Genomic DNA, 57671 nt, shown 5'->3' on the forward strand with positions numbered 1-57671 from the left:
GATCAGCAAAATGCCGAACAGCGTCGGGATGATCAGCAGCAGTCGCCGAAAAATATACGCCAGCATCTGATTACTCCGTGCCCGCAGGGTCGGCTTGCAGTTTGGTTTCGACTTCTATCGGCAATGTCGCGTCGGGCTTGACCCACCAGGTGTTAATGCCGATGTCATATTTGGGCGAAACCTTCGGGTGACCGATATGGTTCCAGTACGCCACGCGCCAGGTCTTGATGTGCCAGTTGGGGATCACGTAATAACCCCATTGCAGCACTCGGTCCAGGGCCCTGGCGTGAGCCACCAGGCTTTGGCGCGAATCAGCATTGATCAGTTGCTCGACCAGTTGGTCCACCACCGGGTCTTTCAGGCCCATGGAGTTGCGACTGCCGGGTTTGTCGGCGGCGGCCGACATCCAGAACTCACGCTGTTCGTTACCCGGCGAGTTGGACTGCGGGAAGCTGCCGACGATCATGTCGAAGTCCCGGGAGCGCACGCGGTTGATGTATTGCGAGACGTCGACCCGACGGATCACCAGGTCGATGCCCAGGTCGCTGAGGTTGCGCTTGAACGGCAACAGCACCCGCTCGAACTCGGTCTGGGCCACCAGGAATTCGATGGTCACCGGCTTGCCGGTGGCGTCGACCATTTTGTCGTCGACGATTCGCCAGCCGGCTTCTTGCAGCAGTTGATAGGCTTTGCGCTGCTGGGTGCGGATCATGCCGCTGGCGTCGGTCACCGGGTTCTGGAACGCCTCGCTGAATACCTGTTCGGGGATCTTGCCGCGCAACGGATTCAAAATTTCCAGCTCGTCGGCGTCCGGCAGGCCAGTGGCGGCCATTTCCGAGTTTTCAAAGTAACTGCGGGTGCGCGCGTAGGCGCCGTTGAACAGTTGCTTGTTAGTCCATTCGAAATCCAGTAGCAGTGTCAGCGCCTGACGCACGCGCACATCCTGAAACACCGGGCGGCGCAGGTTGAACACGAAGCCTTGCATGCCAGTGGGGTTGCCGTTGGGGATTTCTTCCTTGATCAGCCGACCTTCGGCCACCGCCGGAATGTTGTAGGCCTTGGCCCAGTTTTTCGCGGCCGATTCCAGCCAGAAGTCGAACTGACCGGCCTTGAGCGCTTCCAGCGCGACGGTGTTGTCGCGGTAGTAGTCAGTGGTCATCACGTCGAAGTTGTAGAACCCGCGATTGACCGGCAGGTCCTTGCCCCAATAATCCTTGACCCGCTCATAACGCACCGAGCGCCCGGCCTTCACTTGGCTGACTTTGTAAGGGCCGCTGCCCAGCGGCAGTTCCAGGTTACCTTTGTTGAAGTCGCGGGTAGCCCACCAATGCTTGGGCAGCACCGGCAGCTGGCCGAGGATCAGCGGCAACTCACGGTTGTTTTTGTGCTTGAACTTGAACAGCACTTTGAGCGGGTCTTCGGCGACCACGTCCTCCACGTCGCTGTAATAACCGCGAAAGAGCGGGGCGCCGTCCTTGATCAGCGTCTGGAAGCTGAACACCACGTCTTCGGCACGTACCGGATGACCGTCGTGGAAGCGTGCTTCGGGACGCAGGTAGAAGCGTACCCAGCTGTTGTCCGGGGCTTTTTCGATTTTGCCGGCGATCAGGCCGTATTCGGTAAACGGCTCATCCAGGCCCTGCTTGGCCAGGGTGTCGTAGATCATGCTGATGTCGTCGGCCGGCACGCCTTTGTTGATGAACGGATTGAGGCTGTCGAAGCCACCGAATCCGGCCTGGCGGAAGATCCCGCCCTTGGGGGCGTCGGGGTTCACGTAATCGAAATGTTTGAAATCGGCCGGGTATTTCGGCGGCTCGTTGTACAGGGTCAAGGCATGTTGCGGGGCGGCAAAGGCCAGCCCGGCGAACAGCAGACCGCTGGCCTGCAAGAGCAGGGCACGTAGGGGTTTCATCGATCTTTCTCCGAAGATTTCAGCCACCACGCGCTCAGGCCCAGGGTATAGGGCGGCGTGGTGACGAAGGCGAACCGGTTGCGGTAGGCCAGGCGGTGATAATTGAGGTACCAGTTGGGAATGATGTAGTGCTGCCACAGCAGCACCCGGTCGAGCGCCTTGCCTGCGGCGACTTGTGCATCACGGGTCTGGGCGGCGAGCAGTTGTTCAAGCAAATGGTCGACCACCGGGTTGGCGATACCTGCGTAATTCTTGCTGCCCTTGACCCCGACCTGGCTGGAATGGAAGTACTGCCATTGTTCCAGGCCCGGGCTGAGGGTCTGGTTGAGGGTCATCAGGATCATGTCGAAATCGAACTGATCGAGGCGCTGTTTGTACTGGGCGCGATCGACCGTGCGCAGCCGTGCATCGATGCCGATGCTGGCCAGGTTCTCGACGTAAGGCTGAAGGATGCGTTCCAGGTTCGGGTTGACCAGCAGAATCTCGAAGCGCAACGGTTGGCCGATGCTGTTCTGTAGCCGCTGACCGTGGAGCTTCCAGCCGGCCTCGGCGAGCAGCTCCAGGGCCTTGCGCATGGTTTCTCGCGGAATGCCGCGGCCTTCGGTCTGCGGCAGGCTGAACGGCTCGGTGAGCAGCTTGGCGGGCAGTTGATCGCGATAGGGCTTGAGCAACAGCCACTCATGACCGACCGGTAGCCCGGTGGCGGAAAACTCACTGTTGGGGTAATAACTCAAGGCTCGCGTATAGGCGCCACTGAACAGCGTGCGGTTGGTCCATTCGAAGTCGAACATCAGCCCCAGCGCTTCGCGGACCTTGGCCTCGGCGAAAGTTGGCCGCCGGCTGTTCATGAACAGGCCCTGGCTCTGGGTCGGGATCTGGTGCGGTATCTGTGCCTTGATCACATCGCCACGGCGCACGGCCGGGAAGTTGTAGCCGCTGGCCCAGTTCTTCGCCTGGTGTTCGATATAGATGTCGAACTCACCGGCCTTGAACGCTTCGAAAGCCACATCGCTGTCGCGGTAGAACTCGACTTCCATGCGATCGACGTTGTATTTGCCGCGATTGACCGGCAGGTCCTTGCCCCAGTAATCCTTGACCCGTTCGAAGACGATCTGCCGCCCGGGCGTTACCGAGGTGATGCGATACGGTCCGCTGCCCAATGGCGGCTCGAACGTGGTGGCCTTGAAATCGCGACCTTCCCAGTAATGCTGGGGCAACACCGGCAACTCGCCCAGGCGCAGGATCAGCAGCGGATTGCCGGCGCGCTTGAAGACGAAACGGATACGCCGTGGGTTGAGAATATCCACCCGTGACACTTCCTGAAGGTTGGTGCGGTATTGCGGGTGACCGTCCTTGAGCAGCAAACGGTACGAGAACGCCACGTCGTAAGCGGTGATCGGCGTGCCATCCTGGAAACGCGCTTCGGGGCGCAGGTTGAACACCACCCAGCTGCGGTCCTCGCTGTATTCCACCGATTGGGCAATCAGGCCATAACTGGAGGTCGGCTCATCGCCCGACGGCGCGTATTGGCCGGTGCCGACCATCAGCGGTTCATTGAGTTCGTTGATACCGTATTGCAGGAAGTTGGCGGTGGAAACCGGGCTCGAGCCCTTGAATGTGTAAGGGTTGAGCGTATCGAAGGTGCCAAACGCCATCACCCGCAATGTACCGCCCTTGGGCGCTTGCGGGTTGACCCAGTCGAAGTGGGTAAATCTGGCCGGGTACTTGAGCGTGCCGAACTGCGCATAACCATGGCTTTCGCTGATCGTCGCGCTTGCGGGGGAGCTCAAGGCCAGGCTGATCAGGAGCAGGAGGAGGGGACGCTTCAAGTCAGAGATCCGATCCAGGCGGCTTGGGCTTTGTGGGCCGTACAGTAACAGCTTGTATCGACAGGAAAAAGACGGGGGGTTAATGCGTTGTTAATTGTCGGGGGGATTAGCCTGCAAGCGCAAAATCTGTGGCGAGGGGGCTTGCCTGTGGCGAGGGGGCTTGCCCCCGTTCGGCTGCGCAGCAGTCGTTAAATCCTACGAATGCGGTGGACTTGAAAAAATGCTGGGGCCGCTTCGCGACCCAACGGGGGCAAGCCCCCTCGCCACAAAAGCCCTCAAACCACAAAAGCCCTCTCACCACAAATGCCCCTCGACAGGGCGTGCTGCTTAATGCGGTGAAGCAACCGTCAGCATCTGCCCCGGTTTCAGCGCCTGGCCCACCCGAGGGTTCCAGCGCTTGAGGTGCTGCATTTCAACATTGAAGCGCTTGGCGACCATGTACAGGGAGTCGCCTTGCTTGACCTTGTATTGGGTCTGTTGCGTCTTGTTGGTGATTTTGCCGTTGGTCTTGCTGTTCGCCGCGACTACCGTGTCGACGCGTCCGGATTTCCGCTTGGCGGTGTCTTGCATTACCAGGGTCTGGCCGACCTTGAGGTTTTTGCCGGTCAGTTTGTTCCAGCGTTGCAAGTCCTTGACGTCGACCTTGTTGGCCTTGGCGATGGTGCCCAGGTTGTCGCCACGTTTGACTCGATAGGCGCGCTTGAGGCTGGCGATTTCGCTGTCATCCGCCCCTTCGAATACCGGCTTGAGCGATCGCTGGCTGATCAACTCGTCAGGGCGCATGGTCGACAGGCTGGCGGTCAGCAGTTGTGCCTTGGACGTTGGCACCAGCAGATGCTGGGGGCCGTCGATGGTGGTGCGCTGCTTGAAGGCGGGGTTGAGCTGGAACAGTTCGTCTTCGTCGATATTGGCCACCGCGGCAACCTTGGACAGGTCCATGCGCTGGTTGATTTCGACGACCTGGAAGTACGGTTCGTTGGCGATCGGGTTGAGGTTCACGCCATAGGCGTCGGGCGCCAGGACCACTTGCGACAATGCCAGCAGTTTCGGCACATAGGCCTGGGTTTCCGCTGGCAGCGGCAGGTTCCAGTAGTCGGTCGGCAGGCCGAGTCGTTCGTTGCGCTCGATGGCCCGGCTGACCGTGCCTTCGCCGGCGTTGTAGGCCGCCAGGGCCAGCAACCAGTCACCGTTGAACATATCGTGCAAACGGGTCAGGTAATCCATGGCCGCGGTGGTCGAAGCGGTGATGTCGCGACGGCCATCGTAGAAGCGGGTCTGACGCAGGTTGAAGTAACGCCCGGTGGATGGAATGAATTGCCAAAGACCCACCGCGTTGGCCCGGGAATAGGCCATCGGGTTGTAGGCACTTTCAATCACCGGCAACAGCGCCAGTTCCAGCGGCATGTTGCGTTCTTCAAGGCGTTCGACGATGTAGTGAATGTAGAGACTGCCGCGTTCGCCGGCGTTTTCGAGGAAGGACGGGTTACTGGCGAACCACAGGCGCTGTTGCTCGATGCGCGGGTTGATGCCCAGGTTGTCCTGTAACTGGAAACCCTGGCGCATGCGTTCCCAGACGTCCTGTGGAATTTGCGGTGTCGGTTTTTCGCTGAGCCAGACAGGTTTTTGCTTGGCTCGAGCGGCGATGTTCGGAGTGTGTGTCGCTTCGGTCTGCGGCACATGGCTGGAACAGCCCGCCAACGTGGCGGACACAGCCACCGCGATGGCTTGAGCCAAGCGGGTCAATGCGTCTGAATTGATGGCTTTACGAATAGGTGACGACATTGGCTGGAAGTAAGTTCCGGGCAAAAATGTCGGGCGATTCTAGAAAGCGCACCCCCTTCGGTCAACCATTCAGAATTTTTGTACCAACGTGATGGCTACTTAGAACTTATCTTTCCAAGCGCGCAGAGCAGCAAAAACCGCACTCGGAGCCCGGTTTTGGGTTCCGTTCCGTTCGTCCACTTTTTCTTTAACGGATGTTTCGTCAACACGCAAAAACGGATTGGTAAGCTTTTCAAGCGCCAGCGTAGAGGGCAGCGTCATGATTCCGGCTTCACGTTGCGCGGTAACTTTTTCCAGACGTGCGGCGGTATCCGGATTGCCCGGTTCCACCGCTGCGGCAAACTTGAGATTACTCAGGGTGTATTCGTGGGTGCAGTACACCAGCGTGTCTGCGGGCAGTGCCGCGAGGCGGCTCAGCGAGTGATGCATTTGCTCCGGCGTGCCTTCGAACAGGCGCCCGCAACCGGCGGCGAACAGGGTGTCGCCGCAAAACAAATGGCCCTGATGATAAAAGGCGATGTGGCCGAGGGTATGGCCTGGCACCTGGATAACATCGAATTCCCAGCCCAGTACGCTGATGCGGTCATGATCCTTGAGCGCCACATCCCGCCCCGGGATGCTTTCGCTGGCCGGGCCATAGACGGTCGCGTCTGTCGCTTTTTTCAGCCGCTCGACGCCGCCGACATGGTCATGATGGTGATGAGTGATCAGAATATCGCTTAATACCCAACCCGGGTGCGCGGCGAGCCAGGCTTGTACTGGCGCGGCATCGCCCGGATCGACCACGGCGCAGCGCTGGGTGCTGTGGTCTTGTAACAACCAGATGTAGTTGTCGGTGAAGGCGGGCAGGGCAGTGATCTGTATCATCGTCGGATTCGCCAAGCGGAAAACATTGGCGCATCTTAGAACTTCCTGGCGCGTTGGAGAATGCAATGACCGATAAAGCGTTCGCTCAGGCTGATCCTGAGTGGCTGACATTGATCAGCGCGGCCCGTGAATGGCTGTCCGGGCCCATCGGGCAATTTCTGCTGGACGAAGAACGACGCATGCTCGAAGACGAGTTGGGGCGCTTCTTCGGCGGCTACCTGGTGCATTACGGCCCTTCGGCGCAAACGCCGCCGTCGGCGCCGCAGGTCCAGCGCAACGTGCGGCTCGGCGCGCCGTTGCCGGGCGTGGAGATCGTCTGCGAAGAGCAAGCCTGGCCTTTGAGCGAGCATGCCGCCGATGTGGTGGTGTTGCAGCACGGGCTGGATTTCTGCCTCTCGCCCCACGGTTTGCTGCGCGAAGCGGCGAGCAGTGTCCGGCCTGGCGGGCATCTGCTGATTATCGGGATCAACCCCTGGAGCAGCTGGGGCCTGCGTCATGTGTTCGCCCATGACGCCTTGCGCAAGGCCCGTTGCATTTCGCCGTCGCGGGTTGGCGACTGGCTGAATCTACTGGGCTTCGCGCTGGAGAAACGCCGCTTCGGGTGCTATCGTCCGCCGCTTGCATCGCCTGCCTGGCAAGCCCGCCTGGCCGGTTGGGAGCGTAAGGCCGGTGACTGGCAATTGTCGGGTGGTGGCTTCTATTTATTGGTCGCCCGCAAGATCGTGGTAGGCCTGCGGCCGGTGCGCCAGGAACGGCGCGAACCAATGGGCAAGCTGATTCCGTTACCGATGGCCAAGGTCAACCGTCGTCACCTCGAACCGTAATACACATTTTATTTTGCCGGTCGGATTCATCCGGCCTCGGGCATCGTCGGTCATCGATCGGCGAGCCACCGCATTTTCTGGATAGATTGGCATGAGCGATAGCGTAGAACTCTTCACCGATGGCGCCTGTAAGGGCAACCCTGGCCCGGGCGGCTGGGGTGCATTGCTGGTGTACAAGGGCGTTGAAAAAGAACTCTGGGGCGGCGAAGCCAACACCACCAATAACCGTATGGAGTTGATGGGCGCGATCCGTGGTCTGGAAGAGCTCAAGCGCTCTTGTGACGTGCTGCTGGTGACCGACTCCCAGTACGTGATGAAAGGCATCAATGAATGGATGGCCAACTGGAAAAAACGCGGCTGGAAGACCGCAGCCAAGGAACCGGTAAAAAACGCCGATCTGTGGAAATTGCTCGACGAGCAGGTCAACCGCCACAACGTCACCTGGAAATGGGTGCGCGGTCACGTCGGCCATCACGGCAACGAACGGGCCGACCAATTGGCCAACCGTGGCGTGGATGAAGTGCGTGGGTACAAGCAGGCCTAGACCCTGATCGTTCCCACGCTCCGCGTGGGAATGCAGCCCGGGACGCTCTGCGTCCCATTGGAACGCGGAGCGTCCCTTGAGGCATTCCCACGCAGAGCGTGGGAACGATCAATCGCAGCCTTCGGCAGCTCCTACAGGGGCCGTGTTGCGTGTTAACATCGCCGCTTTTGCACGATTGACCCGTTGAGAGCTGAGCACTGATGGCCACCAGATCCGTTGTACTCGATACCGAAACCACCGGCATGCCGGTGACCGACGGCCACCGGATTATCGAAATCGGTTGTGTCGAGTTGATCGGTCGGCGCCTGACCGGCCGGCATTTCCACGTTTACCTGCAACCGGATCGCGAGAGTGATGAAGGCGCCATCGGCGTTCACGGCATCACGAACGAATTCCTGGTGGGCAAGCCGCGTTTCAATGAAGTGGCCGATGAGTTCTTCGAGTTCATCAAGGGCGCGCAGCTGATCATCCATAACGCGGCGTTCGACGTTGGCTTCATCAACAACGAATTCGCCCTCATGGGGCATCACGATCGGGCGGACATCACGCAACACTGCTCGATCCTCGACACCCTGATGATGGCCCGGGAACGTCACCCGGGGCAGCGCAACAGCCTCGACGCCTTGTGCAAACGCTATGGCGTCGACAACTCTGGCCGTGAGCTGCACGGCGCCTTGCTCGACTCCGAGATTCTCGCCGACGTCTACCTGACCATGACCGGCGGCCAGACCAGCCTGTCGCTGGCCGGTAATGCATCCGATGGCAACGGTTCAGGTGAAGGCGCGGACAACTCCGCCACTGCAATCCGTCGTCTGCCGGCCGATCGTCAGCCGATCCGGATCATCCGTGCGAGTGAAGAAGACCTGGCCCAGCACGTTGCGCGCCTGGAAGCCATCGCCAAATCCGCGGGTGCTCCGTCGCTGTGGCAACAATTGGCGCAGGCCAAGGCTCAGGCCTGATTTCCTTCGAGCTGAAGGGCTTTTGTGGCGAGGGAGCTTGCCTGTGGCGACGGGATTTGCCTGTGGCGAGGGGGCTTGCCTGTGGCGAGGGGGCTTGCCCCCGTTGGGCCGCGAAGCGGCCCCGGATTTTGTCAGATTCACCGCATTGGAGGTTTTACGACTGCTGCGCAGCCGAACGGGGGCAAGCCCTCTCGCCACAAAAAACCTGCCCTCAAAAAAACTCCATTACGGAAATCCTCCCTCATTCGGGTTGTCAGGCCACTTGCTGGTGCGCCCGCCGACCCACTTCAGGGCAAGCCCCCTCGCCACATGCGCTCCAACCCTCTACCCTGAGGTGATTGGCAGGCTACGGTCTGCCGCCTCAGGACACCGAGCCCCATGTATAAAGATTTGAAATTCCCGGTGTTGATCGTCCACCGCGACATCAAGGCCGACACCGTTGCCGGTGATCGTGTGCGCGGCATCGCCCGGGAACTGGAGCAGGAAGGCTTCAGCATCGTCTCGGCGGTCGATTACAACGAAGGACGTCTGGTCGCCTCGACCCATCATGGCCTCTCTTGCATGTTGATTGCCGCCGAAGACGCCAGCAGCAATGCTCATCTTCTGCATAATATGGCCGAGCTGATCCGCCTGGCACGGGTTCGGGCGCCGGACCTGCCGATCTTTGCCCTGGGCGAGCAGGTGACGCTGGAAAATGCCCCGGCCGATGCCATGGCCGAGCTCAATCAACTGCGCGGCATTCTTTATTTGTTCGAAGACACCGTGCCCTTCCTCGCCCGCCAGGTTGCCCGCGCGGCGCGTAAATATCTCGACGGTCTGTTGCCGCCGTTTTTCAAGGCGCTGGTGCAGCACACCGCCGATTCCAATTATTCCTGGCACACCCCCGGCCATGGCGGCGGCGTGGCGTATCACAAGAGCCCGGTGGGGCAAGCATTCCATCAGTTTTTTGGGGAAAACACCCTGCGTTCGGATTTGTCAGTGTCGGTACCGGAACTCGGTTCGCTGCTCGATCACACCGGCCCACTGGCCGAGGCGGAAGCGAGAGCGGCGCGTAATTTTGGCGCCGATCACACTTTTTTCGTGATCAATGGCACCTCGACCGCCAACAAAATCGTCTGGCATTCCATGGTGGCCCGCGATGACCTGGTGCTGGTGGATCGCAACTGCCACAAGTCGGTGCTGCACTCGATCATCATGACTGGCGCGATTCCGCTGTACCTGTGTCCGGAGCGCAATGAGCTGGGGATTATCGGCCCGATTCCGTTGAGTGAATTCAGCCCTGAATCGATCCAGGCCAAAATCGACGCCAGCCCGCTGACCCAGGGTCGCGAGCCAAAGGTCAAGTTGGCGGTGGTGACCAACTCGACTTACGACGGCCTCTGTTACAACGCCGAGCTGATCAAGCAGAGCCTGGGCAACAGCGTCGAGGTGCTGCATTTCGACGAGGCCTGGTACGCCTACGCGGCGTTTCACGAGTTTTTTGCCGGCCGTTACGGCATGGGCACTTCCCGCAGCGAAGACAGCCCGCTGGTGTTCACTACGCACTCCACGCACAAATTGCTGGCGGCGTTCAGTCAGGCGTCGATGATTCATGTTCAGGACGGTGGGGCGCGGCAGTTGGATCGCGACCGGTTCAACGAAGCGTTCATGATGCACATCTCGACCTCGCCGCAGTACAGCATCATCGCCTCGCTAGACGTGGCATCGGCGATGATGGAGGGTCCGGCCGGACGTTCGCTGTTGCAGGAAATGTTCGACGAGGCCCTGAGTTTTCGCCGGGCCCTGGCCAATTTGCGTCAGCACATCGCCGCCGATGACTGGTGGTTTTCCATCTGGCAACCACCCTCGGCCGAAGGGATCGAGCAGGTGGTCACCGAAGACTGGTTGCTGCAACCCGACGCCGATTGGCATGGCTTTGGCGATGTGACCGATGACTATGTGCTGCTCGATCCGATCAAGGTCACGCTGGTGATGCCGGGTTTGACGGCGGGTGGCGCGCTGAGCGCGCGCGGGATTCCGGCGGCGGTGGTCAGTAAATTCCTCTGGGAGCGTGGGCTGGTCGTGGAAAAGACCGGGCTGTATTCGTTCCTGGTGCTGTTCTCCATGGGCATCACCAAGGGCAAATGGAGCACGCTGCTGACGGAATTGCTGGAGTTCAAGCGCAGTTACGACGCCAACATCAGCCTGGCCACTTGCCTGCCGTGTGTGGCGCAACACAATATTGCCCGTTATCAAGGCATGGGCTTGCGCGATCTGTGTGATCAATTGCACGCCTGTTATCGCAGCAACGCCACGGCCAAACACCTCAAACGCATGTACACGGTTTTGCCGGAAGTCGCGATGAAGCCGGCGGACGCCTATGATCAATTGGTGCGCGGAGAAGTTGAGGCTGTTTCGATCGATGCTCTGGACGGGCGGATTGCCGCGGTGATGCTGGTACCCTATCCGCCGGGGATCCCATTGATCATGCCCGGTGAGCGGTTCACAGAATCGACCCGTTCGATCATCGATTACCTGAAGTTTGCCCGTACGTTCGACAGTAGCTTCCCCGGATTTGTCGCCGATGTGCATGGCTTGCAACACGAAGACGAGGGCAATGGACGGCATTACACCGTCGATTGCATCAAGGAATGAGGACCTTTGCGACTATGCAACCCGTCATGAATCCCAAATACCCGGGCCTCTCGGTGCGTGTCGCCGATGAGGGTTTTGCGGCTTATATCTGGGGCAGCGATTTCAGTTTTGAAGTCGCCGCCTATGGTGCCGCACAAATCGGCAAACCGGTGGCGCAGTGGCCGGTGACGCCAATCACCCCCTATCGAAAGTGTTACGGCATCGATCCCGAGGAATTCAGCAGTTTTCGCGATGCCGCCGACAGCGAGATTTTCATGGCCTATCTGGATGACGAGCCGGTGGGGCATTTGGTGGTCAGCACCAACTGGAACGGCTTCGCCCATATCGATGAATTGGCGGTGCATGCGCCGGCGCGCCGTCATGGCGTGGCCAAGGCATTGTTGGATGTGGCGCAGTTCTGGAGTCGCAAGAAAAAATTGCCGGGGATCATGCTGGAAACCCAGAACAACAACCTGGGCGCCTGTCGGCTTTATGAGCGCTGTGGCTATGTGGTCGGCGGTATCGATCACCTGCGTTACCGTGGAATCGATCCGAATACCGCTGAAATGGCGCTGTTCTGGTATCGATTATTCGATAATCCGCTGGAAAACCCGCTTAGCTCGCCAGCATTGCCACGGCTTGTTCCGTGATGATCTCCAGCAGCGTCTGAACGGCCGAAGAGCGTTCGGCGCTCTTCAGGCTCAAGGCATACACGCTGATCGGTACGGCAGGCGCCAGCGGGCAGGCATCGAGCCCGGCGGATTTGGCGCCGAGGGCGGTAAACGGGTCGACAATCGCCAGGCCTTCACCGGCCTCGACCATGCTGCGCATCATCTGATGAGTCTGGACCCGGGTCTGAATAACCGGAGCAGGGCGCAGTGCATGCAGCTTGTTGTCCAGCGCCGGGCTTAACGGGTCGTGACCTTCCAGGCCGACCATCGACTGGCCGGCCAGGTCCTGCAGCGAGATGTACTTCTGTTTCGGCTGCAGCCAGCCATGGGGCGCCAGCAGCTGGAGCTTGCCTTGAGCGATGACCTGGCAATGGATATCGGCGTGGTCCGGGTCATGCAGGCTCAGGCCCAGATCGCTTTCACGCAGCAGCAGGCTTCTGATAATCGCGCCGGTCGGCTCGCTCAGGAGGGTGCAAGGGGCATCGGGCAGGCGTCGGCGCAGGGCCGCGATGCTGTGTGGCAACAGCTGTTGCGCCAGCGGTGGGGTGCAGATGATGCGCAGGGGCGGGGCCAGATACTGCTTGAGGCTGCTGGCCAGTCGTTGCACTGGCTCGAGGGCCTCGTAGACGTGGGCGATCCCGACTTTCAGTTCCGCTGCTTCGCGGGTGGCTTGCAGGCGACCACGCACGCTGGCAAACAGCATGAACCCCAACTGGTCCTCGGCATCACGCAGGGTGCGTTCAACCTCGGTCACTGGCAGCTGCAGCCATTCGGCGGCGGTGCCCAGGTGACCGGTCTGCAGGAGCGCCTGGATCACTTCGATATGACGTAAACGCATGCGTGAAGTCCATGTTCAGCAAGTGAGGGAGTCAGTCACTGAATCCTAACCCAAGTGCGCGCCTATGACTTCTGCTCATAACAGCGGGTTATGAGGCCACGTTCGTTTCAGGTTCACGAGTGAGGGTAACGCCCGACTGCACTAGCACAAATTCGTTGTCGTCGAGTTTGTTGAGGCGGTCGCCAATGGCCAGCTTATAAGTGGTGACAGGCACCGAGCCGGCAAGGCCGTCGTGTGACGGGGTGGATTCCTGGAACTCATGCACGGAATAAACGCGGCCTTCCGCGTCTCTTGCATGGAACTGACCGACGAGTACTGCTGCCATCTGCTTAGAACCTCTGGAGATAAATCACTCAATTTGCGGTTCTGTAGACCGTGGTTGGGCGAGGTAAGTTTTCCTACAGGAAAAAAATAGTCAGGGGCGGCGTTTTTCCGTCGTCCGCTGGTTGAATCGTCATTTGATCATCTATAACTAGTAGCTCTTTCCATCGGACAGTCGAGAATTCTCCATGAACAACGTCTACGAGATCGCCGTTCTGGTCGGCAGCCTGAGAAAAGCGTCGATCAACCGCAAGATCGCGCTGGCGCTGGCCGAGCTGGCCCCTGCCAATCTGAAGCTGAGCATCGTCGAGATCGGTGATTTGCCGCTCTACAACGAAGACATCGATGGCGAATCACCGCCGGCAGCCTACAGCACTTTCCGACAACAAGTGAGTTCATCCGACGCGGTGCTGTTCGTGACCCCGGAATATAACCGTTCGGTACCGGCGCCATTGAAGAATGCGATCGACGTGGGGTCGCGCCCTTATGGCAAGAGTGCCTGGAACGGCAAACCGGGCGCAGTGATCAGCGCTTCACCGGGTGCCGTCGGTGGATTCGGCGCCAACCACAATATTCGCCAGTCCATGGTGTTTCTCAATGTGCCGTGCATGCAGCAGCCGGAAGCCTACCTGGGCGGCGCCGGTTCAGCGTTTGACGAGGCGGGCAAGTTGTCGGAGTCGGTCAGGCCGTTTCTGCAGAAGTTCATCGATGCGTATGCGCTGTGGGTTGAGCAGCATAAAAAGCAGTGACCTTTCCCATCCAGACCGCGTCGGGCCCATTCGCGGGCAAGCCTCGCTCCTACAGATAAGCGTCGTAACCAACACAAAACCTGTAGGAGGCTTGCCCGCGAAGAGGCCAGTCCATTCACCACATAAACTCAACCATTACCCGGCACATTCGGCCAAAGGTCGGACACCAGAAACAGCCGCTCGGCTTCTTCCCAATCGCCTTTGCCATTCTCTGTCAGCCGCACCATCAATTGCGCCGGTGCCAGCGGGTCCAGATCGTTCAGCCAGGCGCTCAGCTGTTCAGTGTTCCAGGTTTGCTCTTCGGGATAGTGCGCCGGCGCCAGCCAGGCATGGCGGGGCAGGGGTTGCCAGCGGCCGAACGGGCGTTGCACGACAAAGTCCGCCCAGTCCTTCTGATGCAACCAGCTACCGCGCAAATGTTGAGGATGCGCGCCGCTCGGTGACGCGGCCTGCCCCGGCCACGGATAGAGCAGATAGCCGCCAAGCCACAGGTGCGCGCTGAACTGCTGGATATCCAGCGACGCCAGCACTGCACGGCTTTCCGCCCGCGCGGAAATCGGTAATTGATGCTGGCTCAGGTGCTTCAGTTTGCGGTCGAGCCGGTCATGACAACCCGGTCCCAGCCACTGGGCGGTGTCGTGGCCGTCACCGTTCTGTGGCCCCAGATAAAGCTTGATCGCCAGTTCCAGGTGATGCACGCCATCGCGATCGCGCAGCAGCATGTCCAGCTCACCCAAGGTGTGGCCTTCACGGCGGATCGGCATGTTGGCGGCAATCAGTTCGATGCCAGGCGCGTGCCGTACGGCGTATTGCCACAGCCGCTCATAGTACAGGCCCAGTCGCCGGGTCCTGGCCTGGGCCAGCCAGTGCAACAAGTCGTAACTGTCGCGATCCAGTTGCCGGAGCCAGTGTTCCAGGCGCTCCGGTGCCTGCACCCAGTCGCTGCCGGCCAGTGGATGACGTTGCGGCCAAGGCGTGACGGCCAGCATCGGCGGCGTGAGGATGACCCAGGCCAGGTCGCGCACTTCAGGATGGCGCAACTGGTGAGGTAACTGGAGCAAATCTGGAAATAGGATCATCTTGCGAGCATAGCCCGAAACGTAAGCGCACCGTCGTGGCTGAAAGGGTTTTGTCTACGCCGTGCTTTCGCCCATAATCGGGTTTTTCGCCGTCGCAGGCCCCCGCATCCTAATAGGAGCCCCATGGAGCAATTTCGTAATATCGGCATCATCGGTCGCCTGGGCAGTTCTCAGGTGCTGGATACCGTCCGCCGACTGAAACGGTTTCTGCTCGATCGTCACCTGCACGTGATCCTCGAAGACACCATCGCCGAAGTCCTGCCCGGTCATGGCCTGCAAACTTCGTCGCGCAAGATGCTCGGTGAAGTCTGTGACATGGTGATTGTGGTCGGTGGCGACGGCAGCCTGCTGGGCGCCGCACGGGCGCTGGCCCGACACAATATCCCGGTGCTCGGCATCAACCGTGGCAGCCTGGGGTTCCTCACCGATATCCGCCCCGATGAGCTCGAAGTCAAAGTCGCCGAAGTGCTCGACGGTCACTATCTGGTGGAAAACCGTTTCCTGCTGCAAGCCGAAGTGCGGCGCCACGCCGAGGCCATCGGCCAGGGCGATGCGCTGAACGATGTGGTGCTGCACCCCGGCAAATCGACGCGGATGATCGAGTTCGAGTTGTACATCGACGGCCAGTTCGTGTGCAGCCAGAAGGCCGACGGCCTGATCGTCGCCACGCCGACCGGTTCGACCGCCTACGCACTGTCGGCGGGTGGCCCGATCATGCATCCCAAGCTCGACGCTATTGTGATTGTGCCGATGTACCCCCATACCTTGTCAGGTAGACCGATCGTGGTCGATGGCAACAGTGAGCTGAAAATCGTCGTGTCCAAAGATATGCAGATTTACCCGCAAGTTTCCTGTGACGGGCAGAACCACTTCACCTGCGCGCCCGGTGACACCATTACCGTTAGCAAGAAAGCGCAGAAACTGCGGCTGATTCACCCGCTCGACCACAACTACTATGAAGTCTGCCGGACGAAGCTCGGCTGGGGCAGCAAGTTGGGTGGCGGAGGCGACTGATGCTCGATCCCGCGCGTAGCTACGACCTGATCGGTGACGTGCACGGTTGCGCTCTGACCCTTGAGCACTTGCTCGACCGGCTCGGTTACCACAAGCAGGCTGGCGTCTGGCGGCATCCGTCGCGCATGGCGGTGTTCCTGGGCGACATCATCGACCGCGGCCCGCGGATTCGCGAGGCGCTGCACATCGTCCGCGACATGGTCGAAGCGGGCCAGGCGCTGTGCATCATGGGCAACCATGAATTCAATGCTCTTGGCTGGAGCACGCCAGCGCCGCCGGGCAGTGGCCAGCAGTTCGTGCGTGAACATACGCCGCGCCACGCGCGCCTGCTCAAGGAAACCCTGACCCAGTTCGAAGATCATCCCGCAGAGTGGCATGACTTTCTGCAATGGTTCTATGAATTGCCTCTGTTCGTCGATGCCGGGCGTTTCCGGGTGGTGCATGCCTGTTGGGATGCCGGCCTGATCGAGCCGTTGCGCGGATTGTTTCCCGACGGTTGCATCGATGAGCATTTCCTCCAGGCCTCCGCGGTGCCGGGCAGTTTTGCCTGCACTGTGTTCGATCGCCTGTTGCGCGGTACTGACATGCGCTTGCCCCACGGGTTGACCATGACCAGCGGCGACGGCCTGACGCGCTCGTTTTTCCGCACCAAGTTCTGGGAAGACGACCCGCAAACCTACGGAGATATCGTGTTTCAGCCCGACGCCTTACCTGAACCGGTGGCCCGCACGCCGTTGTCATCCACCGAAAAAGACAACTTGCTGCGCTACGGCGTCGATGAGCCGCTGTTGTTCGTCGGCCACTACTGGCGCAGCGGTAAACCGGCACCGATCCGTCCGAACCTGGCGTGCCTGGATTACAGCGCGGTGCTTTACGGCAAACTGGTCGCTTATCGTCTGGATCAGGAAACCCGTCTCGACCCGCACAAATTTGTCTGGGTCGATGTCGAACGGCCGGAGGTGCTGCAATGACGGCGGTGGCGGTATTGCGTCTGCCCCTGGCGGTGGATTTGAGCGGGTTCGTCAAACTGCTGCAGCGCATGCAAGTGCCCCATCGGGTCAGCGAAGAGGCGGGCGAGCAAGTGCTGTGGGTGCCGGCCAGCATCAGCGAAGACGTGCGCTCGTTGTACGAACGCTTTCCGGCGGGCGACCCCGATCAGCAACTGGATATTTCGATGGCTCAGACCCAGCCGCGTCCGGGCTTCGTCGAGCAGTTGCGCCACAGCAAGGCTACAGCGTTCGTGCTGTTGCTGACCCTGATTGTCGCCATGGTGACGTTGCTGGGCGATAACCTCGAAACGATACGCTGGCTGACCTTCCTCGATTTCCGCGTGGTCGGTGAGTACATCCATTTCACGCCACTGGCCGACAGCCTGGCGGCGGGGCAGTGGTGGCGTCTGGTCACGCCGATGCTGATCCACTTCGGCATCCTGCACCTGGCCATGAATGCCATGTGGTACTGGGAATTGGGGCGGCGCATCGAATCGCGGCAGGGCAGCATCAACCTGATCGGCCTGACATTGCTGTTCAGCCTGGTGTCCAATTATGTCCAGTTCCTTTTCAGCGGCCCGAGCCTGTTTGGCGGGTTGTCCGGGGTGCTGTACGGTCTGCTCGGGCATTGCTGGATCTTCCAGCTTCTGGCGCCAAACCCGACGTATCGCCTGCCCCGAGGGGTGTTGGTGATGATGCTGGTGTGGTTGCTGGTGTGCCTGTCCGGGCTGATCTCGATGATCGGCTTCGGCCAGATTGCCAACGCGGCCCACGTCAGCGGGTTACTCATCGGATGCTTCACCGGTTTGTTGGGCGGTTTGTACAACCGCCGTAAACTGACTTCCAGATAAATTATGTGAATTAAAGAGCGCGGAGCCCTTGATGTCCTCTTTTAATGAAATGATCAAAAACATCACCCCGGATATCTACCAGAGCCTGAAACTGGCGGTGGAAATCGGCAAATGGTCCGACGGTGGCAAACTCACCGCCGAGCAGCGCGAACTGTCCCTGCAAGCGATGATCGCCTGGGAAATCCAGAACCTGCCTGAAGAAGAGCGCACCGGCTACATGGGCCCGCAGGAATGCCAGTCGAAGTCGATCGAAGTGCCAAACATTCTGTTCAAATCGGATGCCGTCCATTGATCGAGATTGGCCGCGGTGCAATCAGCAAAATGTCGGCGCGCCTTGACGGGCCGAACGTTCAGTACGCTTTTCGTCTGGGCGACGCCGAGGTACCGGTCAATCCGTTGATCGGTACTACGGTGCGCCTGGAATACCTGGGGGCGATCCACTGCACCCATTGCGGACGCAAGACCAAAACCAGTTTCAGCCAGGGTTATTGCTACCCGTGCATGACCAAACTGGCCCAGTGCGATATTTGCATCATGAGCCCGGAACGCTGCCACTACGACGCCGGCACCTGCCGTGAGCCTGCGTGGGGCGAAAAGTTCTGCATGACCGATCATGTGGTGTATCTGGCCAATTCGTCGGGGATCAAGGTCGGCATAACCCGCGCCACGCAGTTGCCTACCCGTTGGCTCGATCAGGGCGCCAGCCAGGCCCTGCCGATCATGCGCGTCGCAACCCGTCAGCAGTCAGGTTTCGTCGAAGACCTGTTCCGCAGTCAGGTAGCCGACAAGACCAACTGGCGTGCTTTACTCAAGGGCGATGCGGTATCGGTGGACCTGGCACAGGTTCGCGATCAGCTGTTTGAAAGTTGTGCGCCAGGTTTGCAAGGTTTGCAGGAACGATTTGGCCTGCAAGCAATCCAGACCATTACCGATGTCGAGCCGCTCGAAATCCGCTACCCGGTCGAGCAATACCCGGCCAAGATTGTCAGCTTCAACCTGGACAAGAATCCGGTTGCCGAAGGCACGCTGTTGGGGATCAAGGGTCAGTACCTGATTTTCGACACCGGCGTGATCAATATTCGTAAATACACGGCTTACCAGCTCGCCGTGCATCAGTAAGGATTCCAGTATGCGCACCGAACAACCGAAGATGATTTACCTGAAGGACTATCAGGCACCTGAGTACCTGATCGACGAGACGCACCTGACCTTCGAGTTGTTCGAGGACCACAGCCTGGTCCATGCGCAACTGGTGATGCGCCGTAATCCTGAGCGTGGCCCGGGCCTGCCGCCGCTGGTGCTGGACGGCCAGCAACTCGAGCTGCTGTCGGTGACATTGGCCGATCGTGAGCTGAGCGCTGCCGATTACCAACTGACCGAGAACCATCTGACCCTGCAACCGACCGAGACACGCTTCACGGTCGACACCAGCGTGCGGATCCACCCGGAAACCAACACCGCCCTGGAAGGCCTGTACAAATCCGGCACCATGTTCTGCACCCAGTGTGAAGCCGAAGGTTTCCGCAAAATCACCTATTACCTCGACCGCCCGGACGTGATGAGCACGTTCACCACCACGGTGGTCGCCGAACAGCATAGCTACCCGGTGCTGCTGTCCAACGGCAACCCGATTGCCTCGGGGCCCGGCGAAGACGGCCGGCACTGGGCGACCTGGGAAGACCCGTTCAAGAAGCCTGCCTACCTGTTCGCGCTGGTGGCCGGTGACCTGTGGTGCGTCGAAGATACGTTCACCACCATGACCGAGCGCTCCGTGGCGCTGCGCATTTACGTCGAGCCAGAAAACATCGACAAGTGCCAGCACGCCATGAACAGCCTGAAGAAGTCCATGCGCTGGGACGAAGAGGTTTACGGTCGCGAGTACGACCTGGACATCTTCATGATCGTCGCAGTCAACGACTTCAACATGGGTGCCATGGAGAACAAGGGCCTCAACATCTTCAACTCCAGCGCCGTGCTTGCCCGGGCCGAAACCGCTACCGACGCCGCGCACCAGCGTGTAGAAGCAATCGTTGCCCACGAATACTTCCACAACTGGTCGGGCAACCGTGTGACCTGCCGTGACTGGTTCCAGCTGTCGCTCAAGGAAGGCTTCACCGTGTTCCGGGATTCGGAATTCTCCGCTGACATGAACTCGGCCACGGTCAAGCGCATCCAGGACGTGGCGTACCTGCGCACCCACCAGTTCGCCGAAGACGCCGGCCCCATGGCCCACGCCGTGCGCCCGGACAGCTTCATCGAGATTTCCAACTTCTACACCCTGACCGTGTACGAAAAAGGTTCGGAAGTGGTTGGCATGATCCACACCTTGCTGGGCGCCGAAGGGTTCCGCAAAGGCAGTGACCTTTACTTCGAACGCCATGACGGCCAGGCCGTGACCTGCGACGATTTCATCAAGGCCATGGAAGATGCCAACGGCGTTGACCTGACCCAATTCAAACGCTGGTACAGCCAGGCCGGCACACCGCGTCTGGTGGTGAGCGAGTCCTACGACGGCGCAGCAAAAACCTACAGCCTGACCTTCCGCCAGAGCTGCCCGCAAACCCCGGACAAGGTGGAAAAGCTGCCGTTCGTGATTCCAGTGGAACTGGGCCTGCTGGACAGCAAGGGCGCCGAGATTGCCCTGCGTCTTGCTGGCGAAGCCAGTGCTCAAGGCACTTCGCGGGTCATTTCGGTGACAGAAGCCGAGCAGACCTTCACCTTCGTAGGCATTGCGCAAAAGCCGCTGCCTTCATTGCTGCGCGGCTTCTCGGCGCCAGTGAAACTGAGCTTCCCGTACGATCGCGATCAGCTGATGTTCCTGATGCAGCACGACAGCGACGGTTTCAACCGCTGGGATGCCGGCCAGCAATTGTCGGTGCAGGTGCTGCAAGAGTTGATCGAACAGCAGCAGAAGGGTGAAGCGCTGGTGCTGGATCAGCGTCTGGTTTCAGCACTGCGTACCGTGCTGTCCGATGAGACGCTGGATCAGGCGATGGTCGCCGAAATGCTTTCGCTGCCGGGCGAGGCGTATCTGACCGAGATCAGTGAAGTGGCTGACGTAGACGCCATCCACACAGCTCGCGAGTTTGCCCGCAAGCAATTGGCTGAAGGTTTGTTCGAAGCATTGTGGCTGCGTTATCAGGCCAATCGCGATCTCTCGAAGAAAACACCGTATGTGGCCGAAGCCGAGCATTTCGCCCGCCGCGCACTGCAAAACATTGCGCTGTCGTACCTGATGCTCAGCGGCAAGCCGGAAGTCTTGGCGGCAACCCTTGAGCAGTTCGACACCAGCGACAACATGACTGAACGTCTGACGGCGTTGGCGGTGTTGGTCAATTCGCCGTTCGAAGAGCAGAAAGCCACGGCGCTGGCGACCTTCGCCGAACACTTCAAGGACAATCCGCTGGTGATGGATCAGTGGTTCAGCGTTCAGGCCGGCAGCCCGTTGCCGGGCGGGCTGGAGCGGGTCAAAGCCCTGATGCAGCACCCGGCGTTCACCATCAAGAACCCGAACAAAGTACGGGCACTGATCGGTGCGTTTGCCGGACAGAACCTGATCAACTTCCACGCGGCCGATGGTTCGGGGTATCGGTTCCTGGCGGATCTGGTGATCGAGTTGAACGGGTTCAACCCGCAGATCGCTTCTCGCCAACTGGCGCCGCTGACTCGCTGGCGCAAATACGACGACGCTCGTCAGGCGTTGATGAAAGGCGAGCTGGAGCGGATTCGCGCTTCGGGGCAACTGTCCAGCGATGTGTTTGAAGTGGTCAGCAAGAGCCTGGCTTGAGTTTGGCCTTGCTCCCTCAGGGTTCACTCGGCCCCCGTAGGAGCGAGGCTTGCCCGCGAAGGCGTCCTGATACCCGGCCGGGATTTTTGATGGTGTACATATCCGTTGCTGCGGTAACGGCTACCTATGGTTTCGCCCTTACGGCGAGTCCCTTTTGGCAAACGCCCCAAAAGGAACCAAAAGGTCTCGCCCCAAGCGTACGGCCCCTCGCTAAGGCTCGGCGTTCCTTCGCTCCGGTATCCATCTGGGGGTATCGCCCTACGGTCTGCTTCGCTACGACCTACATGCGATGGGTTCGACTGCGTCGAACGGCGCTCGCGCCAATCCCCAGATGAACACCTCCGCTCTGCCTCCCGAAGGGGCGGGTAGATCAAGATCAAAAGCCAAGCAAAGCAAATGCAAGATCAAAAGATCGCAGCCTCGCTTCGCTCGACAGCTCCTACAGGGAAATGCGTTCGCTTGAGATCAGGCCGGCCGGTAGGCCGCCTTGCTTTTGATTTTGACGCACCGCCCCCTCGAGAGGCCGAGAGGAGGTTCTGCGCAGTGGGCAACCCGGCATGGATGCCGGGTTAGCCGCCCCCGGCCATGGATGGCCGATGGCGGCGGGCCCACGGAGCAGGGCCGGAGCGAGGGTATGCCGAGCCTGGGCGAGGCACCGAACGAAAGGGGCAAAAGCGTTTTGGTTACTTTGGCGCTTTTCCAAAGTGACCCGCTGTAAGAGCGGAACCAATAGCCGCCGTGACCACAGAAACGGATATGTACCCCAAACCCCAAACCCCAAACCCCAAACCCCAATCACCCCTCCGAATGCCTCCCCATTCACCCACAACCCATATCCCCTCCAGTTAACAAAACATAACGTGGCGTCGATTGTCAGACCTTTCCAAACCCCGATAGGATAAGGCCAGCTTCCGAAGGGGCTCTGGATTGCGGGTTTCAGGACTATGCTCTTGAATAGGTCAATCCCGATGCGCATCCCTTACGGCGCCCTGAAGGGTTGAACGACCTAACAATAATAATGTGAGGGAAGGTCTATGAGTGAGCCTGTCATGGGTGTGAGTATTGGCCGCCCGCCGGCGTTACGCAGGTTCGCGTTGCTGGCTACAGCGCTCTCGCTGTTGGGCTGTACCGTGCTGTCGGCGCCCGCGCTGGCCGCTGCCGCGTCGGCCACCGAACGGGTTTATTCCGTTGAATCCGCCAAGGCCAGCAAAGGCCTGATGCTCGATGTCGTACACGCGGGCAAACGCCTGGTGGCGGTCGGCGATCGCGGGCACATTCTGTATTCCGATGACCAGGGCGCAACCTGGACCCAGGCCAAGGTGCCGACCCGGCAACTGCTGACGGCGGTGTTTTTTGTCGATGACAAACACGGTTGGGCTGTTGGCCATGACGCGCAGATCCTCGCCAGTGAAGACGGCGGCGTCACCTGGAGCAAACAATTCGAAGACCTTGCACGCGAATCGCCGCTGCTCGACGTCTGGTTCAAGGACGTTAACAGCGGCTTTGCCGTGGGCGCTTACGGTGCCTTGCTGGAAACCACCGATGGCGGTAAAAACTGGGAAGACGTCAGCGATCGCCTGGACAACGAAGACCAGTACCACCTCAACGCCATTGCAGCGGTCAAGGATTCCGGCATTTTCATTGTTGGCGAACAGGGCAGCATGTTCCGTTCCGCCGATGACGGGCAGACCTGGGAAAAACTTGAAGGCCCTTACGAAGGCTCGCTGTTCGGTGTGATCGGCACCGCGCAACCGGCCACGCTGCTGGCTTACGGGTTGCGCGGCAATCTCTACCGCTCCACGGATTTCGGCAGCACCTGGGAGCAGATCGAGCTCAAGGCGGACCGTGGCACTCTGGAATTTGGCCTCTCTGGCGCCACACTGCTTGACGACGGTTCCATCGTGATCGTCGGCAATGGAGGCAGCGTGATTCGCAGCACCGATGACGGCGAAACCTTCAGCGTGTTCAACCGTCCGGATCGCATTTCCGTCTCGGCGGTCACTGCGTCAGGCAACGGCAATCTGATTCTGGCAGGACAGGGAGGCGTTCGCGTCACTTCGCCCACCGGCGCAGAGAATGGAAAAAACGGGTCGTCCCAATGAGCCGGGAAAATAACAAGAAGGCGGGTCTATGACATCCTTAAGCACTCCTCATCAGGATAAGGCGACGTTTCTGGAGCGCCTGATTTTCAACAACCGCCCGGCAGTCATCGTCATCTGCCTGCTGGTCAGTATTTTCCTGTTCTGGCAGGCGACGTTGATCCGGCCGTCCACCAGTTTCGAAAAAATGATCCCGCTCGAGCATCCGTTCATTGAAAAAATGATGGAGCACCGCAACGATCTGGCGAACCTGGGCAACACGGTGCGGATCTCGGTGGAGGCCACCGACGGCGACATCTTCTCCAAGGACTACATGGAGACCCTGCGTCAGATCCACGACGAGGTGTTCTACATTTCCGGCGTCGACCGTTCCGGTCTCAAGTCGCTGTGGAGCCCGAGCGTGCGCTGGACCGAAGTGACGGAGGAGGGCTTCGCTGGTGGTGAAGTGATTCCCCAGAGCTATAACGGCTCCCAGCAAAGTCTCGACCTGCTGCGCAACAACGTGCTCAAGTCCGGGCAAGTCGGACGTCTGGTGGCCAACGACTTCAAGTCGAGCATCATCGACATCCCGCTGCTGGAGTCCTACCCGGACCCACAGGACCAGGGCAAGTTGCTGGCGCTGGACTACCGCAAGTTCTCCCATGAGCTTGAAGACAAGATCCGCAACAAGTTCGAAGCCCAGAACCCCAACGTGAAGATCCATATTGTCGGGTTCGCCAAGAAAGTCGGCGACCTGATCGATGGGTTGGTCATGGTGGTGATGTTCTTCGGCGTCGCTTTTGTCATTACCCTGATCCTGCTGTACTGGTTCACCCACTGCATGCGCAGCACCATTGCGGTATTGAGCACGACGCTGGTGGCGGTGATCTGGCAACTGGGCTTGATGCACTTCTTCGGCTTCGGGCTTGATCCGTACTCGATGCTGGTGCCGTTCCTGATTTTTGCCATCGGGATTTCCCACGGTGTGCAGAAAATCAACGGTATCGCCTTGCAGTCCAGCGAAGCGGAGAACGCGCTGACCGCAGCGCGGCGCACTTTCCGTCAGCTGTTTCTGCCGGGAATGATCGCGATCCTCGCGGATGCGGTGGGCTTCATCACGCTATTGATCATCGACATTGGTGTGATCCGTGAGCTGGCCATCGGCGCCTCCATCGGCGTGGCGGTGATCGTGTTCACCAACCTGATCCTGTTGCCGGTAGCCATTTCCTACGTAGGCATCAGCAAACGCGCCGTTGAACGCAGCAAGAAAGACGCGCACCGTGAGCATCCGTTCTGGCGCCTGCTGTCGAACTTTGCCAGCCCCAAAGTTGCCCCGATTTCCATTGCCCTGGCGCTGATCGCTTTCGGTGGTGGCCTCTGGTACAGCCAGAACCTGAAGATCGGCGATCTCGACCAAGGCGCACCGGAACTGCGTCCAGACTCGCGTTATAACAAGGACAACAGCTTCATCATCAATAACTATTCCACCAGTTCCGACGTGTTGGTGGTGATGGTCAAGACCAAGTCCGAAGGTTGCTCGCGTTATGAGGCCATGGCGCCGATCGACGAGCTGATGTGGAAAATGCAGAACACCGAGGGCGTGCAATCGGCGATCTCGCTGGTGACCGTGTCCAAGCAGATGATCAAGGGCATGAACGAGGGCAACCTGAAATGGGAAACCCTGTCGCGCAACCCGGACGTGCTGAACAACTCCATCGCCCGTGCCGATGGCCTGTACAACAACAATTGTTCCCTGGCGCCGGTGCTGGTATTCCTCAACGACCACAAGGCCGAAACCCTGGACCGCGCCGTGCATGCGGTGCAGGAGTTCGCCAAGGAAAACAACAAGGAAGGCCTGGAATTCATCCTCGCCGCCGGTAATGCCGGGATCGAAGCGGCCACCAACGAGGTGATCAAACGCTCCGAACTGACCATTCTGATCCTGGTGTACATCTGTGTCGCAACCATGTGCATGATCACCTTCCGTTCCTGGGCGGCGACCTTGTGCATCGTGCTGCCGCTGGTACTGACCTCGGTCCTGGGCAACGCGCTGATGGCGTTCATGGGCATCGGCGTGAAAGTGGCGACTTTGCCGGTCGTGGCGCTCGGGGTGGGGATAGGCGTGGATTACGGGATCTACATCTACAGCCGCCTGGAAAGCTTCCTGCGTGCCGGCCTGCCGTTGCAAGAGGCGTATTACCAGACGCTGAAGTCCACCGGTAAAGCCGTGTTGTTTACCGGCCTGTGCCTGGCGATCGGCGTATGCACCTGGATCTTCTCGGCGATCAAGTTCCAGGCCGACATGGGCCTGATGCTGACCTTCATGCTGCTCTGGAACATGTTCGGCGCGTTGTGGCTGCTGCCAGCGCTGGCGCGGTTCCTGATCAAACCGGAGAAACTGGCGGGGCAGAAGGGCAACTCGCTGTTCGCTCACTGATCCCTGGCAGAAACAGAAAAGCCGCAACCTTGGTTGCGGCTTTTTTATAGGTACATGAAGATCAAAAGATCGCAGCCTTCGGCAGCTCCTACATTGATTGAGTACATCCGCAATTCAACGGTATACACGGTCCCTGTAGGAGCTGCCGAAGGCTGCGATCTTTTGACTTTGCTTTACGACAAATCGGTGCCAAGCACCACATTCAACGCACTACGCGCATCATCCAGCTGCACCAGCGTCGCATGACGCGCGCCGAGCGCATCACGATTCTCGATAGCGGTGAGGATCGCCTTGTGCCGTGGCATCGCCAGTTCATGCAGATTCGGCCGTTGGTTGGAATGTTTCAAGGCTTCGGCAATCGCCACCGACAGCATGTTGCACAGGTTCGCCAGCAGATCGTTATGCGTCGCGTCGGCGATGCGGCTGTGGAAATCCAGGTCCGGCTGCAGTAAGGCTTCAGGCGTCGGTGCCGCTTCCATGCGTTGGTAGGCTTCACCGATGGAGGCGATGTCTTCGTCGGTGGCGAATTGCGCGGCCAACGCGGCGGCGGCCGGCTCGATGATGCTGCGCACGCTGGTGAGCAGGTCAAAGAATTCATTTTGCGGACTGCTTTGCATCAGCCAGTGCAGCACATCCGGGTCGAGCATGTGCCATTCCTTGCGCGGCTTGACCACCGTGCCGACCCGCGGACGCGAATACACCAGGCCCTTGGCCACCAAGACGCGAGTGGCTTCGCGCAGCACCGGTCGGCTGACCGCGTATTCCTCGCACAGCAAGGCTTCGGCGGGCAGTTTGTCGTCCGGCTTGAACCGTCCCGAGACGATCTGCATGCCCAATTCCTGGACAATGCGCGAATGCATGCTTTTGCGGTCGGAGGGTTTGCGGTAATCCATGGGGAACGGCGCGATCCTGTGCGATGGGGTGCCGCGCATGATAGCAGGCGCGGCGCAGACTTTGAGGCGGATACAAAGCAAATGTGGGAGCTAGCAGGCTAGCTCCCACAAAAGATGTTTGCTGTCAGTGAGAGTGACGCGGCACCTCGGCCCCGCGGCAGCCAACCAGGAAGTCGAAGTCGCAACCTTGATCCGCCTGCAGTACATGGTCGATGTACAGCTGACGATAACCGCCCACGATTAACTGTTGCGGTGGTTGCAGATCCGCCATGCGCGCTGCCAGTTCCGCATCCGGAATGTCCAGATGCAAACGCCCGTTAGCGCAATCAAGCTCGATCCAGTCGCCTTCCTTCACCGTCGCCAATGGTCCGCCGGCCGCCGCTTCCGGTGCCACATGCAGAACGACAGTGCCGTAAGCGGTGCCGCTCATGCGTGCGTCGGAAATCCGCACCATGTCGGTCACGCCCCGGGCCAGCAGCTTGGCCGGTAATCCCATGTTGCCGACTTCGGCCATGCCCGGATAACCCTTCGGCCCGCAGTTCTTCATCACCAGAATCGAATGGGCATCCACGTCCAGTTCCGGATCGTTGATCCGTGCTTTGTACATGTCGAAGTTCTCGAACACCACCGCACGGCCACGGTGTTGCATCAGTTCGGCGCTCGCGGCGGAGGGCTTGAGCACCGCACCGAGTGGCGCCAGGTTGCCGCGCAACACGCAGATGCCGCCGTCGGCGCGGATCGGGTTGTCGAGGGTACGGATCACTTCGTCCTGGCCGTAAATCGGCGCGTCTTTGGTGTTCTCGCTAATGGTTTTACCGTTGACGGTGAGGGCGTTCGGGTTCGGGATCAGGTTGGCCTCGCCGAGACGACGCAGCACCGCGGGCAAGCCGCCGGCGTAGTAGAACTCTTCCATCAGGAAGCGCCCGGACGGTTGCAGGTCGACGATGGTCGGCATACCGCGACCGATGCGGGTCCAGTCGTCCAGGTCCAGCTCGACACCGATGCGCCCGGCGATGGCTTTCAAGTGGATCACCGCGTTGGTCGAACCGCCGATGGCGGCGTTCACCCGAATGGCGTTTTCGAAGGCTTCCTTGGTGAGGATTTTCGACAGCTTCAAGTCTTCGCGCACCATCTCCACCGCGCGCATGCCCGACATGTGCGCCAACACATAACGGCGGGCATCGACCGCCGGAATCGCCGCGTTGTGGGGCAGGGAAGTGCCAAGGGCTTCGGCCATGCAGGCCATGGTCGAAGCCGTGCCCATGGTGTTACAGGTACCGGCCGAGCGCGACATACCGCCCTCGGCCGCGAGGAAATCATCGAGGCTGATGGTGCCTGCCTTGACCTGTTCGCTGAGCTGCCAGACCACCGTGCCCGAGCCAATGTCCTGGCCCTTGTGCTTGCCGTTGAGCATCGGCCCCCCGGTGACGACGATTGCCGGCACGTCGCAACTGGCCGCGCCCATCAACAGCGCCGGCGTGGTTTTGTCGCAACCGGTGAGCAGCACCACGCCATCGATCGGGTTTCCGCGAATCGCTTCCTCGACGTCCATGCTCGCCAGGTTGCGGGTCAGCATGGCGGTGGGGCGCAGGTTCGATTCACCGTTGGAGAACACCGGGAATTCCACCGGAAAGCCGCCGGCTTCGATCACCCCGCGTTTGACGTGGTCCGCGATCTGGCGGAAATGCGCGTTGCACGGGGTCAGTTCCGACCAGGTGTTGCAGATGCCGATGATCGGCTTGCCGTGAAACTGATGGTCGGCGATGCCCTGATTCTTCATCCAGCTGCGGTACATGAAGCCGTTCTTGTCGGCGGTGCCAAACCATTGGGCGGAGCGCAGGGTGGGTTTCTTATCAGACATGATCGGTTCTCTTATTGTATGACTATATTGTTCGAGCTACGACGTAACATAAGCTCAATTTCGCCTGTTTGGAAGGGTTGTTGGATAAATAGTATTACTATATAGTCATTTTCAACGGAGGGATGGCCCTGGTGGTTTTCTGCCAGAGGCGTCCCCCAAGGTTCTATAACAACAACAATCGGAGACCGAACTCATGAGCCAGGAATTGCGGCTTATCCGTCGCATCACGCTGAAACTGATTCCCTTCCTGATCCTGCTGTACCTGATCGCCTATGTGGACCGCTCCGCGGTAGGTTTCGCCAAGTTGCACATGGGCGCTGACATCGGTCTGGGTGATGCGGCTTACGGCTTGGGTGCCGGGCTGTTCTTCATTGGCTACTTCCTGCTGGAAATCCCCAGCAACCTGATGCTCGACCGCTTCGGTGCCCGGCGCTGGTTCGCGCGGATCATGGTCACCTGGGGCGCCATCACCGTCGGCATGGCGTTCGTCCAGGGGCCGAACAGCTTCTACGTGATGCGTTTTCTGCTCGGTGCGGCCGAAGCGGGATTCTTCCCGGGTGTTCTGTACTACATCACCCAATGGTTCCCGATCCGCCATCGCGGCAAGATCCTGGGCTTGTTCATCCTTTCCCAACCCATCGCGATGATGATCACCGGCCCGGTCTCCGGCGGCTTGTTGGGCATGGACGGCATTCTTGGCCTGCACGGCTGGCAGTGGCTGTTTATCGTCATCGGCATGCCCGCAATCCTGCTGACCTGGCCGGTGCTGCGTTACCTGCCGGACGGTCCACAACAGGTGAAATGGATGGACCAGTCTGAGAAAGACTGGCTGACCGGCGAGCTGAAAAAAGACCTGGAACAATACGGCCAGACCCGCCACGGCAATCCGCTGCACGCATTGAAGGACAAACGCGTGTTGCTGCTGGCGCTGTTCTATCTGCCGGTGACCCTGAGCATCTACGGTCTGGGATTGTGGCTGCCGACGTTGATCAAGCAGTTCGGCGGCACTGACCTGGTGACCGGATTCGTGTCCTCGGTGCCGTACATCTTCGGGATCATCGGTTTGCTGATCATCCCGCGCAGTTCCGATCGTTTGAATGATCGCTACGGCCATCTGGCGGTGCTGTACGTGTTGGGCGCCATCGGTCTGTTCCTCAGCGCCTGGCTGTCGGTGCCGGTGCTGCAATTGGCGGCGCTGTGCCTGGTGGCGTTCGCGCTGTTTTCCTGCACTGCGGTGTTCTGGACCTTGCCGGGTCGGTTCTTCGCCGGCGCCAGCGCGGCGGCGGGGATCGCGTTGATCAACTCGGTGGGCAACCTCGGCGGCTACATCGGGCCGTTCGTGATCGGTGCGCTGAAGGAATACACCGGCAACCTGGCGTCAGGGTTGTATTTCCTGTCCTGCGTGATGGTGTTCGGCCTGGTCCTGACAGGTGTGGTTTATCGCTTGCTGGAGCGTAAGCACGTGCTGCCGGCCGATGAATTTGCGGCCAGTGCGCGTGGTGCAACCCGTACCTGACACGAAATTGGCCAACACCACCGACCCTGTGGGAGCGGGCTTGCCCGCGATAGCAATCTACCTGACGCATCAATTGTGAATGTGCCGGCGTCATCGCGGGCAAGCCCGCTCCCACAGGTTTTTTCGGTGTTTTGAAGAATTGTTTTACAGGAGAAAATCATGCGTTTGGTTCAGTTCGAATTGAATAATGGCGAACGCCGTGTCGGCGTGGTCGAGGATGGCCTGGTGCGCGAAGTGCAGGACGCGCGCTCGGTGCGGGATCTGGCGCTGGCGGCGATCGAGGCAGGGGTCAATCTTGAGCAACAGATTCAAACCCTGGGGTTGGGCATCAGCCATGACTATTCAGCGCTGCTGGCCAATCTGCAAATCCTGCCGCCGCTGGATCACCCGGACCCTGCGCATATGCTGGTCAGCGGCACCGGCCTGACCCATCTGGGCAGCGCTTCGGCCCGGGACAAAATGCATCAGCAGGTCGGCGACGAAACCGCCATGACCGACACCATGCGCATCTTCAAATGGGGCGTGGAGGGCGGTAAACCTGCCTCCGGCCAGGCCGGCGTGCAACCGGAGTGGTTCTACAAGGGCGATGGCAGCATCGTTGTGCGTCCGGGCAAACCGTTCCCGTTGCCGCCGTTTGCCGAAGATGCCGGGGAGGAGCCCGAGCTCAGCGGCCTCTATGTGATCGGCCACGACGGTAAACCGTATCGCCTCGGTTTCGCGGTGGGTAATGAGTTCTCCGATCACGTGATGGAACGCAAGAATTACCTCTATCTGGCCCATTCGAAATTGCGCAGTTGCAGCTATGGCCCGGAGCTTCGGGTTGGCGAGTTGCCCCGGCATCTGGCCGGCATCAGCCGTATCCTGCGCAATGGTGAAGTGTTGTGGCAGAACGAGTTCCTCAGTGGTGAAGCGAACATGTGCCACAGCCTGGCAAACCTCGAGTATCACCATTTCAAGTACAGCCAATTCCTGCGCCCTGGCGATGTGCACATTCATTTCTTTGGCACCGCGACCCTGTCTTTCGCTGACGGCATCCACACCCAACCAGGTGACGTGTTCGAGATCAGCCAGGCCGAGTTCGGCGCGCCCTTGATCAACGGCATTGAGCCCGTTGAAGCGGCGTTCGAACCCGGCACCGTCGGCACACTTTAAGGAGACACCCATGACCCGGATTCTTGGTCACAACTACATTGGCGGGCAGCGCAGCGCCGCTGGCGCGGTCAAACTCCAGAGCATCGACGCCAGCACCGGCGAGGCTTTGCCCCATGATTTCTATCAGGCCACCCTTGAAGAAGTCGACGCCGCCGCGAAGGCCGCCGCCACTGCTTACCCGGCCTATCGCAGCCTGAGCGCCGAACGACGTGCGCAATTTCTCGATGCGATTGCCGATGAACTGGACGCGTTGGGCGATGACTTTGTCGCGGTGGTCTGTCGCGAAACCGCGTTGCCGGCCGGTCGTATTCAAGGTGAGCGGGGGCGCACCAGCGGCCAGATGCGCCTGTTCGCCAAGGTGCTGCGGCGTGGTGATTTTTATGGGGCGCGGATTGATCGTGCGCTGCCCGAACGTACGCCATTGCCGCGTCCGGATTTGCGTCAGTACCGCATCGGCCTCGGGCCGGTCGCCGTGTTTGGCGCGAGCAACTTCCCGCTGGCGTTTTCCACGGCAGGCGGCGACACCGCTTCAGCTTTGGCCGCCGGTTGCCCGGTGGTGTTCAAGGCCCACAGCGGTCACATGGCCACTGCCGAGTGGGTGGCCGAGGCCGTGATCCGCGCGGCCGAAAAAACCGCCATGCCGGCTGGCGTGTTCAACATGATCTACGGCGGCGGAGTGGGTGAAGCGCTGGTCAAGCACCCGGCCATTCAGGCGGTCGGTTTTACCGGTTCGCTCAAAGGTGGCCGAGCGCTGTGCGACATGGCCGCAGCCCGTGCGCAGCCGATTCCGGTGTTCGCCGAGATGTCGAGCATCAACCCGGTGATCGTGCTGCCGCAAGCGCTGGAAGTTCGTGCTGAAGGTATCGCCCGTGACCTCACGGCATCGGTGGTGCAGGGCTGTGGGCAGTTCTGTACCAATCCGGGGTTGGTGATCGGCATTCGTTCGGCGCAGTTCAGCGGGTTCGTGCAGCAAGTGGCGGGGCTGATGGGCGATCAACCGGCGCAAACCATGCTCAATGCCGGCACGTTGAGCAGCTATGGCAAGGGCCTGCAGAAGCTGCTGGCACACCCGCAAATCGAGCATTTGGCCGGCAACCCGCAGCAAGGCAATCAGGCGCAACCGCAACTGTTCAAGGCCGATGTCAGCCTGCTGCTCGATGGCGATGAAGTGCTGCAAGAGGAAGTGTTCGGCCCGACCACGGTGTTCGTCGAAGTGGCAGATCAGGCGCAACTCAGTGCCGCATTGAACGGTCTGCATGGGCAGCTGACGGCAACGATCATCGGTGAGCCGGCGGACTTCGAACAATTCGGCGAACTGACGCCATTGCTGGAGCAGAAAGTCGGACGAATCCTGCTCAACGGTTATCCGACCGGTGTGGAAGTCTGCGACTCGATGGTTCATGGCGGGCCGTATCCGGCGACGTCCGATGCACGCGGCACCTCGGTGGGCACCCTGGCCATCGACCGTTTCCTGCGCCCGGTGTGCTTCCAGAACTACCCCGACAGCCTGCTGCCGGACGCGCTGAAGAACGGCAATCCGCTGCGCATCCAGCGCCTGGTCGATGGCGCGCCATCGCGTGATGCGCTCTAGCCGCCCATAGCTGATTGGCTCGGTCCGCTGGAACTGATCGTTCCCACGCTCTGCGTGGGAATGCCTCAACGGACGCTCTGCGTTCGGCTGTTGATGTGACGCAGAGCGTCACTGGCTGCATTCCCACGCGGAGCGGGGGAACGATCATTGCGGTGTGATGAGTTATTATTGCGTCTTTCCCATTCAAAGATTGACTGCCATGACTGCCGTATCCAACACCTTGCTCAGCGCCCTCGAAGTCTGCGACATGCTTGAAATCGACGGGCTGCACGCGTTCGACTTTTCCCTCGATGAAGACGACAACCTGCACATCGAATGCATGGACGGTCGGGCGCTCAAGCGCTGGGAGTTCAGCATGGCGCAGATCGCGGCGGCGACGTTCGATCCCGACTTGAAGAGCTGGATCATCACCGGCGATTCCGGTGAGCACCGGTTGGTGCCTATGGAAGCATTCGGTGGTCAGGATGACGAGGACGAAACGAATGAGGATGCGTAACTTCTGGCCACTGTTGATTGCCGGCAGTGTCGGCGCGATGGGCGTGCAAGCGGCCCCGGTCGACAGTCACGAATTGCTGGTAGGTTCCTACACCGCCGGCCAGAGCCAGGGGATTTATCGTCTGAGCTTCGACAGCCGTACCGGGCAGATCGACGCCAAACCCCTGCAGGTGGTGAAGAGCGCCAACCCGTCCTGGCTCGCCGTATCCAAGGATCAACAGCGCCTGTTCGCGGTCAACGAAAACGGCCCGGGGCAGGCGGATCCGGTAGGGCGTATCAGCAGTTATGCAATTGACCCGAAGACCAATGAATTGAACCTGATCAGTCAGGTGCAAACCCTGGGCAATGAGCCGACGCACTCAAGCGTCAGCGGCGATGCCAGTCACGTGTTTGTCAGCAACTACTCGGTGGCTGAAGACCCGGGCGGCACCCTGGCGGTGTTACCGGTGGGCACCGACGGCAAGCTAAAACCCGTGGTGCAGATGAGCAGTCATCCGTCCAGCCGGGTCAACCCCGAGCGGCAGAAGTCGGCGCACGTGCATTCGGTTGTTTCATCGCCGGATGGCCACTACGTGTTTTCCAACGACTTGGGAGCGGACAAGATTTTCGTCTATCGCTTCGATCCCAAGGCCAATCCGGAACGACCGTTGACCGCCGCCAAACCTGCGTCCGTCCAGTTGCCACCTGGTAGCGGGCCGCGACACTTGCTGTTCAGTGCCGATGGCAAGCACGCCTGGCTGACCCTGGAAATGAGCGCGCAGGTCGCCGTGTTCGATTACCGCGACGGCACGCTTGAGCAAACGCAGTTGGTCGATCTGGCGGCAGGTCTGCCGACGTCGGGCAAGGCTGCGGCGGCGCTTCACGCCTCGGTCGACGGCAAGTTCCTTTATGTCAGCAACCGGGGCACCACCAATCAGTTGTTGGTGTTCGCCATTGACCCGGCGACCGGCCATCTCAAGGAGCTCCAGCGCCGCTCCGTGGACGGTGATCACCCGCGCGAGTTCAGCCTCGACCCGAGTGGCAAGTTCGTGCTGATTGCCAATCAGAAGAGCAACCAGATTGTCGTCGTCGAGCGCGATGCCAAGACCGGGCTGTTGGGTAAAACCGTGCAGAAATTGCCGATGGATGCCCCAAGCGATCTCAAGTTCCTGGTGCGTCAATAGACCGCAGGCCCCGGTTGATGGGGCCTGCAACCTTCTATTAATGAGACTGATATCGGCTAATGTTGCAAAGCATTTCAAGGCACCGACCCTCGGGAGTTAAGTTTGCTTCACGGCCCCACCGGGCATGAAGCCAACTGAATCGAGGAACACCGCCATGAATTTCAATCTCTTCTCTGTCATCGCCGCTTCCGCTATTTCCGCCACTGTTGCATTACCCGCCAATGCCAACGTTGAAATCAGCGACAAAAAATCCCACACCCAAAGCTACACCCCGAAATACCTGCAACAGAGCGCCAATTTCTACGCCGCACTGGATCACAAATCCCAACACTGAAACGTAGACCCTGCACTTTTATGCAGGAGCGAACTCACTTGCTGATCGAGCTGCCCAGGTGTCGAAAAGCATCGAAGTGATGTCGCTCCTGCATAACGCGATTACGACAGCATCATATTGCTATCAATGTCTTGCTTGATATCACATGGCCATGAGTTTAAATTTGACGCTGATTTTTTGACTCCTTCTCTAAAAGGATCGGCAGCATGGCGATGCGTCTGGCAATGGTTCTCCTGTTTCTCTATTCCACACCGATTCTGTCGGCTGCCCAGCCCGTTCCTGACGAGCCGGATGCGGCCCGTGAGCGCTTGATGAGTTTTATCGAAGACTGAAACATGCGGGTGAATGATCAATAAAACTGATAGCCACTATGCATAAAGCTCGCTGGTTATCTTTGGTTTTTTGATCGATTCTGTGGGCACTGAAACATGCCCACGGAGAACACCATGGCCAGTGCAATCATCACTTCTGCCAAACACGGCGCCTACCTGGCCATCGGTCTTTACGTGGCCATGGTGTTGGTCGTCAGCCTTTCGGCCCAATCGCAACACAATATTCAAGCACCGATCCAGGTCGCTTATCCCGCCATTCAATTGGAACACCGCGCGCCAAACGTAGTGGTCGATCATGCGGACGTGGCGGGAGTGGTGGGGGCATGAAAGGACGCAAATTGTGGGTCGTCGCCTTCCTGGCATTCATGACCAATGGCGCTTCTTTGCTTGGGATCGGGCAGGGTTCGGCGGGGTCGGTGGCGCGGGCTATCGAATGCAACCACAACATCGCCCACAACATTCAGACCGCCAAGGCTCTGGAGCAGTTGGTGGGCAATCCGCCGATCAAACCCAATGGCGAATTCTTCGGGCCGTTCCAGGTGGATTGCTCGGTGTTGGGGATGTGCGCGGTGTTGGCTTGAATGTTCTCCCTGCCCCTGTAGGAGCGAGGCTTGCCCGCGAAAAGGCCATAACATCCAGCACAGATGTTGACACTGACCCACCGCTTTCGCGGGCAAGCCTCGCTCCTACAGGTGGCTTGGCTATTTCTTCATTATTGATGTGAACAGATCTGACTCGATGAAGCACTGCAACCACGCCTGCAACCGCACATAAGGCGTCTGCCCGAACCACTCGCGGTCCACGTGGGCGAATTGCCGCACGAACGGCATCACGGCGACGTCCGCCAGGCTCGGGTGGTCGGCCAGCAAGTAGTCGCGTCCCTCCAACAATCCATCCAGTTTGCGCAAAAACACTTCGCCCTCCGACCGGTAAAACGCCATCGGCTGCTCGGGATAACGTTCGGCGTACTTGTAGCGATTCAGGTGCACCTTGAACACCTGATCGTTCTTTTCGATCAACGCCGCGCTGTGTTGCTGTGCTTGTGGGTCATCCTTGAGCAACCAGTCCTGCGGATCGTTCTGCGCCAGTGCCCAGCGCATGATGTCCAGGCTTTCATCGATCACCCGCCCATCCACACTCAGCACCGGCACCGTGCCTTTGCTCGACAGCGCGAGCATGTCGGCCGGTTTGGCCTTGAGGCTCACCTCGACAATCTGCACCACAACCCCCGAGTAGCGCAGTGCCATGCGTGCGCGCATGGCGTAGGGGCAGCGGCGGAACGAATACAGCGTATTCATTTCACCTCCAGCGTACTCAGGCCGTTGCCTTGACGGTGAACCTGGATTTGCACCGGAATCCGTTCATGCATTTCCTGCACATGGGAAATCACCGCGACCTTGCGTCCCTGCGCCTGCAAGCCGTCGAGAGCGTCCATGGCCAGTTGCAGGGATTCAGGATCGAGACTGCCAAAGCCTTCGTCGATGAACAGCGATTCGATTTTCAGCGTGCTCGACGCCATCGACGCCAAACCGAGCGCCAGGGCCAGCGACACCAGGAATGTCTCGCCGCCGGACAGCGAATGCACCGAGCGCAATTCGTCGCCCATCTCGGTGTCCATCACCAATAACCCGAGCATGCTGCCGCCGCGTTTCAAACGATAGCGCCGCACCAGTTGCCGCAGCTGGGCGTTGGCATGATGCACCAGCAAATCGAGGTTGTAGGCCTGGGCGATCTTGCGGAAGGTGTCGCCGGTGGCGGAACCGATCAGCGCACTCAAACGTGCCCAACGCTGGTACTCGGCGTAGGCGTCGGCAATCTGCTGCGCCAGCGCCTGATTGGCATTCTGTCGACGCTGATCCTCGGCCTGTTCGGCGCGCAATTCGGCACAGCGGTGCTCGCTGGCGGCGAACAGGTTTTGCAGCTCGGCCAGCGTCGTGGCCAGTTGTTCGGCATCGAGATTGCCGTTGTGCTGCGCCTGATGATCGAGCAAGCGTTGATCGCGTTCCTGCAACAGCACCCTGGCTTGCTCGATGGCTTTTTCGCTCTGCTGCAATCGCTGACGCAGATCGCTGACGTATTGGTCATCGACGCTCAACAGATCTTCCAGTCCACCGTCGTCCAGTTCTGCATGTTGCGCGCGCCAGTCGGCGATCTTGGCGCTCAGCTCGCGATCTTCGGTTTCCAGCGCTAGCAGTCGTTCCTGGCGAGCCTTCAGCTCAGCGGCCAGTTGCACCAAGCGCGTGCGTACGGTTTGCAGTTCCTGATTGGCCGTCGCTTCGGCAGTGCGCGCCTGGTCGACGGCCTGATCCAGTTGCTGCTGCCATTGTTCGGCGCTGGCATGCTCGCCCAGCAGTTCAGTCAGTTTTACCTGGCAAGCCTGTTGCTGCCCGGCCAGCGCCGTGAATTGCTGCCGGGCAGTTTCCAATTGCTCAAGGCGGGTCTGCTGTTGGTATTGTTCTTTCTCCAGTGTCTGCTGGCGCTGTTGCTGTTCGCCGAGTTCTTCACGCTGCTGGTCGAGTTGTTCCAGACGCTGGGCGATCTGCCGATCGAGCTGCATGAAAGTCGCGGCAGGTTCGTTGCGCAAGGCCTCCAGCGTATCGGCCGGGAGTAGGGTGCTGAACGCCTTCAGTTCTTCGTCCAGACGATGGCGATCAGTGCTCAATTCACGTTGTTGGTTGGTCAGGTGTAGGGTGGCTTGCTGACTCACCGCTTCCGCGCTGCGCAGTTGTTGCGCCAGGCGCGCGGCATCCTGTTGCAGGGTGAGCAGGGCGCTTTGTCGTTGTTCATCCTGCGTGATGCTCTGGTTCAACTGGCGGCTTTGTTGGATCAGCCAAGCCTCACGTTTACTGGCGTCCTGGGCCAACAGTTGCGCGGACAGCGGGTGTGCTTCCAGGCTCGGCGTCAGGCCTTGTTGCTGAGTCGCGAGTTGTTCCTGCTGTTGCAGCAATTCCTTTTGCTGAGCAATCAAGCCGCCGACTTCGGCGCGCAGGTCGGTGAGTTTTTCCTTGAGCAGGTCGACGGCTTTCTGGGCGTTGGCCTGTTCGCTTTCATCATGCCTGCCGAGGCTTTGCAGCAGGGCTTCGGGCTGATGATAAGGATGGTCCGGGCTGCCACAAACCGGGCACGGCTGATCGTCCTGCAACTGTGCGCGCAGTTCTTCGACACTGGCACTGCGCGCCAGACGCTGACGTTCCAGCAGTTCGCGGGTGACGGTCAGGGTCTGTTCGGCGACGGTCAGCTCGGCCTTGGCCTTCACGCCGTCCTGGGTCACACGATCGCGCTCTTGCTGAGCGGCGAGTTGCCGCTGCTGAAGCTCGGCGCCCCGTTTGTCCAGTTCCTGCTGGCTGGCCCACAGTCGCGTCAGCTCTTCAAAGGCCCGCAGTTGTTTGCGATTGTCCTGTAGCAAACTGCCGAGAATCTGAATCTGCTCGGCCACCGCTTCAGGCTCGGCGCCGGCCTCTTTGTACAGCACCTCAAGGCTCTGGTGCTGGGTGGCCAGTTCCTCGGCGGCGCGGGCGGCGCTTTGCTCGAGGGCGGCCAGTTCGGCCTGGCCCTTGTTCAGGCGATTGCCGATCAGCATCAGTTGTTGCAGGCGATCGCGGTAGGCGTTCCAGGCATCGCTCAATGGCGCCAGATGGGTGCTCTGCTCAAGCTCCCCGGCAATCCGCTGCAACCGTTCGGCGACCTGTTTCTGTTGCTCGAGCAAACCCTGAATCGTGCCCTGACCCTGAGTGCAGGCCTGTTCCGCCTGCTGCTTGAGGTCGGCACTGAGGCTGGCGTCCTTGGCCAGGCGGGCGAGGGTGCTTTGCTCTTCGAAGGCCTGACGCAGCAGGGGCGCGCTGGAGGTGTGTTGGCTTTGCGCTTGGGTCAGCGCCGTTTGCGCAGCGCTCAGGCTCTGTTCGAGTTGAGTCTGTCGCTCGGTCAGCTCGCTTTGCTCCCGCGTGTGCTGCTGCACCTGCGCCGCCAGTGGCGTGAGCTGGGTGGTCAGTTCGGTCTTGCGCGCGAACTGATGCCGTTGCGGGGCCAGTTGCTCCAGGCGGGTCAGCTTCAAGCGTTCGCCGGCCAGGCTGTTCCAGTGTTGCTGGGCAGATTGCAGTTGCTCGGTGGCGCTGTGTTGCGAGTCTTGCAACTGGCGCAGGTCCTTGAGCCAGGTGTGTTGCAACTCCAACTGTTTAAGCTGTGCCTGCTGGGTCTTGAGTTGCTGCTGAGCGTCGTTGAAGCGCTCATCGAGTTCGGCCCGGGCTTCCGGCGACAGTGGCGTGACCCCGGTGGCCTGATCCTGCAACAGCTTGTGGGCTTCGCGAGCCTCTTTGGTCTTGTCGAAGGCGCGGCGACCGAGACGGGTGTAAAGCGCGGTATCGGTGAGCTTTTCCAGCAGTTCGCTGCGGTCGTTGTCGTCAGCCTTGAGGAAGGCGCTGAACTCGCTCTGGGCCAGCATCACGGCACGGGTGAACTGTTCGAAGTTCAGGCCCAGCGCGGCTTCGAGTTGCGCTTTGTATTCGCCTTTCTGGCTGGCCAGCAGTTGATCCTGATCGATGTCACGCAGGCTCTGGCGACTGGCTTGCAGCTTGCCGCCGGCCTTTTCCCTGGCGCGATTGGCCTCCCAGCGAGCGCGATAACGGCGACCGTCGATGCCGACGAAATCCACTTCGGCATAGCCTTCTCCGGTGCCACGCCGCAGCAGGGTGCGCGGGTCGCCGGTGCCGATTTCGCCATCGGCATCCGGGACCTTGGCGTCGCGACCGGTATTGTTCAGGCGCGGCACAGCGCCAAACAGCGCCAGGCACAGCGCGTCGAGCAGCGTGCTTTTGCCGGCACCGGTCGGGCCGGTGATCGCGAACAGACCGGCACTGGCCAAAGGCTCCGCCGTGAAGTCGATCTCAAACGGCCCGGCCAGGGAGGCGAGGTTTTTCAGGCGGATCGCGAGAATCTTCATGGTTGTTCGCTCTCCATTTGCACGTCTTGCAACAGCTCGGCGAAGTCCTTGAGTGTTTGCTCGTCGACCTCGCTGCCGTAATTGTCCTGCCACGCGCGGCTGAACAGTTCCTGGGGCGAAAGCTGATCCAGTTCGATCAAGGTTGTGCCGTCATCGACGCCGTCGCGGCTGCCGTTGCCGGCGTACTCGGCGGCAATTCGCACCAGGCGCACGGCTTTGCCTTGCAGGGCGGTTTCCACTTGATGGCGCAGGTCCGGTTGCGGTTCGTCGAGACGGACCCGCACTTCCAGCCATGGCTGGCGCTGGATATCGGCGAGCAGGTCGATGTTGGGCAGGTCGGCCAGTTGCAACAGGATTTCTGCCAACGGCGCGCAGCCCAGGCGTTGCAAGTGGACGGAACGCGGAATCAGGCGCGGTTCGACACTGACCAATGTTTCGCCATCGAGCTGAATGTCGAGGATCTGATGCGGGTAATTGATCTCGGAGAACGACAAGGGAATCGGCGAGCCGCAGTAGCGAATGCGCTCTTCACCGTTGACCTTCTGTGGCTTGTGCAAATGCCCGAGGGCGACGTAACTGATGCTCGGCCCGAACAGGCTGGCGGGCAGGGCTTCGGCGTTGCCGATGATCAGGCTGCGCTCCGAATCTTCCGAGACCGAGCCACCGGCCATGTGCGCATGGCTGATGGCGATCAGCGCCTGGCCCGGCTTGCGCTTGGCGTTGGCCGCTTCGATCAGCCATTCATGAACCTGGCCGATGCCCCGCAAGTAGTTATCACCCAAATGCGCGCCGGTCACTTCGGCCGGGCGCAGGAAGGGCAACGCCAGGCACCAGGCGGCAATTTCGCCGCTGGCATCCGGCAACGGCAACAACAGGCGCTCGGCATCCAGTTGACCGTCATCGAGCCACAGCACACGACCGAGGGCGTGGGTGCGCAAGCGCCGCATCAACGGCGCGGGCAGTTCGATGCGCGAGCCGGAATCGTGGTTGCCCGCGATCATCACGATGGTCAGCAACGGCTGCTGCTCGTGGGCGCTGACGATGAAGTCGTAGAGGCGTTCCTGGGCTTTGACCGGCGGGTTGACCGTGTCAAAGATATCGCCGGCGATCAGCAGCACATCAGGCTGATCCAGCTTCAGCTGGCGCAGCAACCAATCGAGAAAGCAGGCGTGCTCGAAATCGCGTTCCTGGCCGTGCAGGTTCTGCCCAAGGTGCCAGTCGGAGGTATGAAACAGACGCAAGGCGTTCTCCGCAACAAAATAAGGTGATGGCCGCGAGGAAAATGATGGCGGCTAAAGAGGGGAGAGTTTACTGGCAAACAGATGGGATGTGGTCAGACACTGATTTTGTGGCGGTAGGACTTTTCTGTGGCGAGGGGGCTTGCCCCCGTTGGGGTGCGAAGCGCCCCCTACAATTCTTCAGGCTCACCGAGTTACCTGGATTCACGACTGCTTCGCAGCCGAACGGGGGCAAGCCCCCTCGCCACAACAGCTCATCCATTCCATTGAGCGGGACTATTTGGGATACAGCGGCGGCAACCCGGTATCGCCGACCAGGTCTTGAACCCCTTCGGCGGTCGGGATCGCGCGAATCGCGCGCCACAGATCTTCGCCTTGCCAATATTGCCCGGTTTCGCTGTACAGCGCGCCGTTCAGGCCGTCCAGGGCATCGGACAGCGGCACAAAACGCGCGGCCATGTCGGCCAGGGTTTCCGGTTGTTGTCGGGCCCAGGCGTCGAGGGCCTGGCGGGTGGCGTGGGAGTCGTTGGCCTGGCAGGCGCGTTTGAGGTCGTCGAGCAGGGTGCGTGGGCTCGGGCCGGTTTGCGCGGCACGCTGGATTGCCGGCTGCGAACGGGCGCGCCACCAGAGACCGAAGCCCAGCAGGGTGGTGCAGGCCAACATCACGGTGCTGAGTTTCCACCACAAGGCTTCGTTGTTGGCACCGGACGTCGCCTGCGGGCTGCCCGCCGGGGTATCGACGATCAGGCTCGGGTTGCTCGCCACTTGCAGCGTGCGGGCCGGCAGGCTGCTGTGTTCCAGGTGATCTTCGAAGGTGTTCCACCAGACCACTTCAACGCTGGGCAACTCGATGTTGCCGGTGCGGGTCGGCACCAGAGCTTCACGGTCTTCACGACTGCCAATCAAACCGCGTTCGCTGCTCTGGTTGTCCAGCACCGGTTGATCCGGATAGCGCCGCAGGCCGTTGATCTCGGTGGCGGGCAGCGGTGGCAGTTGCGAACTGGCGAGGCCTTCGGCGTTCAGGGTCAGGCTGCGGGTCAGCGATTCGCCGACCTGCAAATGATCCGGCTCCGGGCTCCAGCTTTCGCTCAGGCTCAGGCTGCGGGCCGGCAGCCAGGGCACATCGGCCGGATACGTGCCGGGTTTGGCCTTGACCGTCAACGGGATCTCGGCGGATTTGACGCGCATCTGCTTGCCCGGTTTCGGCCCTTGTGGCGTTGCGTCCTGGGACGGTCGGGTATCGACGGGCGTGGCACTGAACATCTGCGCCGGAATAATCAATTCACCGCTGTGCTGCGGATAAATCGCGTAGCGCATCTCGATCACGCCATGGCGCAGGCCGTTGATGACTTTCTCGTAGGTGCGCGAGTCACCCAGTTGCTCGATGCGCGCATCGGGAATCTGCAACGGGGTCAGGCTGCTGTCGTCGTACAGCGACACCGAATGGTAAATGCGCAAGGTCAGGATCGCCTGAGCCTGCACATAGACGCTGTTCTGGTCGAGGCTGGCCTCAATGAACACCGGCGCCAGTGCGTTGCTGCTGTCCTGGGTTTCGCTCTCGACCACTTGCACGGTAATCGGCTGGCTCTGGACATCGCCCAGTTGCAGCGATGGAATCACCACGCTGCCGTTTTGCCGGGGCAGCAGGGTGATGATCCAGCGAGTGGTGGCCTGAGTGTCGCCGTTGAGGGTGTTCAATTGGTTGACCTGGCGGGTGCCGCGCACTTCGAACAGCGGCTCCAGCGGGGTCAGGTCGGGTTTACCGAACTGAGTCACGTCGCTGGACTCCAGGGTCAGCTCGACCGTCTCGCCGGAATTGAGGCGGCTGCGATCGACGCTGGCGACCAACCCCACGGCCTGGGCCTGTGCGGTGCTGAGCAACAGGGCGGGCAACAGTGCGAGCAATAAGGCGGTGAAGCGGGTCATCGAGTTTTTTCCTGATCCTGATGTTGTTGCTGTTCGTACCAGAATTTGCGTCTGAGCAATTCGCCGGGGTCATCCGGGATTTTGCGCAGCCATTGCTCCAGCGCCTGGAGCTGCTCGCCTTCAAGCATGTCGCTGGCCGGGCGTCGCGGTGGCGTGGTGCTTTGCTCATCGCCCAACTCGCTGCCCGGGACTTCATTGGCGCCCGGTTGCGGTGGCGTCGTGGGCGGCTGCCCGGTCTCCGGCGGGGTTTGCCCGGCATCGGTTTTCGGCTCGCCATTGCTGGGTTGGGTGGCGCTGCCGGGCGGCGGTTCCTGGGTGATGCTTTCGGTTTTGCCATCGGCGGTTTTGTCCGGCTCGACGGGCGGCGCAGAGGTTTTCTGCTTGAGCAGGCTTTCCACCAATGCCTTGTTGGTCAGGGCCGGGCGCAGATCCGGTTGACGTTCCAGCGCTTGATCGTAGGCATCCAGCGCCGCTTCCAGCTCACCGCTTTTGGCCAGGGCATTACCCCGATTGTAGTGGGCGTGGGCGTCATTGCCTTGGGCAAACCGCTGGGCGGCGCCACTGTAGTCGCCGGCTTGATAGAGCGCCACGCCTTGCCACTGCGGATCGTCGAAACGCCGGGCGGCCTCGGCCGGGCGCTTTTGCTTGAGTAAATGCAGGCCTTGCTGATCGGGACGCAGCCACAAGTCCTCGAAATCGAAGGCGTAGCTCGGTTGCGGCAGCACGAACAACAGCGGCAGGCAGAACAGCCACCCCCGGCGCCCGGCACAGGCGGCCAGCAATAACAGGGGCAGCAGCAGCCAATAGCCCTGATCGGCCCAGGTGTCGAGGCGCAACGTCTGACCGTCGTTACGCAGATCCCGTGGGCCGTCGAGAAGGCCCAGGCCACGCAGGTCGGTATCGTCCAGCCGCGCCTGCCGATAACGTCCGCCAAGGCCGTTGGCAAAGGCTTTCAGGCTGGGGCCGTCCAGGCGGGGCACCAGAATTGCGCCTGCATCATCCTTGAGAAAACTGCCGTCATCCTGCGCGACCGGCGCCCCTTCGGCGGTGCCGATCCCGAGCATCAGAAATGGCGTGGGCTTGTCGTCCAGCGCCTGACGAATCCCTTGGCGCTCCTGTTCCGTCAGCGACGAACCGATCAGCAGGATCCGCCCCTGGCCGAGGGCGCCCTGATCCAGCAGCGCAAGGGCCTTGGTCACCGCCAGATCGGCACGATGACCGGCCAGGGGCATCAGCGACGGCTTGAGTGCATCCACCAGGTTGCGACTGGTCGACAGGTCATCCGACAGCGGCACCAAGGTGTGGGCGCTGCCGGCATAGACGATGATTGCGGTCTGCGCGTCGCTGCGGTTTTGCAGCAGGTCGAACAGCTTGCGCCGTGCTTGTTCCAGCCTGTTCGGCGCACTGTCGGTGGCGAGCATTTCCGGGGTCAGCTCAAGCAACACCACCAGTGGGTCGGCGGGTTTCTGACTGGTCTGTTCGACGCGCTGCCAGCTCGGCCCCAGCAGCGCCAGCACCGTCAGCACCCACGCCAGGCCCAGGGCGATCCATGGCAGTTTGCTTTCGCGACCGCTGCCACCGCTGAGCAACGCGGCATGGAAGGCCGGTGGCAGAATCATTTGCCAGCGCCCGGCGCGTTTCTGCCGGTGCCAGAGTTGCCAGAGCAACCAGCCCAGCAGCGGCAGCAACAGCAGCCACAAGGGGCGGAACCAGTGCGGCCAGAGCGCAATCATCGACGCCTCCGCAGACGCAGGCGTTTAAGCCGCTGCCGCCAGTCGGGCAGTTGGGTTTGCAGAAACCGCTCTTTGCTAAACAGCTTTTCGGTAAACAGCCGTTGCAACGGGTTGTCGGGCCAGCGCTCGCGGATCACCAGCAGCATGCTCAACAGCAGGGCCATCGCCAGAGGCCAGTGATACAACGCTCGGGCGGGGCGGGCCTGAGTGGGTTGTTGCGTCACCGGTTCCAGTTTGTCGAGGGTGCGCTTGATCGCCTGCAATTCCTCACCGTCGTGGGCGCGGAAGTACTGGCCGCCAGTGGCCTGGGCGATGGCTTTCAAGGCCGGTTCGTCGAGGTCCAGGCTGGGGTTGATGCCAAGAAAACCCAGGGTGCCGCTTTGCTCCGGGTCGGCGCCGATACCGATCGGGTAGATTTTCACGCCTTCGTTGGCTGCCAGTCGCGCGGCGGTCAGCGGGTCGATCTCGCCGCCGTTGTTGGCACCGTCGGTGACCAGAATCAGCACACGGCTTTGTGCCGGACGTTGCCGCAGGCGTTTGAGGGCCAGGCCGATGGCATCGCCGATGGCGGTGTTCTTGCCGGCGATGCCGATCCGCGCTTCATCGAGCCAGACGCGCACGGTGTGCCGGTCGAAAGTCAATGGCGCTTGCAGATACGCCTGGCTGCCGAACAGGATCAAGCCGACCCGGTCGCCGTCGCGGCTTTCCAGAAAATCACCGAGCAGATGTTTCACCAATGTCAGTCGGCTGACCTCTTCGTCCTGCCACCGCATGTCGGGGAAATCCATCGAGCCGGATACGTCCACCGCCACCAGCAAGTCGCGGCCGCTGGCGGCAATCGGCAGGGGCTCGCCGAGCCATTGCGGACGTGCGGCCGCGATCAGCAAAAACAGCCATAGCAGAATGAAGGGTGCTTGCTGGCGCCATGTTGGCAGATTCGCCCGGGCGCGGCGGCGAGCGAGGCCTTCCAGTTCGTTGAGGAAGCTGACCTTGAGCGCCGGTTCGCCACTGTCGGCCACCGGCAGCAACAGCCGCATCAGCCAGGGCAATGGCAGCAGGGCGAAGATCCATGGCCAGGCGAATTCAAACATGTTTGCGAATCCAGGTATCGACAGCTTGAGTCAGGCCTGCGATGGCCTTGTCGTCGAGTTTGCACTCGGGTTTGTAGGCGCCTTCCACCAGCACCATCCAGCGCGTCAGGCCGGCGGCCGGGCAGCGGTTATCAAGGAACGCCAGCCACTTGCGCCCGTTAAGGGTGTGGCTCTGGCTGTAGGGGTAATGGTTGCGGCACAGGCGTTTGAGCAAGCCATTGAGTTGCTGCAGCCAGGCGCCGGCCGGGGCGCCGTCGTAGGGTTTGGGCATCAGGGCGAGTTCGGCCAGGGCTGCCAGGCGCACCGGGTCCAGGGGTTGTTCGGCGCGGACGACAGGGCGTTTGTTCGCAATGAAACGGTGCAATTGCCACACGCCGAAACCGATCAATGGCAGCAATAACAGCAGCAGCCACCAGCCCGGTGCCGGCGGCCAGAAGCCGATCGGTGGCGGGGCAATCAGCGGTTGCAGTTGATCGAGGCTGCTCATCGACTTTTCCCCGGCCGCTGCGGGTTCAGGTATTCGCGCAGTTGCTCGATCATTTCGCTCTGGGTGCTCAACGGCATCAGCAATACCCGCAGTTTCTGCGCCAGCAGCTCCCAACGGGCGATACGCGCTTCCGCTTGTGCGCGATAGGCCTGGCGCAAGTCGAAATTCAATGTGTCGAGTTCCAGCTGCGCCCCCCGTTCCGCGAAGCGTAGAAGCCCGGCCGCGGGCAGGGCGTGATCCAGCGGATCGGACACGGGCAGCAGCAACAGGTCGCAATGGCGTGACAACAGGCTCAACTGCTGCTCGGCCCCGTCGGACAAGGCGCGTTCATCGCAAATCACAACCACCAGGCTACCAGGACGCAATACCTCCCGGGCGCGGCGCAGGGCAATGCCGAAGGCGTCGCGATCCGGCTCGCGCTCAGTGTGCAACGACTGATTGACCCGCACCAGTCGGTTGAGCAATTGCAGCAGGCTCTGTTTGCTGCGTCGCGGTTTGATTTCGTAGTGTTCGTCGTCGCCGAACACCAGCCCGCCGACCCGGTCGTTATGGCCCAGTGCGGCCCAGCCAATCAGGCTCGCCGCCTGGGCGGCCAGCACCGATTTGAACATCATCCCGGAGCCAAAGAAAAGCCGGCGGCTTTGTTCGACCATGATGAAAATCGGTCGCTCGCGTTCCTCATGGAACAACTTGGTGTGGGGCTCCTGGGTCCGGGCGGTGACGCGCCAGTCGATGCTTCGCACGTCATCGCCGGCCTGATACACCCGCACTTGATCGAAATCCACTCCGCGCCCGCGCAATTTGGAATGGTGCAGGCCGATCAGCGGGCTGCGCTGGCTCGGCGTGGAAAATAATTGCACTTCACGCACGCGATGACGCATCTGGATCAGCTCGGAAAGGCTGACACGGATGCCCGGCTCGGGCGGCAGAAGGACGTTCATCGGGGTCAAGCGACGGCTACGACGTCGAGAATCCGCTGGACCACCCGGTCCTGGTCGATGCCAGCGGCTTCGGCTTCAAAGGAAAGAATGATTCGGTGGCGCAATACATCGAACAGCACCGCCTGAATGTCTTCCGGGCTGACGAAGTCGCGACCGGCCAGCCAGGCGTGGGCCCGGGCGCAACGGTCCAGGGCGATGGAACCCCGCGGGCTGGCGCCGTAGGCGATCCATTCGGCCATTTCCGGGTCGAACTTGGCCGGGATGCGTGTGGCCATGACCAGTTGCACCAGGTATTCCTCCACGGCGTCGGCCATGTACAACCCGAGGATTTCCTTGCGCGCGGCGAAGATCGCCTGTTGGCTGACCCGACGCTCGGGCTTGGTTTCGCCGTGCAGCGCTTCGCCGCGAGCCTGTTGCAGGATCCGCCGTTCGACGGCGGCATCAGGGAAGCCGATTTTCACGTGCATCAGGAAACGGTCGAGCTGGGCTTCGGGCAGCGGGTAGGTGCCTTCCTGCTCGATGGGGTTTTGCGTGGCCATGACCAGAAACAGCGGCGACAAGTCGTAGGTGCTGCGCCCGACGCTGACCTGGCGCTCGCCCATGGCTTCGAGCAGGGCTGACTGAACCTTGGCCGGGGCACGGTTGATTTCGTCCGCCAGCACCAGGTTGTGGAAGATCGGGCCTTGCTGGAATACGAAACTGCCGGTTTCCGGGCGATAGATTTCCGTGCCGGTGATGTCGGCTGGCAGCAGGTCGGGGGTGAACTGGATGCGATGGAACTGTGCTTCGATGCCTTCGGCGAGCTCTTTGATGGCCTTGGTCTTGGCCAGGCCCGGAGCGCCCTCGACCAGCATGTGGCCGTCGGCGAGCAAGGCGATGAGCAAGCGCTCAATGAGTTTTTCCTGGCCGAGAATCTGCGTTGAAAGAAAGGTTCGCAGCGCGAGCAGCGCTTCACGATGTTCCATCGATGACTGTTCCTGGAAAGGGTGACCGAAGACGTTCGAATAACGCCAGGGCTGGGGGCGTTACTTTAATCCATCGCAGGGTGCGCCGACTAACGGCATTTTGTGCAAAGTGCGGGAATTGATGGGTGAAACTGTTGGAATTTTGTAGGGGGTGGGTGTTGCGGTGTTCTTTTGGACGCCTTCGCGGGCAAGCCTCGCTCCTGCAGGAACCGAGGCGCCGCGTCTTACGCAAAACCTGTAGGAGCGAGGCTTGCCCGCGAAGGCGCCAGCTCAAACACCATCAGAGCTTGCTGATGTAAGTACCCGTCCCCTTGAGGATGTTCTGCAAGGTCTCTTGCACTTCAGCCAGATCCTGCGCATCGGTGCTGTGCAGGATTTCCAGCGAATCTTCGCCACCCAGCACATCGGCGTCCGCGGCGGCAATTTCGATCAGCAGGCGATCAGGACTGAGGGTGACTTTCACGCCGTTAAGGGCCGAAGGCTTGTCGTGGAAGATGATCTCCAGCTCATCCTCGTCCGGAAAGCGGCTCATCAGGAACATTTCGCCGTCAGCGCTGGTGCAGCAGAGCATGGCCAAGTTGTCTTCTTCTTCGTCGCACGGGTTGGCGATCAAGAGGTCGGTTGTCATTTGCATGGGGAAAATCCTGGCTCGGCGAGCGTGGTGAACGCAATAAAAGACGATTCTGCCAGCCCTCGGGAATTTCTGCTCGGCTGAGTGTCAGAAGATGTGTCGTGAACATTCGGGGTGTTGCTGGTCACTTCTGGCACGCAGGTGCCGTAAAACCGGGCATAAAGTGCCCGATTTTCTACACGGCTGCTAATGTTGTTCGAGGCGCCTGCCGCGCGCTGCGTACCGTTGACCGAATATGTCGCAGCGCTGCAAGCATGGCCCTTGCCGCAGTCGTTAAGCTGCGCAACGGATGAGCACCCGTAAAGGCATTGCGCCGCTACCCGGGCCAGTCGTTTTTGCAGATGCCCATTCAATGGAAGGTGAATGTGACCTGAGTGTCTCGTCCAGCTTCACCCACCTGTCATCCTGTTTCCTCTGCCCGAGAATCAGGAACAGGGTGACGGATTGCCCCGAAAGGGGTTTGCACGCGACGCTTCCATCAATAACAAGCCCAAGCGGAGTACCACAGATGGCGTTCTTCACCGCAGCCAGCAAAGCCGACTTCCAGCACCAACTGCAAGCGGCACTGGCGCAGCACATCAGTGAACAGGCACTGCCACAAGTGGCGCTGTTCGCTGAACAATTCTTCGGCATTATTTCCCTGGACGAGCTGACCCAGCGTCGGTTGTCCGACCTCGCCGGCTGCACTCTTTCTGCGTGGCGCCTGCTTGAGCGCTTCGATCACGCGCATCCGCAAGTGCGCGTCTACAACCCCGATTATGAACGCCACGGCTGGCAGTCGACCCACACCGCGGTCGAAGTGCTGCACCACGATCTGCCGTTTCTGGTGGACTCGGTGCGCACCGAGCTGAACCGTCGCGGCTACAGCATTCATACCCTGCAAACCACTGTGCTGAGCGTGCGTCGCGGCAGCAAGGGCGAGCTGCTGGAAATCCTGCCCAAAGGCACCCAGGGCGAAGGCATTCTGCAAGAATCGCTGATGTACCTGGAAATCGACCGTTGCGCCAACACGGCCGAACTGAACGTCCTGACCAAAGAGCTGGAGCAGGTTCTCGGTGAAGTCCGCGTCGCGGTCGCCGATTTCGAACCGATGAAAGCCAAGGTCCAGGAGCTGATCGAAGGCATCGATAACAGCCAGTTCATCATCAACGCCGACGAAAAATCCGAGATCAAGAGCTTCCTGGAATGGCTGGTGGGCAACCACTTCACTTTCCTGGGCTACGAAGAATTCGTGGTGGGCGAGGATCAGAACGGCGGTCACATCGAATATGACCAGAACTCGTTCCTCGGCCTGACCAAGCTGCTGCGCGCCGGCCTCACCGTCGACGACCTGCGCATCGAAGACTACGCCGTGAACTACCTGCGCGAACCGACGCCGCTGTCGTTCGCCAAGGCTGCACACCCAAGCCGTGTTCACCGTCCGGCTTACCCGGATTACGTGTCGATCCGCCAGATCGATGCCGATGGCAACGTCGTTAAAGAATGCCGCTTCATGGGCCTGTACACCTCCTCGGTGTACGGCGAAAGCGTGCGGGTCATTCCTTACATCCGTCGCAAGGTCGAGATCATCGAACAGCGTTCGGGCTTCCAGGCCAAGGCTCACTTGGGCAAGGAACTGGCCCAGGTGCTTGAAGTGCTGCCGCGTGACGACTTGTTCCAGACTCCGGTGGATGAGCTGTTCACCACCGTGATGTCGATCGTACAGATCCAGGAACGCAACAAGATCCGCGTGTTCCTGCGCAAAGACCCGTACGGCCGTTTCTGCTATTGCCTGGCCTACGTGCCGCGTGACATTTACTCCACCGAAGTGCGCCAGAAGATCCAGCAAGTGCTGATGGATCGCCTGAAAGCCTCGGACTGCGAATTCTGGACATTCTTCTCCGAGTCCGTGCTGGCCCGTGTACAACTGATTCTGCGGGTCGATCCGAAGAACCGTCTGGACATCGACCCGGTTCTGCTGGAAAAAGAAGTGGTGCAAGCCTGCCGCAGCTGGCAGGACGACTACGCGAGCCTGGTAATCGAAAGCTTCGGCGAAGCCCAGGGCACCAACGTGCTGGCCGACTTCCCGAAAGGCTTCCCGGCCGGTTACCGTGAGCGTTTCGCCGCCCACTCGGCGGTGGTCGATATGCAGCACCTGCTGAGCCTGAGCGAAAAAAATCCGCTGGTCATGAGCTTCTATCAGCCGCTGGCCCAGGTCTCCGGTCAGCGCATGCTGCACTGCAAGCTGTATCACGCCGACACCCCGCTGGCGTTGTCCGACGTGTTGCCGATCCTGGAAAACCTCGGCCTGCGCGTACTGGGTGAGTTCCCGTATCGCCTGCGTCATAACAATGGCCGCGAATTCTGGATCCACGACTTCGCGTTCACCGCCGCCGAAGGCCTGGAACTCGACATCCAGCAACTCAACGACACTTTGCAGGACGCCTTCGTCCACATCGTGCGTGGCGATGCCGAGAACGATGCTTTCAACCGCCTGGTGCTGACCGCCGGCCTGCCATGGCGCGATGTGGCGCTGCTGCGTGCCTACGCCCGTTACATGAAGCAGATCCGTCTGGGCTTCGACCTGGGTTACATCGCCAGCACCCTGAACAACCACACCGACATCGCTCGCGAGTTGACCCGGTTGTTCAAGACCCGTTTCTATCTGGCGCGCAAGCTGGCCAGCGATGACCTGGAAGACAAGCAACAACGCCTGGAACACGCGATTCTGACAGCACTGGACGATGTCCAGGTGCTCAACGAAGACCGCATCCTGCGTCGTTACCTGGACCTGATCAAAGCGACCCTGCGGACCAACTTCTACCAGACCGATGCCCAAGGTCAGAACAAGTCCTACTTCAGCTTCAAGTTCAACCCGCACCTGATTCCGGAGCTGCCCAAGCCGGTACCGAAGTTCGAAATCTTCGTTTACTCGCCTCGTGTCGAAGGCGTGCACCTGCGCTTCGGCAACGTTGCTCGTGGTGGTCTGCGCTGGTCTGACCGGGAAGAAGACTTCCGTACCGAAGTCCTGGGCCTGGTAAAAGCCCAGCAAGTGAAGAACTCGGTCATCGTACCGGTGGGTGCGAAGGGCGGCTTCCTGCCGCGTCGCCTGCCACTGGGCGGCAGCCGTGACGAGATCGCGGCCGAGGGCATCGCCTGCTACCGCATCTTCATTTCGGGCCTGTTGGACATCACCGACAACCTGAAAGACGGCGTACTGGTACCGCCGGCCAACGTCGTGCGTCATGACGATGATGACCCGTACCTGGTAGTGGCGGCGGACAAGGGCACTGCAACCTTCTCCGACATCGCCAACGGCATCGCCATCGACTACGGCTTCTGGCTCGGTGATGCGTTTGCATCCGGTGGCTCGGCAGGTTACGACCACAAGAAAATGGGCATCACCGCCAAGGGCGCGTGGGTCGGCGTACAACGCCACTTCCGCGAGCGCGGCATCAATGTCCAGGAAGACAGCATCACCGTGGTGGGCGTCGGCGACATGGCCGGTGACGTGTTCGGTAACGGCTTGCTGATGTCCGACAAGCTGCAACTGGTCGCTGCGTTCAACCACTTGCACATCTTCATCGACCCGAACCCGGAGCCAGCCAACAGCTTCGCCGAGCGTCAGCGTCTGTTCGATCTGCCGCGTTCGGCGTGGTCGGACTACGACACCAGCATCATGTCCGAAGGCGGCGGGATCTTCTCGCGCAGCGCAAAAAGCATCGCGATTTCCCCGCAGATGAAAGAGCGCTTCGATATTCAGGCTGACAAGCTGACCCCGACCGAACTGCTCAATGCCTTGCTCAAGGCACCGGTGGACCTGTTGTGGAACGGCGGTATCGGTACCTACGTGAAAGCCAGCACCGAAAGCCACGCCGATGTCGGCGACAAGGCCAACGATGCACTGCGCGTGAACGGCAACGAACTGCGCTGCAAAGTCGTGGGCGAGGGCGGTAACCTCGGTATGACGCAGCTGGGTCGTGTCGAATTCGGCCTCAATGGCGGCGGTTCCAACACCGACTTCATCGACAACGCCGGTGGTGTGGACTGCTCCGACCACGAAGTGAACATCAAGATCCTGCTCAACGAAGTGGTTCATGCCGGTGACATGACCGACAAGCAACGTAACCAGTTGCTGGCGAGCATGACTGACGAAGTCGGTAACCTGGTGCTCGGCAACAACTACAAGCAGACTCAGGCACTGTCCCTGGCGGCCCGCCGTGCTTATGCGCGGATCGCTGAATACAAGCGTCTGATGAACGACCTGGAAGGCCGTGGCAAGCTGGACCGCGCCATTGAGTTCCTGCCGTCTGAAGAGGCGATCAACGAGCGCGTCGCGGCGGGCCATGGCCTGACCCGTGCCGAGCTGTCGGTGCTGATTTCCTACAGCAAGATCGACCTCAAGGAAGCGCTGCTCAACTCCTTGGTGCCGGACGACGACTACCTGACCCGCGACATGGAAACCGCTTTCCCGCCGACGCTGGTCAGCAAGTTCTCCGCCGCCATGCGCCGTCACCGTCTGAAGCGCGAAATCGTCAGCACCCAGATCGCCAACGATCTGGTGAACCACATGGGCATCACCTTCGTTCAACGACTCAAAGAGTCCACCGGCATGAGCCCGGCGAACGTGGCCGGCGCTTATGTGATCGTGCGTGACATCTTCCATCTCCCGCACTGGTTCCGGCAGATTGAAGGCCTGGACTACCAGGTCTCCGCTGATGTGCAACTGGAGCTGATGGACGAGCTGATGCGTCTGGGCCGCCGCGCCACCCGCTGGTTCCTGCGTGCCCGCCGCAACGAGCAGAACGCTGCCCGTGACGTCGCGCATTTCGGTCCGCACCTGAAGGAGTTGGGCCTCAAGCTTGACGAACTGCTCAGTGGCGAGATTCGCGAAACCTGGCAGGGCCGCTATCAGGCGTACGTCGAAGCCGGTGTGCCGGAGTTGCTGGCACGCATGGTGGCTGGCACCACGCACCTGTACACCCTGCTGCCGATCATCGAAGCTTCCGACGTGACCGGCCAGGACCCGGCGGACGTGGCCAAGGCCTACTTCGCCGTGGGCAGTGCGCTGGACATCACCTGGTACCTGCAACAGATCAGCGCCCTGCCGGTTGAGAACAACTGGCAGGCCCTGGCCCGTGAAGCGTTCCGTGATGACGTCGACTGGCAACAACGTGCGATCACCATCTCGGTCCTGCAACAGGGCGACGGCACCCAGGACGTGGAAACACGCCTGGCGCTGTGGATGGAAGAGCACGAAGGCATGATCGAACGCTGGCGCGCCATGCTGGTGGAAATCCGTGCCGCCAGCGGCACCGACTACGCCATGTACGCGGTGGCCAACCGTGAATTGCTGGATGTGGCGTTGAGTGGTCAAGCGGTGGTGCCTGCCACTGCACCTGCCGCTGTCAGCACCGAGCTGGAACCGGCTGCCTGATAGGCGTTGAATGAAAAAGCCCCGTCTCGAAAGAGATGGGGCTTTTTTTTGTCTGATGGTTTTGGAGTGTCTGGTCGGCCTCTTCGCGGGCAAGCCTCGCTCCTACAGGGATTGCGGGTGTCCACAAAATCGGCGTTCAACACAAAAAACTGTAGGAGCGAGGCTTGCCCGCGAAGAGGTCATCAATCGCGCCGAGACTTTTTTATGTGCAGCGATCAGTTCTCCAAAGGAATCAACACTTGCTCATCCGGGGCCAACACCATGAATACCAACAGCTTGGCGGGTTGGGTAGCGCTGGCGTTTTTCGAAACCAGATGTTCCGAGCCGGCCGGTTCATACCAGTACTCGCCGGCCTTGTAGTTGATGGCTTTTTCGCCTTTGACTTGCGAAATGATCTCCCCCGACAGCACATAGGCCATCGCCGTGCCCTGGTGTTTATGGGCGATGGACGATTGGCCCGGTTGGTAATCGACTTCGATCATCAAGGCTTTTTTGCCCGGTGCATTTTTCAGCATCTGGTCCTGCAGGACGGTGACTTTTTCTGACGGGGCCGTCTCATGGGCGAAGGCCGGGGTTGTAACGCTCAGCGTCAAGGCGGCGAGAGGGGCAGCAAAAAAATGAAGCGCATTCATGGTTGATTACCTGAGGTGGTGAGTCGTCAGGAACCACAGTAAGCCGCGCTATCGGGCAATCAAACGGCCAATTTTCGGGAAGGTGAGGGGGCCAATGACCGAAGCTACGTTACCCGTTGATCGTTCCACGCTCTGCGTGGGAACGATCATCACAGCGGTATTCACGACTGCTGCGCAGCCGAACGCAGCCTCGCAGGCTCGGCAGCTGCTACATGGGGGGTTATTGTTTTAAATGATTGGAAAACTATTGAAGTCGACGGCATTGGCCAACCGGCTATCGATCAGGCCGATAAAGCCTTGCACTTCGGGGCAGTTGAAATGCGATTGCATGGCCGCTTCCGATTGCCAGCGAGCGCTGACTGTCCAGCGGGTGTCGTCCTCAGGGCAGCGATCGACCATATAGGCGTCACAGCCCGGAAGTTCGCGCAGGGTGTCGACAATCTTTTGCAGTTGCTTGCCCAGTTCGTCCGAGCGGCCGGCGGCAGCCTGCACCTTTGGTGGTCATCACTTCGTTGGACATTGCTCACACTCCTGAATCAGGCCGGACGAATCCTGCTCATTGAGGGATAACGCCCAATCAGGATAGGCCTGCACCTGCGGACCGCCAATAGCCAATCACCGAATAAAGCCGCAGACCAATTCCTCAGCCGAGCTGCTGCAAAATATCCCTTAAGCGGTCCAGGGCGATGTCGATGTCCAAGGTGTCGATCGCGCCGAACCCCAGGAACAGCCCGGCCCGTGGCGCTTGCTGGTAAAAAAAGCCGTCCAGGGCATAGAGTCCCACTTCGACTTTTTTCGCCAGTTCGATCACCAATGGAATATCGACCGGCACCTTGCACAGTACCGCCATGTGGAACCCGGCCGTGGTGGGCACCGCTTCGAACCACGGCGAAAGATCGCCCGCCATGCGCGCCAGGATCCGCTCACGGCGCCCGGCGTAAATCGTGTGGCAGCGCCGGATGTGCTTGAGCAGGCAGCCCTCGGCGATGAACTTGGCGAGCGCCCATTGGGGCAGGGTGGAGGTGTGCAGGTCGGTGAGCTGCTTGGCGCGGATCACCGCTTCGAGAATCGCCGGCGGCAATATCGCATACCCGAGCCGCAGCTCCGGCAACAAGGTCTTCGAGAAGGTGCCGACGTAGGCGACGATGCCGCGCTCATCCAGGCTTTTCAGCGAGTCGGTGGGCCGGCCTTCGTAGCGGAATTCGCTGTCGTAGTCGTCTTCGATGATGATCGCTCCCAGCTCATAGGCCCTTGCGAGCAGGGCTTCGCGCCGGGCCGGGCTCAGGGGCATGCCCAGCGGGAACTGGTGGGACGGGGTAACGTAAATCAGCCGGGTGCCGTCGGGAATGTGTTCCACCTGTATGCCTTGCGCATCCACCGGCACGCCAACCACCGTCGCGCCATGGCTCCCGAACAACAGGCGCGCCGGCGGATAGCCGGGGTCTTCCATGGCGACGAGGCTGCCCGGTTGGGTCAATACCCGGGAAATCAGGTCCAGCGCCTGCTGCGCGCCGTTGCACACCACCACGTCTTCGTCCTGGCAGTTGACCCCACGTGAAAACGCAATGTGCTGGGCGATGGCATTGCGCAGTGTCGGCAGGCCTTCGGGCAGGCTGTAAAAACCTTTGGAACCGGCGATCTGGCGTAAGGCATGGGCGGTGCAGCGACGCCAATCATCCTGCGGAAACTGGCCTTTGCTGGTGGCGCCACCGATGAACTCATAACGCAACAAACCTTCCAGCGTCGGGTGGCGCAAGAAGGTCGGCAGGTTGCGCCAGCCCTCGATGACGTCGAAGCTGGCGAGCTCCGAATGGCTCTGCTTGCGGATGATTTTTGCCGGCCGGGCATTGACGTAAGTGCCTTTGCCGATCACCCCGGTGAGGAAGTTTTCATAGGTCAGCTGCGCATACGTGTCGGAAATGGTTTTGCGCGAGATCCCCAGTTGTGCGGCCAGCAAGCGGCTGGGCGGCAGTTGCGTCCCGGCTGTCAGGCGACCGGACTCAATGGCATCGCGCAGTTGCCGGTACAACTGGCCTGTCAGGTCCTTGCGGCCGTTGATGACAACATGAAGTTCCATACCGGCGGGGCTCCTGGGGCGATTCAAGCGACTGTGCGTCGCGCCAGATTACCCGCATGAACGGCTGCGCAGAAGTTGCGTGGGCGAAAAACCTGCGATTGGCCTGCTGCCGGGCGG

Annotated in this window: 46 protein-coding genes and 1 pseudogene (1 of these 47 only partly in view); 24 read left to right on the forward strand and 23 right to left on the reverse strand. The window is 60.5% G+C overall.

Going from position 1 to position 57671, the window contains the following annotated elements; genetic code table 11:
• The 5 genes from BZL43_RS26675 to gloB all read right to left on the reverse strand — a co-directional run.
• Positions 1-66, reverse strand: partial view of a microcin C ABC transporter permease YejB gene (locus BZL43_RS26675; protein ID WP_095635045.1) — the 5' portion only. The gene continues 1008 nt to the left of window position 1, outside the view; the window shows 66 of its 1074 coding nt (coding positions 1-66); it begins with the start codon at positions 64-66; the stop codon falls past the left edge of the window.
• Positions 67-70: 4 nt separating this feature from the next.
• Entirely contained in the window at positions 71-1912 is a 1842-nt protein-coding gene (locus BZL43_RS26680; RefSeq protein ID WP_095635046.1) for an extracellular solute-binding protein, read from the reverse strand.
• Entirely contained in the window at positions 1909-3741 is a 1833-nt protein-coding gene (locus tag BZL43_RS26685) for an extracellular solute-binding protein (RefSeq protein ID WP_095635047.1), read from the reverse strand. Before BZL43_RS26685 ends, BZL43_RS26680 begins: the two co-directional genes overlap by 4 nt.
• Before the next feature lie 327 nt (positions 3742-4068).
• Positions 4069-5523: a transglycosylase SLT domain-containing protein gene (locus tag BZL43_RS26690; RefSeq protein WP_095635048.1), complete on the reverse strand. Its 1455-nt coding sequence runs from the start codon at positions 5521-5523 to the stop codon at positions 4069-4071.
• Between the two features lie 99 nt (positions 5524-5622).
• The gene (gene gloB / locus BZL43_RS26695) at positions 5623-6390 is read right to left on the reverse strand and encodes a hydroxyacylglutathione hydrolase (protein WP_095635049.1); all 768 of its coding nucleotides are present in this window, start codon (positions 6388-6390) and stop codon (positions 5623-5625) included.
• Positions 6391-6455: 65 nt separating this feature from the next.
• On the opposite strand from gloB, the gene BZL43_RS26700 reads away from it, so the two are divergent.
• The 5 genes from BZL43_RS26700 to BZL43_RS26725 all read left to right on the forward strand — a co-directional run bounded on the left by BZL43_RS26700 (position 6456) and on the right by BZL43_RS26725 (position 11980).
• Positions 6456-7214, forward strand: a complete 759-nt coding sequence (locus BZL43_RS26700) for a methyltransferase domain-containing protein (protein ID WP_095635050.1) — start codon at positions 6456-6458, stop codon at positions 7212-7214.
• 91 nt (positions 7215-7305) lie between these two features.
• Positions 7306-7758 (forward strand): ribonuclease HI, encoded by a 453-nt coding sequence (gene rnhA, locus BZL43_RS26705; protein ID WP_095635051.1) that lies wholly within the window; start codon positions 7306-7308, stop codon positions 7756-7758.
• 200 nt (positions 7759-7958) lie between these two features.
• Complete coding sequence (gene dnaQ / locus BZL43_RS26710) at positions 7959-8717, forward strand: DNA polymerase III subunit epsilon (protein WP_095635052.1); 759 nt, start codon at positions 7959-7961, stop codon at positions 8715-8717.
• 378 nt (positions 8718-9095) lie between these two features.
• Positions 9096-11351 carry an Orn/Lys/Arg decarboxylase N-terminal domain-containing protein gene (locus BZL43_RS26720; RefSeq protein WP_095635053.1) on the forward strand — a complete coding sequence of 752 codons (2256 nt, stop codon included), beginning with the start codon at positions 9096-9098 and terminating at the stop codon, positions 11349-11351.
• Between the two features lie 14 nt (positions 11352-11365).
• A complete protein-coding gene (locus BZL43_RS26725) occupies positions 11366-11980 on the forward strand; it encodes a GNAT family N-acetyltransferase (protein ID WP_095635054.1) in 615 nt (204 codons plus the stop codon).
• Here the strand turns inward: BZL43_RS26725 and BZL43_RS26730 are convergent.
• Together BZL43_RS26730 and BZL43_RS26735 are read right to left on the reverse strand one after the other, a co-directional pair.
• Positions 11946-12839, reverse strand: a complete 894-nt coding sequence (locus BZL43_RS26730) for a LysR family transcriptional regulator (RefSeq protein WP_095635055.1) — start codon at positions 12837-12839, stop codon at positions 11946-11948. The two genes, BZL43_RS26725 and BZL43_RS26730, sit on opposite strands and share 35 nt — an antisense overlap.
• An 88-nt stretch (positions 12840-12927) precedes the next feature.
• Positions 12928-13164: a hypothetical protein gene (locus BZL43_RS26735; RefSeq protein WP_052964268.1), complete on the reverse strand. Its 237-nt coding sequence runs from the start codon at positions 13162-13164 to the stop codon at positions 12928-12930.
• 184 nt (positions 13165-13348) lie between these two features.
• Here BZL43_RS26735 and BZL43_RS26740 point away from each other — a divergent pair, with 184 nt between their 5' ends.
• Positions 13349-13909, forward strand: a complete 561-nt coding sequence (locus BZL43_RS26740) for an NADPH-dependent FMN reductase (RefSeq protein WP_095635056.1) — start codon at positions 13349-13351, stop codon at positions 13907-13909.
• Positions 13910-14037: 128 nt separating this feature from the next.
• On the opposite strand, the gene BZL43_RS26745 is transcribed toward BZL43_RS26740, so the two are convergent.
• Positions 14038-14988 (reverse strand): DUF1853 family protein, encoded by a 951-nt coding sequence (locus BZL43_RS26745; protein WP_095635057.1) that lies wholly within the window; start codon positions 14986-14988, stop codon positions 14038-14040.
• A 123-nt stretch (positions 14989-15111) separates the two neighbouring features.
• On the opposite strand from BZL43_RS26745, the gene BZL43_RS26750 reads away from it, so the two are divergent.
• The 8 genes from BZL43_RS26750 to BZL43_RS26790 all read left to right on the forward strand — a co-directional run bounded on the left by BZL43_RS26750 (position 15112) and on the right by BZL43_RS26790 (position 26144).
• Positions 15112-16002 (forward strand): NAD(+) kinase, encoded by an 891-nt coding sequence (locus tag BZL43_RS26750; RefSeq protein WP_007988608.1) that lies wholly within the window; start codon positions 15112-15114, stop codon positions 16000-16002.
• Positions 15999-16973 carry a metallophosphoesterase gene (locus BZL43_RS26755; RefSeq protein ID WP_177409357.1) on the forward strand — a complete coding sequence of 325 codons (975 nt, stop codon included), beginning with the start codon at positions 15999-16001 and terminating at the stop codon, positions 16971-16973. Before BZL43_RS26750 ends, BZL43_RS26755 begins: the two co-directional genes overlap by 4 nt.
• A complete protein-coding gene (locus BZL43_RS26760) occupies positions 16970-17842 on the forward strand; it encodes a rhomboid family intramembrane serine protease (RefSeq protein WP_095635059.1) in 873 nt (290 codons plus the stop codon). Before BZL43_RS26755 ends, BZL43_RS26760 begins: the two co-directional genes overlap by 4 nt.
• A gap of 31 nt (positions 17843-17873) precedes the next feature.
• Entirely contained in the window at positions 17874-18134 is a 261-nt protein-coding gene (locus BZL43_RS26765; protein ID WP_095635060.1) for a YeaC family protein, read from the forward strand.
• Complete coding sequence (locus BZL43_RS26770; RefSeq protein ID WP_095635061.1) at positions 18131-18961, forward strand: DUF2797 domain-containing protein; 831 nt, start codon at positions 18131-18133, stop codon at positions 18959-18961. The genes BZL43_RS26765 and BZL43_RS26770 overlap by 4 nt, the downstream gene beginning before the upstream one ends.
• 10 nt (positions 18962-18971) lie before the next feature.
• Positions 18972-21629, forward strand: a complete 2658-nt coding sequence (gene pepN / locus BZL43_RS26775; RefSeq protein WP_095635062.1) for an aminopeptidase N — start codon at positions 18972-18974, stop codon at positions 21627-21629.
• Between the two features lie 1034 nt (positions 21630-22663).
• Positions 22664-23731 carry a YCF48-related protein gene (locus BZL43_RS26785; protein ID WP_095635064.1) on the forward strand — a complete coding sequence of 356 codons (1068 nt, stop codon included), beginning with the start codon at positions 22664-22666 and terminating at the stop codon, positions 23729-23731.
• 28 nt (positions 23732-23759) lie between these two features.
• Positions 23760-26144, forward strand: coding sequence for an RND family transporter (locus BZL43_RS26790; RefSeq protein ID WP_095635065.1), 2385 nt, complete (start codon positions 23760-23762; stop codon positions 26142-26144).
• Between the two features lie 173 nt (positions 26145-26317).
• Here the strand turns inward: BZL43_RS26790 and BZL43_RS26795 are convergent, their stop codons facing one another.
• Together BZL43_RS26795 and BZL43_RS26800 are read right to left on the reverse strand one after the other, a co-directional pair.
• Entirely contained in the window at positions 26318-27037 is a 720-nt protein-coding gene (locus tag BZL43_RS26795; RefSeq protein WP_168185149.1) for a FadR/GntR family transcriptional regulator, read from the reverse strand.
• A gap of 124 nt (positions 27038-27161) precedes the next feature.
• The gene (locus tag BZL43_RS26800) at positions 27162-28898 is read right to left on the reverse strand and encodes an IlvD/Edd family dehydratase (RefSeq protein WP_095635067.1); all 1737 of its coding nucleotides are present in this window, start codon (positions 28896-28898) and stop codon (positions 27162-27164) included.
• 193 nt (positions 28899-29091) lie between these two features.
• Here BZL43_RS26800 and BZL43_RS26805 point away from each other — a divergent pair, with 193 nt between their 5' ends.
• The 9 genes from BZL43_RS26805 to BZL43_RS26840 all read left to right on the forward strand — a co-directional run bounded on the left by BZL43_RS26805 (position 29092) and on the right by BZL43_RS26840 (position 36062).
• Positions 29092-30414 carry an MFS transporter gene (locus BZL43_RS26805; RefSeq protein WP_095635068.1) on the forward strand — a complete coding sequence of 441 codons (1323 nt, stop codon included), beginning with the start codon at positions 29092-29094 and terminating at the stop codon, positions 30412-30414.
• Positions 30415-30573: 159 nt separating this feature from the next.
• A complete protein-coding gene (araD1, locus tag BZL43_RS26810) occupies positions 30574-31566 on the forward strand; it encodes an AraD1 family protein (RefSeq protein ID WP_095635069.1) in 993 nt (330 codons plus the stop codon).
• 10 nt (positions 31567-31576) lie between these two features.
• A complete protein-coding gene (locus BZL43_RS26815) occupies positions 31577-33157 on the forward strand; it encodes an aldehyde dehydrogenase (NADP(+)) (RefSeq protein WP_095635070.1) in 1581 nt (526 codons plus the stop codon).
• Between the two features lie 199 nt (positions 33158-33356).
• On the forward strand, positions 33357-33653 hold the full coding sequence (locus BZL43_RS26820; protein WP_095635071.1) for a DUF5629 family protein: 297 nt from the start codon (positions 33357-33359) through the stop codon (positions 33651-33653).
• Positions 33646-34815 carry a lactonase family protein gene (locus tag BZL43_RS26825; RefSeq protein WP_168185150.1) on the forward strand — a complete coding sequence of 390 codons (1170 nt, stop codon included), beginning with the start codon at positions 33646-33648 and terminating at the stop codon, positions 34813-34815. Before BZL43_RS26820 ends, BZL43_RS26825 begins: the two co-directional genes overlap by 8 nt.
• A gap of 154 nt (positions 34816-34969) precedes the next feature.
• A complete protein-coding gene (locus BZL43_RS26830; protein ID WP_095635073.1) occupies positions 34970-35149 on the forward strand; it encodes a hypothetical protein in 180 nt (59 codons plus the stop codon).
• A gap of 206 nt (positions 35150-35355) precedes the next feature.
• Positions 35356-35481, forward strand: coding sequence for a hypothetical protein (locus tag BZL43_RS28685; protein ID WP_256582920.1), 126 nt, complete (start codon positions 35356-35358; stop codon positions 35479-35481).
• Between the two features lie 114 nt (positions 35482-35595).
• Complete coding sequence (locus BZL43_RS26835) at positions 35596-35808, forward strand: hypothetical protein (RefSeq protein ID WP_095635074.1); 213 nt, start codon at positions 35596-35598, stop codon at positions 35806-35808.
• A complete protein-coding gene (locus BZL43_RS26840; RefSeq protein ID WP_095635075.1) occupies positions 35805-36062 on the forward strand; it encodes a hypothetical protein in 258 nt (85 codons plus the stop codon). The genes BZL43_RS26835 and BZL43_RS26840 overlap by 4 nt, the downstream gene beginning before the upstream one ends.
• Positions 36063-36182: 120 nt before the next feature.
• Here BZL43_RS26840 and BZL43_RS26845 read toward each other — a convergent pair whose 3' ends face one another.
• From BZL43_RS26845 to BZL43_RS26895, 10 genes are all read right to left on the reverse strand, one after another.
• Positions 36183-36779 carry a glutathione S-transferase gene (locus BZL43_RS26845; protein ID WP_095635076.1) on the reverse strand — a complete coding sequence of 199 codons (597 nt, stop codon included), beginning with the start codon at positions 36777-36779 and terminating at the stop codon, positions 36183-36185.
• Positions 36776-40417 carry an AAA family ATPase gene (locus BZL43_RS26850; protein ID WP_095635077.1) on the reverse strand — a complete coding sequence of 1214 codons (3642 nt, stop codon included), beginning with the start codon at positions 40415-40417 and terminating at the stop codon, positions 36776-36778. The genes BZL43_RS26845 and BZL43_RS26850 overlap by 4 nt, the downstream gene beginning before the upstream one ends.
• Complete coding sequence (locus tag BZL43_RS26855; protein ID WP_095635078.1) at positions 40414-41658, reverse strand: exonuclease SbcCD subunit D C-terminal domain-containing protein; 1245 nt, start codon at positions 41656-41658, stop codon at positions 40414-40416. Before BZL43_RS26855 ends, BZL43_RS26850 begins: the two co-directional genes overlap by 4 nt.
• 273 nt (positions 41659-41931) lie before the next feature.
• Entirely contained in the window at positions 41932-43581 is a 1650-nt protein-coding gene (locus BZL43_RS26865; RefSeq protein WP_095635080.1) for a BatD family protein, read from the reverse strand.
• A complete protein-coding gene (locus BZL43_RS26870) occupies positions 43578-45314 on the reverse strand; it encodes a tetratricopeptide repeat protein (protein WP_095635081.1) in 1737 nt (578 codons plus the stop codon). The genes BZL43_RS26865 and BZL43_RS26870 overlap by 4 nt, the downstream gene beginning before the upstream one ends.
• Positions 45311-46405, reverse strand: coding sequence for a VWA domain-containing protein (locus BZL43_RS26875; RefSeq protein ID WP_095635082.1), 1095 nt, complete (start codon positions 46403-46405; stop codon positions 45311-45313). Before BZL43_RS26875 ends, BZL43_RS26870 begins: the two co-directional genes overlap by 4 nt.
• Entirely contained in the window at positions 46398-46892 is a 495-nt protein-coding gene (locus tag BZL43_RS26880) for a DUF4381 domain-containing protein (protein ID WP_095635083.1), read from the reverse strand. The genes BZL43_RS26875 and BZL43_RS26880 overlap by 8 nt, the downstream gene beginning before the upstream one ends.
• Entirely contained in the window at positions 46889-47833 is a 945-nt protein-coding gene (locus BZL43_RS26885) for a DUF58 domain-containing protein (protein ID WP_095635084.1), read from the reverse strand. Before BZL43_RS26885 ends, BZL43_RS26880 begins: the two co-directional genes overlap by 4 nt.
• 5 nt (positions 47834-47838) lie before the next feature.
• Positions 47839-48798: a MoxR family ATPase gene (locus BZL43_RS26890; RefSeq protein ID WP_095053787.1), complete on the reverse strand. Its 960-nt coding sequence runs from the start codon at positions 48796-48798 to the stop codon at positions 47839-47841.
• Between the two features lie 280 nt (positions 48799-49078).
• Positions 49079-49432, reverse strand: a complete 354-nt coding sequence (locus BZL43_RS26895) for a hypothetical protein (RefSeq protein ID WP_095635085.1) — start codon at positions 49430-49432, stop codon at positions 49079-49081.
• Positions 49433-49937: 505 nt separating this feature from the next.
• On the opposite strand from BZL43_RS26895, the gene BZL43_RS26900 reads away from it, so the two are divergent.
• Positions 49938-54845 (forward strand): NAD-glutamate dehydrogenase, encoded by a 4908-nt coding sequence (locus BZL43_RS26900; protein WP_095635086.1) that lies wholly within the window; start codon positions 49938-49940, stop codon positions 54843-54845.
• 215 nt (positions 54846-55060) lie between these two features.
• Here the strand turns inward: BZL43_RS26900 and BZL43_RS26905 are convergent, their stop codons facing one another.
• The 3 genes and pseudogenes from BZL43_RS26905 to BZL43_RS26915 all read right to left on the reverse strand — a co-directional run bounded on the left by BZL43_RS26905 (position 55061) and on the right by BZL43_RS26915 (position 57554).
• Complete coding sequence (locus BZL43_RS26905; RefSeq protein ID WP_095635087.1) at positions 55061-55477, reverse strand: cupin domain-containing protein; 417 nt, start codon at positions 55475-55477, stop codon at positions 55061-55063.
• 228 nt (positions 55478-55705) lie between these two features.
• Positions 55706-55997, reverse strand: a pseudogene (locus tag BZL43_RS26910) (antibiotic biosynthesis monooxygenase family protein).
• A 123-nt stretch (positions 55998-56120) separates the two neighbouring features.
• On the reverse strand, positions 56121-57554 hold the full coding sequence (locus BZL43_RS26915; RefSeq protein WP_095635088.1) for a PLP-dependent aminotransferase family protein: 1434 nt from the start codon (positions 57552-57554) through the stop codon (positions 56121-56123).
• Positions 57555-57671 lie beyond the last annotated feature (117 nt).

Origin of the sequence: Pseudomonas sp. PICF141 (assembly GCF_002286815.1) — a bacterium.
Taxonomy (GTDB): domain Bacteria; phylum Pseudomonadota; class Gammaproteobacteria; order Pseudomonadales; family Pseudomonadaceae; genus Aquipseudomonas.

Excerpts from the sequence above, each read along its gene's own strand:
- BZL43_RS26680 (WP_095635046.1), bottom strand. The coding sequence starts at position 1,912 with ATGAAACCCCTACGTGCCCTGCTCTTGCAGGCCAGCGGTCTGCTGTTC.
- BZL43_RS26690 (WP_095635048.1), bottom strand. The coding sequence starts at position 5,523 with ATGTCGTCACCTATTCGTAAAGCCATCAATTCAGACGCATTGACCCGC.
- gloB (WP_095635049.1), bottom strand. The coding sequence starts at position 6,390 with ATGATACAGATCACTGCCCTGCCCGCCTTCACCGACAACTACATCTGG.
- BZL43_RS26700 (WP_095635050.1), top strand. The coding sequence starts at position 6,456 with ATGACCGATAAAGCGTTCGCTCAGGCTGATCCTGAGTGGCTGACATTG.
- rnhA (WP_095635051.1), top strand. The coding sequence starts at position 7,306 with ATGAGCGATAGCGTAGAACTCTTCACCGATGGCGCCTGTAAGGGCAAC.
- dnaQ (WP_095635052.1), top strand. The coding sequence starts at position 7,959 with ATGGCCACCAGATCCGTTGTACTCGATACCGAAACCACCGGCATGCCG.
- BZL43_RS26720 (WP_095635053.1), top strand. The coding sequence starts at position 9,096 with ATGTATAAAGATTTGAAATTCCCGGTGTTGATCGTCCACCGCGACATC.
- BZL43_RS26725 (WP_095635054.1), top strand. The coding sequence starts at position 11,366 with ATGCAACCCGTCATGAATCCCAAATACCCGGGCCTCTCGGTGCGTGTC.
- BZL43_RS26730 (WP_095635055.1), bottom strand. The coding sequence starts at position 12,839 with ATGCGTTTACGTCATATCGAAGTGATCCAGGCGCTCCTGCAGACCGGT.
- BZL43_RS26735 (WP_052964268.1), bottom strand. The coding sequence starts at position 13,164 with ATGGCAGCAGTACTCGTCGGTCAGTTCCATGCAAGAGACGCGGAAGGC.
- BZL43_RS26740 (WP_095635056.1), top strand. The coding sequence starts at position 13,349 with ATGAACAACGTCTACGAGATCGCCGTTCTGGTCGGCAGCCTGAGAAAA.
- BZL43_RS26745 (WP_095635057.1), bottom strand. The coding sequence starts at position 14,988 with ATGATCCTATTTCCAGATTTGCTCCAGTTACCTCACCAGTTGCGCCAT.
- BZL43_RS26750 (WP_007988608.1), top strand. The coding sequence starts at position 15,112 with ATGGAGCAATTTCGTAATATCGGCATCATCGGTCGCCTGGGCAGTTCT.
- BZL43_RS26760 (WP_095635059.1), top strand. The coding sequence starts at position 16,970 with ATGACGGCGGTGGCGGTATTGCGTCTGCCCCTGGCGGTGGATTTGAGC.
- BZL43_RS26765 (WP_095635060.1), top strand. The coding sequence starts at position 17,874 with ATGTCCTCTTTTAATGAAATGATCAAAAACATCACCCCGGATATCTAC.
- pepN (WP_095635062.1), top strand. The coding sequence starts at position 18,972 with ATGCGCACCGAACAACCGAAGATGATTTACCTGAAGGACTATCAGGCA.
- BZL43_RS26785 (WP_095635064.1), top strand. The coding sequence starts at position 22,664 with ATGAGTGAGCCTGTCATGGGTGTGAGTATTGGCCGCCCGCCGGCGTTA.
- BZL43_RS26790 (WP_095635065.1), top strand. The coding sequence starts at position 23,760 with ATGACATCCTTAAGCACTCCTCATCAGGATAAGGCGACGTTTCTGGAG.
- BZL43_RS26795 (WP_168185149.1), bottom strand. The coding sequence starts at position 27,037 with ATGGATTACCGCAAACCCTCCGACCGCAAAAGCATGCATTCGCGCATT.
- BZL43_RS26800 (WP_095635067.1), bottom strand. The coding sequence starts at position 28,898 with ATGTCTGATAAGAAACCCACCCTGCGCTCCGCCCAATGGTTTGGCACC.
- BZL43_RS26805 (WP_095635068.1), top strand. The coding sequence starts at position 29,092 with ATGAGCCAGGAATTGCGGCTTATCCGTCGCATCACGCTGAAACTGATT.
- araD1 (WP_095635069.1), top strand. The coding sequence starts at position 30,574 with ATGCGTTTGGTTCAGTTCGAATTGAATAATGGCGAACGCCGTGTCGGC.
- BZL43_RS26815 (WP_095635070.1), top strand. The coding sequence starts at position 31,577 with ATGACCCGGATTCTTGGTCACAACTACATTGGCGGGCAGCGCAGCGCC.
- BZL43_RS26820 (WP_095635071.1), top strand. The coding sequence starts at position 33,357 with ATGACTGCCGTATCCAACACCTTGCTCAGCGCCCTCGAAGTCTGCGAC.
- BZL43_RS26825 (WP_168185150.1), top strand. The coding sequence starts at position 33,646 with ATGCGTAACTTCTGGCCACTGTTGATTGCCGGCAGTGTCGGCGCGATG.
- BZL43_RS26830 (WP_095635073.1), top strand. The coding sequence starts at position 34,970 with ATGAATTTCAATCTCTTCTCTGTCATCGCCGCTTCCGCTATTTCCGCC.
- BZL43_RS28685 (WP_256582920.1), top strand. The coding sequence starts at position 35,356 with ATGGCGATGCGTCTGGCAATGGTTCTCCTGTTTCTCTATTCCACACCG.
- BZL43_RS26835 (WP_095635074.1), top strand. The coding sequence starts at position 35,596 with ATGGCCAGTGCAATCATCACTTCTGCCAAACACGGCGCCTACCTGGCC.
- BZL43_RS26840 (WP_095635075.1), top strand. The coding sequence starts at position 35,805 with ATGAAAGGACGCAAATTGTGGGTCGTCGCCTTCCTGGCATTCATGACC.
- BZL43_RS26845 (WP_095635076.1), bottom strand. The coding sequence starts at position 36,779 with ATGAATACGCTGTATTCGTTCCGCCGCTGCCCCTACGCCATGCGCGCA.
- BZL43_RS26850 (WP_095635077.1), bottom strand. The coding sequence starts at position 40,417 with ATGAAGATTCTCGCGATCCGCCTGAAAAACCTCGCCTCCCTGGCCGGG.
- BZL43_RS26865 (WP_095635080.1), bottom strand. The coding sequence starts at position 43,581 with ATGACCCGCTTCACCGCCTTATTGCTCGCACTGTTGCCCGCCCTGTTG.
- BZL43_RS26870 (WP_095635081.1), bottom strand. The coding sequence starts at position 45,314 with ATGATTGCGCTCTGGCCGCACTGGTTCCGCCCCTTGTGGCTGCTGTTG.
- BZL43_RS26875 (WP_095635082.1), bottom strand. The coding sequence starts at position 46,405 with ATGTTTGAATTCGCCTGGCCATGGATCTTCGCCCTGCTGCCATTGCCC.
- BZL43_RS26880 (WP_095635083.1), bottom strand. The coding sequence starts at position 46,892 with ATGAGCAGCCTCGATCAACTGCAACCGCTGATTGCCCCGCCACCGATC.
- BZL43_RS26885 (WP_095635084.1), bottom strand. The coding sequence starts at position 47,833 with ATGAACGTCCTTCTGCCGCCCGAGCCGGGCATCCGTGTCAGCCTTTCC.
- BZL43_RS26890 (WP_095053787.1), bottom strand. The coding sequence starts at position 48,798 with ATGGAACATCGTGAAGCGCTGCTCGCGCTGCGAACCTTTCTTTCAACG.
- BZL43_RS26895 (WP_095635085.1), bottom strand. The coding sequence starts at position 49,432 with ATGCAAATGACAACCGACCTCTTGATCGCCAACCCGTGCGACGAAGAA.
- BZL43_RS26900 (WP_095635086.1), top strand. The coding sequence starts at position 49,938 with ATGGCGTTCTTCACCGCAGCCAGCAAAGCCGACTTCCAGCACCAACTG.
- BZL43_RS26905 (WP_095635087.1), bottom strand. The coding sequence starts at position 55,477 with ATGAATGCGCTTCATTTTTTTGCTGCCCCTCTCGCCGCCTTGACGCTG.
- BZL43_RS26915 (WP_095635088.1), bottom strand. The coding sequence starts at position 57,554 with ATGGAACTTCATGTTGTCATCAACGGCCGCAAGGACCTGACAGGCCAG.